This window comes from Martinezella calliandrae, from assembly GCF_030272695.1.
Classification (GTDB): Bacteria; Pseudomonadota; Alphaproteobacteria; order Rhizobiales; family Rhizobiaceae; genus Rhizobium; species Rhizobium calliandrae.
On sequence record NZ_JARFYN010000053.1, the window covers coordinates 1 to 45,760 of the forward strand.

A 45,760-nucleotide genomic window follows, 5' to 3' on the forward strand; every position below is an offset into this window, starting at 1 on the left:
GAACGGGTTCATCGACATCTTGACGTTCGCAAGCTCGACGCCCGACCCATCCGGCTTCACGCGTATCTTGACGTTGTAATCAACAACCCGCTTCACGGGAACGAGAATCTTCATGGAAACCTTCCTTCAACACTGCGCCCACAGACCATGGCCTGTTCAGCGCCGCTCCGTTTGTCGAATGGCGACATGGATACGCGTTTTTTCCCCAATTACAACGCTTCCATATTGCAGAGCGACAAATTGGTTTAGGGACATAAATAACGCTTACGTCAACGTAAATATCATCGGCTGCTGTTAGACCTGGTTTGCCTCGGCTATCGATTCTTCCCCGGAACCCACAGCACATCGGCGCGGCCCTGATCATTCGCGTGGCGTGCGGCGACAAACAGGAAATCCGAGAGGCGGTTGATGTATTTCATCGCTGCCGGGCTCACCTGCTCGCCCTCGCTGCGCGACAGGGCCACTATCAGCCGCTCGGCGCGTCGTGCGATCGTTCGGGCGAGATGGAGATGCGCTGATATATGACTGCCGGCGGGCAGAACGAAGGATCTCAATGGATCGAGATCGGCATTGAGCCTGTCGATATCCTGTTCGATGCGCTCCACCTGGCTGTCGATGACACGCAATGGCTCGTAAGAGAGTGGCTCGTCCGTTTCAGGCGTCGACAGATCGGCGCCGAGATCGAAAAGGTCGTTCTGTATGCGCATCAGCATGGCATCGAGTTCGGGCATGCCGGTGGCGTGCAGCCTTGCGACGCCGATGACGGAGTTGGTTTCATCGATCGTGCCGTAGGCTTCCACGCGCAGATCGTTCTTCAACCGACGCGGGCCGGAGACGAGGCCGGTCGTGCCGTCATCGCCGGTCTTGGTGTAGATTTTGTTGAGCTTGACCATCTTGATCTGCATTCAGCTCGGGCGGCCGCCGCCGGTCAGCCACAGCGTCAGCATGATCAGGATGACAGCGATCGCCTGTAGCAGCACGCGAAGCTGCATCAGCCGGTTCGAGAGGCTTGGATTGTCACCCTTCATCATGTTGAACAGGCCGCGGACGAGGACAATGACGACCAGGCCCATGACGATGATGGCGGCAATATAGGTAAAGGTTGACATTGCTTCGGGCCTTCGTATTTCAATCGAGCCGGCGCATCAGACGATAGAAAAGGTTAGCCGGCAACAGCCTTTTCAGAAGAACGCCCTGTTTTGCTGGCAGGGTCACAACATAATGCGGGCGCGGATTTTTCGCATTCAACGCCAATTTTAACACGGCATAGACTACTTCGGGCCCCATTTTATGCCTGTTGACCGGGCCTGTGCCATTCAGCCGCGCCAATTGTCGCCGATATTCGGCCGCATGAGCCGAATGTTCGAGATCGACATGATGGCCGATCTTGGCGAGCGCGTTGGAGGTGAAACGCGTATCGATCGGGCCTGGTTCGATCAGGCTGACATGGATGCCACTGTCCTGCAGTTCCATCCGCAGGGTAATCGTCAGGCCCTCCAGCGCGAATTTCGAAGCCGTGTAAGCGCCGCGGAAGCGGTAGGGGATCAGGCCAAGAATGGAGGACACATTGACAATGCGGCCCTGGCCCTGCCTGCGCATCAGCGGGATCACCTGTCGCGTCAGCTCGTGCCAGCCGAAGAAATTCGTCTCGAACTGTTCGCGCAGCACATCGGTGGAGAGGTCTTCGACCGCGCCTGCCTGGCCATAGGCGCCGTTGTTGAACAGGGCATCGACTCGGTCGCCGGTCCCTTCTCGCACGGTTGCGACGAGCGCTGAGATCGTTTCCGGTTGGGCATAGTCCATCAGGAGCGTTTCGATCCCCTCGGCTTCGAGGGAAGCACGGTCGGCCTCCCTGCGCACGGTTGCGAAAACGCGCCAACCATCGGCCTTTAGCGCATGAGCGCAGAACGCGCCGATGCCGGAAGAGCAACCAGTCACGATGATTGTGCGTTTATCTGCCATGGAATGATTCCTGTACAATCTGGGAGTCGTTTCCCATATTCATAGGCCCGACACAATCGACAACCGGCGGATGAGAACCGGACTCAAGCGGAGATGGAATGCCTTTATTCGTTCGTACGCTCTATAGGGTCGTCTACGACGCAGTTTTCCATTTCGTCGAGGACGATGGTTTCGCGATGGCAAGCCATGTGGCGCTGTCGACGCTGCTGGCTGTTTTCCCGTTTCTGATCTTCGGCACGGCGCTTGCAAGCTTCCTCGGCGCCAGCCAGTTCTCCTCGACGGCGGTGCACTTGATTTTCGATACCTGGCCGGAAGCGATCGCCAAGCCGCTGGCGGACCAGGTGGTGCAGGTTCTGACCATTCCGCGCGGCGGGTTGTTGACTGTCTCGGTGCTGGCCGCCGCTTATTTCGCATCCAACGGCGTCGAGGCACTGCGCATCTCCCTCAACCGCGCCTATCGTGTGCTTGAAAATCGGCCTTGGTATTTCAACCGCCTCGCGAGTCTCGGCTATGTGCTGATAGCGGTTTTGATCTTTGCGCTTCTCAGCATCATGCTGGTCGCTGTGCCGTTGGTGCTGGATTATACGAGAAAGTGGCTGCCGCAGCTTGCCGATATTCTGGATGTCGTCTTCAGTTGGCGCATCTACGGTACCATCTTCCTGCTGCTTGCCGGACTGCTGATCCTGCATCTATGGCTGGCCGCTGGTCGCCGGCGGCTGTTCGATGTCATCCCCGGTGTGCTTCTGACATTGCTCTTCTGGTCGCTTGGCGCGATCATTTTCGCCTATTATCTGGCGACCTTCGCCAATTATACAGCCACCTATGCCGGCCTTGCGTCGGTCATGATCGTGCTCGTCTTCCTCTACATGCTCGCGGTGATCTTCATCCTGGGCGCAGAGATCAACGCGGCGCTGATGAAGTTCAAGGTGCGGCGCATGTTTTTCGGCAAGGCAGCAGGCGGTCCGGGAGCAGATAAACAAGCAGCAGACAAACGATCAGATGCCGATGCGGCGGCGAAGCTCCAAAGGTGACCAGCCCTGCCGGCGCCATTCGGCAATGCCGGTATCGCCCTGGCTCTTCGACAACTTCTTGCCGTCTTCGCCGAGAATCAGCCGGTGATGGTGATAGAGCGGCTGCGGCAGGCCGAGTAGGGTCTGCAGCAGGCGGTGGATCGAGGTGGCGTGAAAGAGATCGAGACCGCGAACGACATGGGTGATGCCCTGTGCCGCATCGTCGACGACCACGGACAGGTGGTAGCTCGACGGCGCATCGGAGCGCGACAGCACCACGTCACCCCAGGCCGCGGAATCGGCAACGATGTCTCCCTTCTCGCCATCGCCGCTTTCATGCCAATAGAGCGGTCCTCCGACTTCGGCGATGGCTTTGTCCGTGTCGAGCCGCCATGCATGCTTCAGCCCGGCATCCAGCAATCGCCTCCTCTCCGTGTTACTGCGCAGCCGGTCGTCGGGCGGATAGAGCGGCGTGCCGTCCGGATCGCGCGGCCAGGGAGTTCCGCCGGCTTCGCCGGCTGCGACCCGCGTCCTAACCTCGCCGCGCGTCAAAAAGGCGGGATAGACGAGGCCGCGCTCGATGAGCGACTGCAGGGCTGTTTGGTAGGCCGGAAGATGTTCGGACTGCCGACGTACCGGTTCTTCCCAACTGAGACCCAGCCAGGCAAGATCTGCAAAGATGCCCGATTCGAATTCGGGTGTGCAGCGAGCCTGATCTATGTCTTCGATACGCAGGAGGAAACGGCCGCCGGCGCGTTCCGCCATGTCGTGGTTGAGAATCGCCGACAGCGCATGGCCGAGATGCAAAGGTCCATTCGGACTCGGCGCGAAACGGAATATCGGCTTTTGACGGGGAATCGCGATCATGCTTTCTTCTGCCACGAATTTTAGTCCCGGACCATGAGAAGCCATGCACATCATCCGCGGTGAAAACGATATTCAGGAAGGGCTGGCGGCGCTGGTCGAGCTCGATCCCCGCCTGCGGCAGATTGTCTGCGAGGCCGGCCCCGTGCCGCTGCGCCTGCGCGAAGCGGGCTTCGAAGGACTTGCCCATATCATCGTGTCGCAGGTCGTGTCTCGGGCGAGCGCCGATGCGATCTGGGGGCGGATGACCGCTCGACTGGGCCAGGTGACCGCCGAGGCCTATGCCGGGCTTGAACCGGATGCCTGGCGTACTTTCGGCCTGTCGCGAATCAAGCATGACACTCTGGCGCGCGTTGCCAACGCTGTCGTCGTCGGCGGCCTTGATCTGCAGTCGCTGAGCGCCGAAAGCCCGGAAAAGGCGCTTTCCGAACTTACCGCCATCAAAGGAATCGGCCCCTGGACGGCGGAGGTCTATTTGATGTTCTGCGGCGGTCACGCAGATGTGTTCCCGGTCGGCGACGTCGCCTTGCAGGCCGCCGTCGGCATGGCATTTGGGCTCGATGTCAGGCCCTTGCCCAAGGTTTTGGCCAGGGAAGCGGCGGTTTGGATGCCCTGGCGCTCGGTCGCAGCCCGGCTCTTCTGGGCCTATTACGCCGTCAAAACCCGGCGTGACGCGCTGCCTATCGATTGATCAGCAGGTCTCATAGATTCGCCGCTATGCACTGAATTTATTGGACTTCACAATCCTGTAACAACCGGCCTAATATACAGGTACAGATGCCGAATCGATCAGGAGGGTTCCTTGACGATTGCAGTCTCACCGCAGTCCTTGCCAGCGCTCGTGCTGAACGCTGACTATCGGCCGCTGAGTTATTACCCCTTGTCGCTCTGGTCCTGGCAGGACGCGATCAAGGCGGTTTTTCTTGACCGTGTGAATATCATCGCTGAATACGATCAGTCCGTGTCGTCGCCCAGCTTCTCGATGCGGCTGCCGAGCGTCGTCTGCCTAAAGACCTACGTCCAGCCCTCCCGCAATCCGGCCTTTACCCGCTTCAACGTTTTCCTGCGCGACCGGTTCGAATGTCAGTATTGCGGCGCTCATGACGATCTGACCTTCGACCACGTCATCCCGCGCGCCCATGGCGGCGAGACGACCTGGGAAAACGTGGTCGCGGCCTGTTCGCCCTGCAATCTGCGCAAGGGCAGCAAGCTGCCGAAGCAGGCCGGCATGTTCCCGGCGCAGAAGCCCTACCAGCCGACCGTACAGGACCTGCACAATAACGGCCGCCTGTTCCCGCCGAACTATCTGCACGATAGCTGGCTCGACTATCTCTATTGGGATACGGAACTGCAGCCGTAAAGGCGTTTTTACCTTCTCGCCTCGGGGAGAAGGTCGAGCGAAGCTCGGGTGAGGGGGCAATACACCGTAAGGATTGCATTTCGCTCCGCCTCGCTGACTTTCCGGTAACGCCCCTTATCCGCCCCTTTGGGGCACCTTCTCCCCGCAGAGGCGAAGGTAAATTCTAACCAGCCTTCTTCACGCCCATAAACGCAATTGCCGCCAGAATGACGCTGGCGATCACATTCCATCCGGCCATGGACAGACCAAAGACGCGGAGCGCGGCTTCCGTGCAGGACGGGCCTTTGATCGTGCTGAGTTCGTTCAGCAGGTCGCCGGCGTTCTGCGTCATGCTGCTGGCGGTGGTGGAGCAGGTCGTCGGGCCGGCCCAGAAATGCCATTCGACGCCGGCGTGATAGACGCCGATGCCGCCGCCGACCACCATCATGAGGCCGGCGATGGCCAGCAGCGTGCGGGTGATCCAGGAAGGCAGGCCGAGGGCCGCTGACAGAGCGGCAGCGATCGCGACGGGGATGCCGTAATAATAGGGCTGGCGCTGCTCTAGGCAGAGCGCGCAGGGAATATAGCCGCCGATATATTGGAAGCCGAGCGCCGAGCCGATGACGATAATCATGCCGATCGCAAGCAGTACGGAATAGGTCAGGCCGGCGCGAGAAGTCGAAGTCTCAGACATGCAAGGGCTCCGTGCTCAGTGCGCCAGAACATAATGGAAGAGGACATAGAGAAGAATGAGGACGGCGGCTGCCGCCATCGTGATTTGGCCGAGACGCTTCTCGATGAAATGGCGGATCGATTCGCCGTAACGGCGCAGCAGAAAGGCCAGGAAGAAGAAACGGGCGCCGCGGGCGACGATGGCCGAGATGATGAACAGACCAAGATCGATATGGGCGACGCCGGAGAGGATCGTCACCACTTTGATCGGCGGCAGATGTGCCAGGCCCGACGTGACCAGCAGCAGAACGATCCATCCGTAGGTGACGCCGGCGCTCATCTGGTTGAAGGCATCGAGCTTGCCGTAGAAGATCAGGATCGGCTTGGCGATGGCCTCGAAGGCATAATAGCCGAGCGCCCAGCCCGCAATACCGCCGAGCACGGAAGCAACCGTCGCCGTTAGCGCATAGCGCCAGGCGCGCTCGGGCTTGGCGAGCGACATCGGCAGGAACAAGACATCGGCGGGCACGAGAAAGACCGAGCTTTCAACGAAGGCGATAATGGCCAACCAAACTTCCGCCGATTTGCGGCGAGCCAGCGACATGGTCCAGTCGTAAAGTCTACGAAGCATGCTGCCCCCTTTTGCTGCGTCGCACACCTTTAGGGGGGAGGATTATGGCTGTAAATGGTCGGGGGTGACGGAAATGGCACAAAATCAAAATTTTTCGTGATGGATGTCGCGTTTGATGCCGGGCTTCGCTCGATCGTCATCGCCCAATCCGAAATCTAAGACCCTTAAAGTGCGGTGCATTGAATGCTCAATAGTCAGCGTATCCAAGGGGGCATCGATGCGTCACCTACTCTTTGCGGCGTTCTTTTGTTTTCTCCTCTCACGGTCGGTCACGCGGCCCAAATAACCAGCCAACCGGGTGTGAGCGGGATTGACCTAATCACCGTGACCGGAGTGATCAACGTTGGTGATGACGCGCTGTTCCGCAGGCTGGCGCCAGTGGCTGATAAGGCCATCGTCGTGCTGAACAGCGAGGCAGGAGCGCTCAGCGCGGGGATCGAGATAGGCCAAGCTATCCGGCTGCGGGGCTTTGCTACGGCTCCCGAAACGCGATACGTCCCCATGCCATGCGACCTGACCAACTCCGATAGTGCGCCTGAGTAGATCGAGGCGTAAGCTGCGTGTGTGGGGGGAATGTAATCGCCAAAGAGGTGTAGGGATCCTCCAGAAGTTTTAGCCCGGAGCCCTTTCAAATAAATCTCGATATCAACCAGCGAACCGCATAACTCCTGTAAACCCTTAGGGGTTTCTGTTGGACGGCGTCCGGATAGGCGCGGCACCTGCACCTGCATTTGAAGCTGCAGGCTTTAGTCTTTGTCACGTATTTCACGGCAATTGTCTTCACGGCCGGATCACCAGCCAGTACCCGGAAGACGAACTAGCGCAGTGTTTTCAGTGATTTACGGCTTTCGGCCAGTAAAATGGTGCCCCATGCCGGAGTCGAACCAGCACTTCTTTCGAAACTCGATTTTGAGTCGAGCGCGTCTACCAATTCCGCCAATGGGGCAACGGATCCTGACGAGGCGGGTGTCTAACATGTGATCGGGCGCGCGCGCAAGTCGGTGGATGAGTTATTGCGAGTGTTTCCGCAGGGTTGCGGTTTGGCCCGTGGCGACAGATTGACGCCATGGGCCTTTTGGTTGGCCTCAGTGGGCCATCGCAGGTGCCTTGTCCGTCGAGCCGGAGCGGCTGATCGTCAGCGCCAGCACCGCGGCGAGCACGCAGAAGGCGCCGGCGATGAAGAAAGCGGGCAGGTAGGTGCTGAGCTCGGTGCGGGACAGGCCGGCGCCATAAGCCGCTGTAGCGGCGCCGAGCTGGTGGGCGGCGAAGACCCAGCCGAAGACGAGGCCGGCTTTTTCGCGGCCGAAGCGGTCGGCGGCGATCTTGACGGTTGGCGGCACGGTGGCGATCCAGTCGAGGCCGTAGAAGACGGCGAAGATCGATAGGCCGTAGAAAGTGAAATTGCTGAAGGGCAGGTAGATTAGCGACAGGCCGCGCAGGCCGTAATACCAGAAGAGCAGCCAGCGATTGTCGAAGCGGTCGGAAAGCCAGCCGGAACCGATCGTGCCGAAGAAATCGAAGATGCCCATGACGGCGAGCACGCTGGCGGCCGCCACCGGCACGATGCCGAAATCGCCACATAGTGTCACGAAATGCGTCTGGATCAGCCCGTTGGTCGAAAGTCCGCAGATGAAGAAGGTGGCGGCGAGGACCCAGAAGGTGGAACTCCCTGATGCTTCTTTCAGGATGAGGAGGGGCGAGGCCAAGGCTGCATTCAGATTCTTGGTGGCGGGCGGCGTTGGCGAGACGTGGAGTTCACCGACGAGGGGCAGATTGACGTCGGCCGGACGGTCGCGCATCAGCAGCAGCACGACCAGGGCTGCGATGACGATCATGCCGCAGACGAAGAGCACGGTGGTGCGCCAGCCGTAGCGTTCCGTCAGCTCCGCCATCAGCGGCAGGAAAACGAGCTGGCCGGTGGCCGAGCTTGCGGAGAGCATGCCGACGACGAGGCCGCGATGCTTAGTGAACCAGCGCGTCGACACTGTGGCGGCCAGCACCATGGCGGTGAGGCCGGTGCCGAAGCCTATGATGATGCCCCAGCAGAGCAGCAACTGCCAGACTTGCGTCATGTACAGCGAGCCGACGAACCCGACACTAATGGTAATCAGCGCGAAGACGATGACCTTGCGGACCCCGAAATGATTCATGAAAGCAGCGGCGAAGGGACCCATCAGGCCGAACAACAGCAGGCGAACGGCAAGTGCGGAGGAGATGGATGAGGTGCTCCAGCCGAACTCGTCTTCCAGCGGCTTGATGAGCACACCGGGCGCGCCCATGGCGCCGGCGGTGACCAGCATGGTGAGGAAGGTGGCACCGACGACGACCCATCCGTAGTGGATATTGCGTCGGGCAAGCGTCGAAGCAAGGACTGTGGAAACCATGAGGTGCGTTCCGATGGGGGTTCGAGTTTCAGCGCTGGGGCCGGTTTGGGGCGGGACTGCTATCAGAATACCTGTATCGCAACGCTTCACTCCCGGCTTGAACGATTGTGCAAAGTAGCTGTATGGGAATTTAGATGATCACCATCATATTTGTTGCTTATTGATGATGAACATCATATAAATTGTCAATACAGTTTTCTTGAAGCTCTGATGGAGTTTTTTGATGAGAGTGAGCCGGGAAAAATTCGCCGAGAATCGCGAGAAGATCCTTGCCGTAGCAGGGGAGCTCTTTCGCGAGAAGGGTTTCGACGGCATCGGCGTCGCCGATATTATGAAGGCGGCCGGGCTGACGCATGGCGGCTTCTACGGCCACTTCGAATCGAAGGACGAATTGGCTTGCGAAGCGAGCAAGGCTTTGGTGGCACACGCGCAGGAGCGCTGGCAGGGGGTGGTCGAGGGGGCGCCGGAGGCACCGCGCGACGCGCTGCTCGCGCATTATCTCTCGCACCGCAATATCGTCGAGCATGGTACGGGCTGTGTCTTCGCGGCGCTGACACAGGAAGTCAGCCGCTATGGCCCCGAAATGCAGTCCACCTTCACTAACGGCCTGATGGGAATGGCAGCAATCCTCGAAGAGATCACGCCCGGAGAAACGCGCGAGGAGCGGCGGCGCAAGGCGCTTGCCGATCTCTCAACCATGGTCGGCGCGGTCATTCTCGCCCGCGCCCTGGATACTCCAGCGCTTTCCGAGGAGCTTCTGGCGGCAACCCGGCAGGTGCTCGCTTCGCGCTAGAAGCCGGTTCGATCAGCCACGGAAGGCAAGGAGGCCGGCCGATTCGACGATTTCGGTGAACTTGCCGTCGGGAGCGACCTCCAGCAGCTCTGCGCGCAACGCCGCCTCGAAATCGGGCAGCTTGTCGCCGAGCGCCTGCGGCGAAGTGGAGGACATCGAGAAGACCCGGCCGACGATATCCTCGATATCCCTCTGATATTCGTTGATGATGCCGATGCGCTCGAGATTGCGGAAGGGCGAGGCGAGCAGCATGGCTTCATGGGGCGCCCAGGCCTTGCTCTTGCGCAGCAGGCGCTCCTTGTGGCGCTCCGGCGAAAAGGTCTCCGCCAGCTTTTCGACGATGCTGCGCCAATCCGGGCTCGCCAGCACTTGCCTGTCATGGAATAGCACGACCGCGCCGCCGAGCTCGATCAGCGTCTCGAGGGCAGCAAGCGTGGCCGGGCGATCCATCCAGTGGAAGGACCGGCCCATGATGCAGAGGTGCAGCTTACCGATATCCGGCCCGAGATCATAGGACGAACCCCGCCGGACGGTGATCTCGACTCGTGCTTCCTTGGCGCCGGCTTCGGCGGCGGCCAGCATTTCCGGTTCCGGGTCCATGGCGGTGACGGCGGCGCCTTCAAGCCGCGCGAATGCGATGCCGAGCTGGCCGGGGCCGCAACCAAGGTCAAGCACATGATCGCCCGCCCTCAGGCCGCTTCGCTCGGCTACCCGGTTGATCAGCGTATCCGGATAGGGAATGCGGTAGCGCAGGTAATAGGCCGCGGTGGACTGGAAACGCCGCGCTTCGAAGGGAACCGTGATCATGGCTGTTATCCTCGGGGGTAAGGAGCCTCAATCTGTTAAGACTCAACTGTGACCTGTTCGTGAAATATCTCTTGCGCCATTTCCAATGGATTCAAAGGCTTCGACATTCTCTGCGACGCCACGCCACAGCCAAAGCTAGGGTTGGCGCATAGAGGTTTGCGCAATCTAATACTTGGCTGCCGCCTAAACTGTCTCCCAGCGGTCAGAGTCGGCGCTCACAAATTGCATCTTACGATTTTACCGTGAACTTTCGCGTAACGTACTTACACGTTTGCGGTCTTTGTGCCTCGATAGATTGCCCGCAGCGCTCCAACTCCGCGCGAAATTGCCTTAGCTCAACGTTCGACGGGAGACACCCCAAATGGCTCACGACGACGACCGCAATAAAGCATCAACCATCGACCTCAACAGCATCACGCGGCGCTATCTGCTCGTCGGATCGACAGCTCTTGCCGCCGGTTTCCGCTGCGAAGGACTTCATCGATCGCCAGCATAAAACCGATACGCCGTTTTTCGTCTGGTTCAACTCGACCCGGATCAACGTTTTCACCCACCTCAAGAAAGAATCGCTGGGTAAGACCGGCAAGGGCATCCATGCGGACGGCATGGTCGACCATGACGGCATGGCGGCGAACTGCTGAAGCAGCTCGACGATCTCGGCATTACCGACAATACCATCGTGCTCTAAACGACCGACAACGGCGCCGAGATCGCTTTGTGGCCGATGGTGCCATGACGCCTTTCCACTCAGAGAAAGGCACGACTTGGGAGGGCGGTTTCCGCATTCCGGTGACGGTGCGCTGGCCAGGCGTCGTGAAGCCTGGGACGCAGATCAACGACATCGTCACGCTCATGGACTGGATGCCCACTCTGACAGCGGCGGCGGGCGCTCCTGATATCAAGTAAAAGATGAAGACTGGCTTCTCCGCCGGGGCGAAAAACTTCAAGGTTCATCTCGACGGCTATGACACCTAACATCCCTTCCGAAAGGCGAAGCGGAAAAGACGCCCAGGGATACGGTCTACTATTTCGACCGGGGCGGAAATCTCAATACCATCAGGTGGAACGACTGGAAGCTGAGTTCACGGCAACATTGCCACCGGCGTGCGCGAGACGCCGGCCTGGGCTCTCATCGCCATTCTGCGGATGGACCCCTACGAACGAGGTCCCGACGAGGGAGGCGGAGCGATCGAGTTTTTGGCGCGAAACATCTGGTTGCTCGTGCCGACACAAAGCAAGATCAAGGAGTTCTTTACTGATTTCGATCAGTTTCCCGCTCAATCCGGCAGTTCGCTCAACGCGGGAGAGATCAACTACGCGATGTTGCGCCAGCAGGCGGCCATGAAGCGGCTCAGCGAACTGGAAAGCTTAATGCCGCATAAAGCTGACTGTCATCGCCAGTGTCAGGCGTGCAACGGCATGCGCGCCTGACGTCTGCGAGATACTTACTTGAACCCGGCAACCCCATGCGGAATGTAGGGCGATTCCAGTGCTTCGATCTCTTCCGGCGTCAGCTTGACAGAGAGGGCGGCAACGGCGTCGGTGATGTGGCCGGACTTGGAGGCGCCGACGATCGGGGCAGTGACGGCGCTTTTCTGCAAGATCCAGGCGGTGGCGACCTGGGCGCGGGCCACGCCGCGGGACTTGGCGATGGCGCCGACGGCTTCGACGACCTTGCGGTCGGCATCAATCGCCTGGGTGTACAGCGTCTTGCCGAATTCGTCGGTTTCCGAACGGGCCGTGGCCTCGTTCCAGTCGCGGGTGAGGCGGCCGCGGGCAAGGGGGCTCCAGGGAATGACGGCGATCTTCTGGTCTTCGCAGAAGGGCAGCATTTCGCGCTCTTCCTCGCGATAGAGCAGGTTCAGGTGGTTCTGCATGCTGACGAATTCGGTCCAGCCGTTGAGGCGCGAGACGTAGATCGCCTTGGCGAATTGCCATGCATACATCGAGGAGGCGCCGATATAGCGGGCCTTGCCGGCTTTGACGATATCATGCAGCGCTTCCAGCGTTTCCTCGATCGGCGTGGTGTAGTCCCAGCGATGGATCTGATAGAGATCGACGTAGTCGGTGCCGAGACGGCGCAGGCTGTTATCGATCTCATCGAAGATCGCCTTGCGCGACAGGCCGGCGCCGTTCGGGCCGGGACGCATGCGGTTGAAAACCTTCGTGGCGAGCACGATGTCGTCGCGGCGGGCGAAATCCCTGATGGCGCGGCCGACGATTTCCTCGGACGAGCCGTTGGAATAGGTGTTTGCCGTATCGAGGAAGTTGATCCCGGCCTCGATCGCCTGCTTGAGCAGCGGGCGGCTGTCTTCCTCCTTCAGCGACCAGGCATGCGTCCCCTGGTTGGGATCGCCATAGGTCATGCAGCCCAAGCAGATGCGGGACACTTCAAGGCCGGTTTTGCCAAGCTTGGTGTATTCCATCGATAGTCTCCATCCTGTTTTAGGGGTCCGAAACGGCAACGCTCCGCCACCGGATCGGAGGCAGAGTGGACACATCATCAAATGTAGAGTAGCGGAGCGCAGCTTCACGGATTAGCTCAATAATTCGCAATAGGCTTTGAAGTGGCGCTAAACAAAGATGGCGATTTCCGCGTGCGGGCAGGCAACTACTGCTATTGTTTCCTTGAATCTGTGGCGCCAGCGGTGTTAGCTGCGCCGCAGCATTCTTCCTGGAATTTGGTATGAAACTGCCCCCGCGTGACACTTATGAGACCCTCTACCGCGATTTTCGCTGGGAGACTCCGGCGAAATTCAATATCGGGCGCGCTGTTTGCGACGACTGGGCCGAACGGGAGCCGGACAGGGTCTGCCTCGAGCATTTCAACCCGGGCGGCAATCATCTGCGCATGAACTATGGAGAGCTTCGCGATCGCTCCGCAGCCTTCGCCAACGCCTTGATGGCGCTTGGTGTGCGACCCGGCGATCGGGTAGCGCTGCTTCTGCCGCAGAGTTTCGAAACCGTCATCGCGCATGTCGCCATCTATAAGCTGGGGGCGATCGCCTTGCCGCTGGCGCTGCTGTTCGGTGCTGAAGCGCTGGAATACCGGCTGACAAATTCGGGAACATCCGCGATCGTCACCAATCAATTCGGCCTGACGCGGCTGCGCCCGATCCGCAATCGCCTGCCGGAACTGGCGCATGTGATCAGCATCGACGGCAGCGAGCAGGGAGTGGCAGGATTTGCCGAGCTTGTCGCAGCCCATCCGTCGCTCTTCGAAGCGCTCGATACTGGGCCGGACGATCCGGCGCTCATGATTTTCACCTCAGGCACGACCGGGCCGCCGAAGGGGGCGCTGCATGGCCATCGCGTGCTTCCGGGCCATATTCCGGGCATGCAATTCGCCCATGAAGGCTTTCCGCAGGTGGGCGACAAGCTCTGGACCCCGTCGGATTGGGCCTGGGCGGGCGGGCTCTTGAACGCGCTGCTACCGAGCCTGATGCTTGGCGTGCCGGTCGTCTCTTCGCCGGCGCAGAAATTCGACGCGCATATGGCCTTCCGCATCATGGACGAGATGGGGGTACGCAATGCCTTCATTCCGCCGACGGCACTCCGACTGTTGAAGTCGGTCGACAATCCTCGATCGCTCTATGATCTCAAACTGCGCACTATAGGCTCGGCCGGCGAGGCGCTCGGGCGCGAGACCTATGAATGGGCGCGTTCAGCCCTTGGGATCACCGTCAACGAGTTCTTCGGCCAGACCGAGTGCAATTTCGTTCTGTCCTCCAGCGCCGCCTTCGGCGTCAGCCGCCGTGGGGCGACGGGCAAGCCGGTGCCGGGCCATCGAGTTGCAATCGTCGATGCGGATGGCAGGCAGATGCCGGTGGGCGAGAGCGGGCAGATCGCCATCCAGCGGCCCGATCCGGTGATGTTCCTCGGTTATTGGCGCAATGATGAAGCAACGGAGGCGAAATTCGCCGGCGACTGGCTGCTGACCGGCGATCTCGGCCGACAGGATGCGGACGGTTATATTGCCTTCATCGGGCGAGACGACGATATAATTACCTCTTCAGGCTATCGCATCGGCCCAAGCGAGATCGAGGATTGCCTAGGCGGCCATCCGGCCGTGCAGCTCGCTGCCGCCATCGGCAAGCCGGATGCGGTGCGTACCGAAATCGTCAAGGCCTATGTGGTCCTCGTTCCTGGCCGTGAACCGAGCGATGTGCTGTCCGCCGAGATCCGCGACTGGGTGAAGACGCGGCTTTCCATGCACGAATATCCGCGCGAGATTGAGTTCGTCGACGAGCTGCCGCTGACGACCTCAGGCAAGGTGATCCGCCGCCTGCTGCGCGAGCGTGCGATTGACGAAGTCAGCGCTTCGTAAGCGACAGTATTTTCTGGCGCAGCAGCTTCGCCATGTTGCGCGTGCTGCGGTACAGGTGCAGTTGCGCTGCCACCTGTCGGACGTCACGGTCGCCGTTTTGCATCAGGCCGATGACCAGCGTGCCCATGTCTTCGCGCTCCTGCCAGAAGCGGCTCATGATCGGATGATCCGGCATGGCGCAGGAGTCGGAGCGGACGATATTGGCGTCGTCGAGATGCCACTCGGTCAGCTCGCCCATCAGCAGCTTGCCCGGCGAATAGCGGGCGTAATCCTCATTATAGGCAGTCTTCCAGGTATAGGCCTCGCCGCCCATCATTAACACGATCATCGAGGCGATCGCCCTGCCGTTCAGATCGATGGTGTGAATGCGCACGGCATCGACAGCAGCAAGGTTGGAGACGGCTTCGCGGGCGAAGGCCGCATGGTGCCGGTCGGTTACCAAGGCGCTACGCTTCTTGCCCTTCCAGCCGCTCGCCTCCAAAGCCAGGAATTCTTCCATGCGCAGGTGAATGTCGCGCGGCTGGCGGGCGACGGTGTAGACGACGTGGCCATGACTTTCCAAGAGACGCCATTGACGGCGCATTTCGCGCAGATGCGCGTTCGAGATCGTCCGCTTGAGATAGGCGAGCGCATCCTCGCTGCTGTCGAGCATCGGCCGCTGATAGGGATTGGCAACGGTGAGAGGCAGGTCGCGGCCGATGGCGACAGCCTTTGCCATCTTGGCGAAACGCCCGTTCAACCTAACATCCGGCAGCACCAGCGTCGTCGGCAGTTGCAGTTCACGCCGGGTCAGCGCCTCGAAGAGATTATCGAGTGTTTCACCCGCCTCCTCGGCGTCCACCAGCGGCGTGCCGAGCGGGCCGAAGGAATTCGACCAGACGCGGATGATCGAGGGACCAAGCGCAAAGCCCGGCTTGTCGACTGTAAACGGCATCAGCAGGCGCATGCGGCTACGGGTGCCATTGTCGTCGCGCATCAGCGCGAGGCGGATCTGCCGATCCTCCAGCCGTGGCATGGCGGGCGCCAGAAAACGGCCGGAGAAGAAGACATTCGGCTCAATAGCGCGATTGGAAAGGAAATCCAATTCGTCCTGCAGTTCGTAGCCGAATTTGCCGGGATAGAGGCTGAGCTCACGGCCCGGGCGACCGACTTCGACGCTGGCCTCAGCCTTGGGTGGTTCGAAATGCAGCGCTGCGAGCGTATGCGTCAGGGCGTTCACTTGGCTGTCGGTGCTTTCGGTGAAGGGAGCGCGCGCCATGGTCACAGTGCCGCGTTCGTTGCTGGTGTCATCGGTCGGCGTATAAGGGCGAAGAGCATGATGCCGAATGCACGGCGGACTATGATGTGCAGCAGCACAGCCTCGATTACCATGGCGCTGGCGACGGCAAAGGCCGCGCCCTCGATACCAAAATTAGGAATGAGCACGATGTTGAGGCCGATATTGGCGACCAGTGCGGCGGCATAGAGGTAGACGCAGAGCATCTGCCGGTCCGCCATCATCAACAACACCTCCGCCGGACCGACGAGCGCCTTGGCCAGAACACCGGCCAGCAGGATGGCGATGACGGCCTCGCCTTTGGCAAAGGAGGTGCCGAACAGCGAAAGCAAAAATTGCCCTGCCGCAAGCACGGTCAGACCGACCGCGAGGGCCGGGAAGAAGGTCCAACGCGCGGCCTCCGTGGCAAAGGCCGCGAGTTTGGTCCGATCGTTCGCGGCGATGATGGCGGCAAAGCGCGGGCCGATTGCCGCCTTGACGGCGAAATAGACGAAATGTACGAGCGCCATGATCTTGGCCGCGGCGAAATAGACGGCGACCTCTGTAGGATCGAGGAAAATGCCGACCACGACGACATCGGAATTGGTCAGGAGATAACCGACCCCCTCGGTGAGAAAGACCGGGAAGGCGACGGCGAACCAGGCGTTGAACTCGATCGTTTTCGGGCCGTTGGGATAGTGACGGCGCAGGCGGGTGGTAACGGCGAGATATTGGCAGAGCACTGTGACGAAGGCGGCAGCAATTGCGGCTGCCATAGCTGTCACCGCGCTATCGGCGGCACCGAAAAGGATGGCGGCCAGCATAAACAGCAGGATCAGCGTCGGGCGAATGAGGAAAGTCGGGCTCAGCGCCATGACCGGCCAATGATTGGCGCGTGCCGTGCCGTCCAATACGTCGCCGAGCGCGATCATCGGTACGGCAATCAGGCCCAACGAAATCGGCAGGACGTAATAGTTTTGGACCATGCCGCTGAAGGCATAGAGCGCCGCCATACCGAGCAAGGCTAACCCGCCGGCGACTGCCAGGACGAAGCGGCGGGCAATGGTCGTCACACCGCGGATGGCACCATGATCGCCGCTTGCATCATATTGCGGCAGGAAACGGATAATCGCGGTCGGGAAGCCGAGACAGGCAAGATTGCCGAACAGGATCATCAACACCCAGACGAAGACGAAGACGCCATATTCGAACCTGCCCATCATGCGAGCGAGAACGATCTGCGAGACGAAAGCCAGAGCAGCGCCGGCAATGCGGATGGCGAAAGCGATCAGCGCCATGCGCTGCGAGACGGCTTTCTCATCATTGTCGGTCAAAAGAGGGCGAAGTCTGCGCAGGTATGGCGACAGCATAGTCCGCAACCCGGAAGGCAGCATTTTCTCTGCTGTCTGAAAAACTGCCATGATCGATACGCAATACTTAAAACATGATCGTAACCTTACGTTAGTCTTGGCAGAGGCGGGTTAAGAATCAGTTCCCGCGGATGCTGGAAAACGTCATAGATATGAGCTCGTGCGTCGATGGCCTCCGCACGGGAAGCGGGTGGCGTGCTGCGGTTCGGCGTGCAGAACTGTCTGGTCAATTCGGGAGGGCTGTTAATGCTGAGCTTCATGAGTATTTGCCATCTCAGAACGGTTGGAAGGCCAGGGTCCTATTCGGACTACTCGATATCCCATACGAAAGCCATTTGGTGTCGATTTTCGAGGGGGAGAGCCGTACGGACGGCTTTCTCGATCTCAATCCGGCGGGCAGCATTCCCGTTCTCGAATTGGAGGACGGGCGGACGATTGCCGAATCAAACGCTATTCTGACCTATCTTGCGGAGGGCAAAGGCCGCGCCGGAGCGCAGCCTCAAGGATACGCCGTTTCTTGCTGGCAAAGCGTTTACGATCGCAGATATCGCGGTCTACGCTTACGCCCACCGGGCAGAGGATTGCGGCTTCGTTCTGGCCGACTACCCTGCGCTCGTGGCCTGGTTCGATCGTGTGCGGGAGGCCATCGGCCCCGGCTATCCCATCCATCCATACAGTGACAATCCACATTCCGCCGTCCAATAGTTGCACAAACAAAAATGCCGCCCGAAGGCGGCATTTTTGTTTGATCTGGCGAAGGCGAAGCCTCAAACGACTTCGCTGCTCTCGAATGCCCCATGGCAGTGCTTGTATTTTTTGCCGGAACCGCAGGGGCAGGCTTCGTTGCGGCCGATGCGGCCCCAGGTTGCCGGGTTCTGTGGATCGCGGTTTTCCGGGGCGACGACGTTTTCGTTGACCAGGCTGAGCGGCGCGAATTCGTCTTCACCGGTGGTGGCGTCGATATGGCGCGCCTGCATCGGCAGCGCCTGCGGCTCGGCCGGCTGCTGTACCAGCTCCACCCGCGACAGCTGAGCGGTGACAGCCTGGCGCAGATTGTTCAACAGCGACTGGAAGAGCTCGAAGGCCTCGGCCTTGTATTCCTGCAGCGGGTCACGCTGGGCATAGCCGCGGAAACCGATGACGGAGCGCAGATGGTCGAGGTTGACGATGTGCTCACGCCAGAGATTGTCCAGCGTCTGCAGCACGATGGAGCGCTCGACATAGGTCATGATTTCAGGGCCGAAGCGTTCGGCCTTTTCCGCGGCCGCCTTGTCGGCGGCTTCCGTAAGGCGGGCGCGGATATCGTCCTCGGCGATACCTTCTTCCTTGACCCAGTCATGCACCGGCATGTCCAAATCGAAGACGTTGGCGATCGCGGCTTTCAGGCCGTCGGCGTCCCACTGCTCAGCATATGCGCGCTCGGGGATGTGCTTGGAAACCAGATCTTCGATGACCTCGTGGCGCATGTCGCCGACAGTTTCGGAAAGATCCGTTGCATCCATCAGCTCGACGCGCTGCTCGAAGATGACCTTGCGCTGATCGTTCAGCACGTCGTCGTACTTCAGAACGTTCTTGCGGATATCGAAGTTACGGGCTTCGACCTTCTTCTGGGCGCGTTCCAACGCCTTGTTGATCCAGGGATGGACGATGGCTTCGCCTTCCTTGAGCCCGAGCTTCTGTAGCATGCCGTCCATACGGTCGGAGCCGAAGATGCGCATCAGGTCGTCCTGGAGCGACAGGTAGAATTTCGAACGCCCGGGGTCGCCCTGTCGGCCCGAACGGCCGCGCAACTGATTATCGATGCGGCGGCTTTCGTGGCGCTCGGTGGCGATGACGTAGAGACCGCCGGCGGCAAGCGCCTGCTGCTTGAGCTTCTGGATCTCCTCGGCAATGCTCGCGATCGCCGCGTCGCGCTCGGCGCCGGGCTCCATCTCATTCAGGTCGCGTTCGACGCGCATTTCGAGGTTGCCGCCGAGCTGGATGTCGGTCCCGCGGCCGGCCATGTTGGTGGCGATCGTCACGGCGCCGGGAACACCGGCCTGGGCGACGATATAGGCTTCCTGTTCATGGTAGCGGGCGTTCAGAACCTGGAAGTTGCTGAAACCCTGCTTGCGCATCCGGTCGGCGAGAAACTCCGACTTTTCTATCGAGGTCGTGCCGACGAGCACCGGCTGGCCGCGCTTGTGGGCATCCAAAATCTCGGTGATGATCGCCTTATACTTCTCGTCGTGGGTACGGTAGACCTCGTCGTCCTCGTCGATACGCTGGATCGGCAGGTTAGTCGGCACTTCGACCACATCGAGGCCGTAGATGTTGCCGAATTCTTCCGCTTCCGTCGATGCCGTACCGGTCATGCCGGCGAGCTTTTCGTACATGCGGAAATAATTCTGGAAGGTGATCTGCGCCAGCGTCTGGTTTTCCGGCTGGATCTGCACGTGTTCCTTGGCTTCCAGCGCCTGGTGCTGGCCATCCGAATAGCGGCGGCCCGGCATCATGCGGCCCGTGAACTCGTCGATGATGACGACTTCGCCGTTGCGGACGATATAGTCCTTGTCACGCTGGAAAAGCTTGTGGGCCTTCAAGGCATTGTTGATGTGGTGGACAATCGCGACGTTTTCGATGTCATAGAGCGATTCACCCTTCAGCAGGCCAGCGTCGCGTAGCATTTTTTCCAGCTTCTCGGTGCCGTCTTCGGAGAAGTTGGCCGAACGCTGTTTTTCGTCGATCTCGTAATCGTCCTTCGAAAGGCGCGGAATGAAAGCGTCGATCGTGGTATAAAGATCGGACCGGTCGTCTAGCGGCCCGGAAATGATCAGCGGCGTACGCGCTTCGTCGATGAGAATCGAGTCCACTTCGTCGACGATTGCGAAATTGTGACCGCGCTGCACCATCTGGCCGTGGTCGTATTTCATATTGTCGCGCAGGTAGTCGAAGCCGAGTTCATTGTTGGTGCCGTACGTGATGTCGCAGGCGTAAGCTTCGCGGCGTTCTTCATCCGACAGGCCGTGGACGATGACGCCGGTGGTCATTCCAAGGAAGCCGTAGATGCGGCTCATATGGCCGCTGTCGCGCTGCGCCAGGTAGTCGTTGACGGTAACGACGTGAACGCCCTTGCCGGCAAGGGCGTTCAGATAGACGGGTAGGGTCGCAACTAGCGTCTTACCTTCGCCGGTCTTCATCTCGGAGATGGCATTCGAATGCAGGATCATGCCGCCAATGAGCTGTACGTCAAAAGGTCGCATGCCGAGTGTACGCCGCGAGGCCTCGCGCACCACGGCGAAAGCGGGTACAAGGAGATCGTCGAGCGTCTTGCCGTCGGCGAGCTGCTGGCGGAATTCGACCGTCTTGGCGGCCAATGCTTCGTCAGACAAAGCGCGCATCTGTTCTTCGAGCGCGTTGATCGCAACGACATTCGGCTGGAATGACTTGACGCGGCGGTCGTTGGACGAGCCAAACAACTTTCGGGCAATTCCACCTAGGCTGACCATATTACTGGTCCTTTCTGAGATTTCATCCTGTCGTCTCTGCTTTATCCGTCTCCGAAAAAATCGGGAGTTTAGCACAAAACGCCCGGAAACTGTTCTAGACGCGAGGTTGCGTGACAGATAAGAGGGGGGTCGATTGATGTCAACGGGATTTGGCCGATACACAAAGGCCACATTCTCTTGCTGAAGGCTTTTCCTGCCGGATTCACAGCTGTTGAGCCGGTCGAGACCACCGAAAGGTTATTCTATGTTGAGCTACAACAAACTTGCTGCGATTGCGGTCGCAACATTCGTCACCTTGCAGGCACCGGTTTTTGCCGCTGACGCCAAAGACCCCGTTGTCGCCAAGGTCGGCGATGTCGAAATCCACCAGTCCGAGCTTGATCTCGCGATCGCCAACCTCGACCCGCAGCTTGGCCAGCTTCCGGACGAGCAGAAGAAGGTCGCAGCACTTTCGGCTTCGATCGACGTCAAGCTTCTCGCCAAGAGCGCGGCTGCGGAAAAGCTCGATCAGACACCCGACTTCCAATCGCACATGGCGTACCTGCGCGACCGTGAGTTGCACAACGCCTATTTCAAGGCACATGTTGCAGATACGATCGCCGACGGTGAAGTCAAGGCCCGCTACGACAAGGAAGTTGCAGCCCTGCCGAAGCAAGAAGAAGTCCATGCCCGCCACATCCTTGTGAAGACCGAGGATGAAGCCAAGGACATCATCAAGCAACTTGACGCCGGCAAGGATTTTGCCGAACTCGCCAAGGAAAAGTCGACCGACCCGAACAAGGCGGATGGCGGTGACCTCGGCTATTTCGCCCGCGGCCGCATGGTCAAGGAATTCGAAGACGCAGCCTTCGCGCTGCCGGTCGGTACCTACACCAAGACCCCTGTGAAGTCGGATTTCGGCTGGCACGTCATCAAGGTCGAAGACAAGCGCGACGCTCCGCCGCCGCCGTTTGACCAGGTGAAGGATCAGGTTCGTCAGCTCGTCATGCGCGACAAGTATCTTGATCTCCTGAACAAGGCCAAGCAGGAGTCGAAGGTCGTCATCAACGACCCGGCACTGAGTAAGGCCTATGCGGATGCGCAGAAGCAGCAGGATCAGGCGCCGGCCGACGACATGGCCGCGCCTGAAGCCCAGCCGCAGCAGTAAGCCATAGCAGTTAAAACCATCAGGGCCCGGTTTTTCCGGGCCCTTCACTATCAGGTGGCCTCATGTCCGGTTCCGTTTCTCCGCTCGCTCCCAAATCCTTCGTGTCCATGCCGGCTTTGCGCGGCGTGCGCATGACCACGGCATCCGCCGGTATCAAATACAAGAACCGGACCGACGTCCTGCTTATGGTCTTCGACAAGCCGGCCGCCGTCGCGGGTGTCTTCACCCGCTCGAAGTGTCCATCGGCTCCCGTCGATTTCTGCCGGTCCAACCTGCCGCATGGCAGCGCCCGTGCCGTCGTCGTCAATTCCGGCAATGCCAATGCCTTCACCGGCCTCAAGGGTCGTCAGGCGACCGAGCTCACCGCCAAGTCGGCGGCCGCCGCGGTCGGCTGCGGCGAGAATGAAGTTTATCTCGCCTCGACCGGTGTCATCGGCGAGCCCCTGGATGCGACCAAGTTCGCCGGCGTGCTCAATACCATGGCGCAGGACGCGACCAGCGATTTCTGGTTCGAAGCCGCCAAGGCAATCATGACCACGGACACCTATCCGAAGGTCGCGACCCGCAGCGCCGAGATCGGCGGGGTCAAGGTCACGATCAACGGCATCGCCAAGGGCGCCGGCATGATCGCGCCTGACATGGCGACCATGCTCTCTTTCGTCGTTACTGATGCGGACATTTCTTCTGCTACCCTACAAACGCTACTCTCCGAAGGTGTCGGCCCGAGTTTCAATTCGATGACGGTCGATAGCGACACGTCGACGTCTGACACGCTGATGCTCTTTGCTACCGGTGCTGCGGCTGCCGATGGCCAGGTTCGCGTCGAACAGGCCGACGATCCCAAGCTCGCTACTTTCCGCACGGCACTGAACGAGCTCCTGAAGGATCTCGCCATCCAGGTGGTCCGCGACGGCGAAGGCGCCACCAAGATGCTTGAGATCACCGTCACCGGCGCCGAGAATGACGCCGCCGCCAAGCGCATCGCGCTTTCGATCGCCAATTCGCCGCTGGTCAAAACAGCTGCTGCCGGCGAGGACGCCAATTGGGGCCGCATTGTCATGGCTGTCGGCAAGGCGGGCGAACTGGCCGATCGCGACAAGCTTGCGATCTGGTTCGGCGATGTCCGCGTCGCCGTCAATGGCGAACGCGACGCCTCCTACTCCGAGGAAGCAGCCACCAATGTGATGAAGCAGCAGGATATTCCTGTGAAGGTCGACCTCGGTCTCGGCAAAGGCCGGGCGACGGTCTGGACCTGCGACCTCACCAAGGAATATGTTGCCATCAATGGCGACTACCGGAGCTGATATCCCGCCGATGCATGCGCAGTCCACGATGAATAAGCTGCCTTTGGTCCGCAGGCTGGAAGCGGTCGGCTTTCGGGCATGGCCTGCCTCGTCCGTGCAGTATGACGGCAGTTGGCAGGTACGGTTGACGGCGGGCCATCCGTCGAAGCGGTTGAACTGTGTCGTGCCGCTCGATCCCTCCGACCACCGCGACCTGGAAATCAGGCTGGAGAAGGCCCAGCGCAAGTTCGAAGCCTACGGTCGGCCGATGGTGGTGCGCGAAACGCCGTTGGCCTCGCCGATGCTGGTCGATATTTTGCAGCGCCAGGGCTGGGGACGGTTCGACGAAAACATTGTCATGACCGCCGATCTCGTCGATCTCGAATTGCCGGATGCGTTGGATCACTTGCCGAGCCATGATGTCGGCCGCTATGTCGATGCCAGCCTGTTGGTGGACGGGGCCGATCCGATCTTGAAACCGGCGCTTGCCGAAGTGGTGAGCGGCATCAAGCCGCCATCGGGTCTTTTTGTCATCGAAAACGACGAGGCCGGGCCGGTGGCCACGACGCTCTGCGTGCAGGACAACGATCTGGCCGGCATTATGTCGGTCTCGGTCGCGGCACAGCATCGCCGAAAAGGATTGGCGATCGAGATATTGACGTCGGCATTGCGTTGGGCGCGTATGCGAAGCGCAAGAACCGCTTGGCTTCAGGTCGGCGCGTTCAATGAACCGGCGCTGGCGCTCTACGCCCGCTTCGGTTTCCACGAGGCCTATCGTTATTGCTATTGGCGTTTACCGGGTGAGGCATGAGCGTAGGCGACCGTAAGATCATTCTCGTCGCCGCCTGTGCGCTCATCGATACCGATGGCCGCATCCTTCTGGCACAGCGCCCGGAAGGCAAATCGCTTGCCGGCCTCTGGGAGTTTCCTGGCGGCAAGGTCGAGCCCGGCGAGACGCCTGAAGAGACTTTGGTGCGCGAGCTTCAGGAAGAGCTTGGAATCCAGACAAAAATTCCCTGCCTCGCGCCGCTGACCTTTGCCAGCCATACCTACGAGACCTTCCATTTGTTGATGCCACTTTATGTATGCCGACGCTACGAGGGCATTGCACATGGCCGCGAGGGCCAGGCGATCAAGTGGGTGCGGCCGCAGGGGCTGCGTGACTACCCGATGCCGCCAGCTGACGAGCCGCTGATCCCGTTCCTGCAGGATCTGCTTTAAGCATTCTGATCCATGTCACCAAGCGTTTTGGCGAGGGCAAACCTAATGCGAAGTGCTATCTCAAATTAAGGCAGCAAAAGCGCTGCGCAGGCGCCCGAAGGGGCAAGTATCTGGCAAGCGGCGCAATATCTCACGTGTCACGGCATCGTTACCGCAACCTCCGCTTTTGGCGGCTCTATCAGCCGAACATGGTTAATCGCAATTAATCGACTGATATCAATCTGTTAGCGTTGGTCAAGCTCTGTTCTATGAATCGACGCATCTCTAATTTACATGTGGATATTAAGGGATCGTTTATGACCTTCTGGCATTGAATAATCTCAATCAAGCGATTGGTGTGTGCGTTTAAGAAGGCTTGACACTATGGACGACGATTTCTGGAAAGCTGTTCAGGAAAAAGAGCAGTCCTATTCCTCGTCGCGCAAGACGGGCGCGCTGAATATCGCCTTGCTGTTCGGAACAGCGGCGGTTGCGCTTTCGCTTATCCTGACGCCAATGCTTTCCGACAAATCCAAGTCCAGCGTGCTTGCGAGCGCGCCTGATCTCGACAACATCACCACCGGCACTATCCCGCAGATCGAAAACGGCAAGCGTTACACCATTCGCCGCAGCGTGCTGCAGCAGGAGCCGGGCTCGATTTGTATCGTCCAAGGTTACGGCGCCGACAGCGGCTGCTGACCGTTATACTGGTAAGGCTTATTGGGTGCATTAAGGCGCCGGATATGCTCATTTTCAGATGGTAGGAGCTTGAAGCGTATGCGTTCCGCACGGCGATTTTTTCGCGACAAGACCGGCGCCACGGTCATCGAATATGGCCTGATCGCCGCGCTAGTGTCCGTAGCGATCATCAGCGGTGTCGGTGCCTTCGGTGGCAGCCTGTCGGCGATGTTCAATCACGTCTCCAATACGGTCAATGAATCGCCGGTATTCAATTAGCGTGGCCCGCCCAGGTGAGCGAACCGGTGCCAGCCGTTCACTGTTTCAGCTTGTGCTCCTCGACTTTCAGCGCATCGGCGAGCCGCGCCTTGGCCGAGCCTGGCCGTAACGGTTGCTGCTGGCTTTCGTGCTGCGTCCAGCCGGACGCGTAGATGATCGAGAAGGTCGCCCTTATTCTGCCGTCGGGATCGGAATAGCGTTCAGCGTAGAGCTCTGCAGCGCGCAGGAAGAAGGCGCGAGTCAGCGGCTTGCGGCTGCGGTCGGCCAGCGGATTGGTCATGCCCATGGCGCGCAGGTCGCGCATCAGCGCAAAAAGATTGTCGTAGCGCACAATATAGGACTCGGCGTCGATTACCGGCAGGGTAAACCCCGCACGCTGCAGCAGACCGCCGACGTCGCGAACATCGGCAAAGGGAATGACACGCGGGCTGGCGCCGCCGGTGAGCTCGATCTCGGTCGCGAGCAGCACGTCGCGCAACTCTTGTAGGGTGCCGGAGCCCGGGATTGCGGCCAGAAACAGGCCATCGGCTTTCAGCGCCCGGCGCACCTGGATGAAGACGCCGGGCGTGTCGTTGGTGACATGCAGGCCAAGCGGCGACAGGATGAGATTGACAGACTCCGGTTTAAGCGGCAGCTCCTCTAACGGAGCTTTGGTCAGATCCTCGCCGGCCGCGGCAAAACCGCTCTCGCTTTCGATGCGCCGGATTTGGCCGATTTTGCCGGTCGCGAAGGCTTCACGCGCGGCAATCCCGGTCGCGCCATGCAGTTCGACCGCCTCATCGAAATGACGTTCGATCACGGTAAGCCGTTCGGCCAATTCGCGGCCGGCGATCTCCAGAAGGAAAGCCGCTTTCTGATCTCCTTGAGCGAGCGCGCGGCGCCTGCGAGCGGCGAGCAGAGATTGGTCGAAAACGATTTCCATGGCGGCTTCCTGCGATCATGAATGTCTTTGGCCCGGCGTTGCGCGTGCCTACTTTTCCCTTCGCAAAGGCGCCAGGAAAAAGCTAGTGTCAACCATATGGGGATGATGGGACGCGAAATCACGGTGTCGATGCTGCGGGCCGGCTCGATAAAGCCGTGGTCGGCGCTGGCCGATCTCATCTATCAGCCGGCTTGCGCCGGCCGCGGCGTTTCGACGGGCGCACATCGCAGCCTTTGCCTCGCCTGCCTGTCCGGCATCATTGAGCGGCGCCATTGCGAGGCGCTGGGCAGTCCGTTTTCCCATGATCTCGGCCGAGGCGATCGCCGATGCGCCGCGTTCGACCGGCTGCGCTCGGCCGCAATTCACGACGGCGTCGTCCGTGATCTCGTGCTCGGATCGGAATATCGCGACCGCACCGATCTGGCGCCGATGATGCCAGGCTGGATGCTGCGCGCCAGCGACGGCACGATCGCTGGTTGCGATGCCATCATTCCGGTGCCGCTGCATCGGGCGCGGCTGTTGTTAGGCAAATATCACCGGTCGGCGGAGCTTGCTCGTCATCTGGCTCGCCGTGATGCTGTTGCGCACGAAGCGGACGAGCCACCCGGTCGGTCTCGGCGCGAGGGCGCCAGGACAACGTGCGTCGTGCATTTGTCATCGCAGAAGGTGGTCGCGCCGGCAATGTCTTTGGCCGTCGAGTCGTGCCGATCGTTGACGCCAACGCGATCGTCGCGACGGTTGCCGCAGCGACGCGGCTCTTGAAAAAAGCCGGCGCGACGGATGTGACGGTTTTAACCTTTGCAAGGGCTGTCGGTGATCTTATATGACAGTAAAACTGTCTTTTTTGGAGTGGATCATGGCATCCGTTGTCATCTATACGCGTGAATTCTGCGGCTATTGCGCCCGGGCGAAATCCCTGCTCGACTCCAAGGGCGTCGAGTATGTCGAGCACAATGCCACCTATTCGCCCGCGCTGCGCCAGGAGATGATTTCCAAGGCTAAGGGTCGTTCGACCTTCCCGCAGATTTTCATCAACGGCGAACATGTCGGCGGATGTGACGATATTCATGCGCTCGACCGGGCCGGCAAGCTCGATACGCTGCTTGCTGCCTGAGCCGAATTAAACGGGAGAGAACAATGACCTTCAAGGCCGCCGCCATTCAGATGTGCTCCGGTGTCGATCCGGTGAAGAATGCCGCCGATATGGTGCGGCTGGTCCGCGAGGCGGCGGCAAAGGGCGCCGTCTATGTGCAGACGCCGGAAATGACCGGCGCAGTGCAGAAGGATCGGGCGGGTCTGCGCGCCGTGCTGCGCGACGAGCCTAATGACATCATCGTCAAGACAGCCGCGCAGCTCGCTCAGGAACTCGGCATCCACATGCATGTCGGCTCGACGGCGATCGCGCTCGACGACGGCAAGATCGCCAATCGCGGCTTCCTCTTTGGTCCCGACGGCAAGCTCATCAACCGCTACGACAAGATCCATATGTTCGACGTCGATCTCGACAATGGCGAGAGCTGGCGCGAAAGCGCCGTCTACCGGCCTGGGTCAGAAGCGCGGATTGCCTCGCTGCCCTTCGCGGAGTTCGGATTCTCCATTTGCTACGACGTCCGCTTTCCGCAGCTCTTCCGCGCCCAGGCCGTCGCCGGCGCCGAGGTGATGACGGTGCCCGCCGCCTTCACCAGGCAGACGGGCGAGGCACATTGGGAAATCCTGCTTAGGGCGCGCGCCATCGAAAACGGCATCTTCGTCGTTGCCGCCGCTCAGGCCGGCTTGCATGAGGATGGCCGCGAGACCTTCGGCCATTCGATGATCATCGATCCCTGGGGCAAAGTTTTGGCATCGGCCGGTGGCACCGGCGAAGCGGTTGTCATCGCCGAGATCGATGTTGCCGCTGTCAAAACCGCTCACGACAAGATCCCCAACCTTAAGAATGCGCGCGAGTTTTCATTGGAGAAGATCGCGACGCCGGCGGCTGGAGGCGTCGCTGCTTGATCCGTTATTCGCTGAGATGTGACAATGCCCATGAGTTCGAGGGCTGGTTTTCGGAAAGCGCCGATTTCGACCGTCAGGTCGCAAGCGGTTTCCTGACTTGCCCCGTCTGCAATTCGAGTGCGATTTCCAAACTTCTGATGGCACCGTCGGTTTCTACCGCGCGCAAGAAGGAGGAACTGCAGACGCTTGCCATGGACACCGCGCGCAAGGAGGCATTGAGCAAGCTCAAGGAAGCCGTCGACGCCATCAAGGCCAATGCCGAGGACGTGGGAACGAAATTTCCGGAAGAGGCCCGCAAGATCCACTATGGCGAGGCGGATGCAAGGGGCATCATCGGCAAGGCCACGCCGGACGAGGCGCAGGCGTTGGTCGAAGAAGGCATCGAGATCGCTGCTATCCCAGTATTGCCGGACGACGTCAACTGATGCCGCAGCGCGGCAAATATCTCGCAATCTATAATTTCGGGCTGCATGTAGGGCCCTATGACAGCCCTGCGGTCGAGGGATTTCGCCTGCGGGAAGCGGCAAATTTCGAGGCTGCCGCTCGCGGCCATGGCTTCATCGGCCGCTCCGGCTACGACGGTGAGGCGGGACCGGCATGCTGGGGCAAGCAAGTATTCCCGCGCTTCATCCAAGGGAGTGGCTTTGCGACGGCGCCATCTTCGCTATCGCTCTGGGCCGATATCGAATCCCTGATGGCTTTCACCTACGGTGGTGTCCATTCAGATGCACTGAAGCATGCGCGGCGGTGGAACGTCAAACCACGCTGGCCGGCGTTGGTTCTGTGGTGGGTGGATGCCGATGTCATTCCGGAATGGATGGGGTCGAGCGGCTGGAGAGGCTTGACGACGAGGGACCGAGCGCGGCCGCCTTTTCATTCAAGCAGCCCTATGCTGCTAACGGTCATCCCGCGACGATCGATCGCGGCAGGGTGAAGGAGATCGCGGCAAAAAATGCCAAGTGCCAGGGCGATTTGCTGGCGCATGTCCTGGCGCTAAAAGCTCAGCGCCAAAGCCCGGCCACCGACGACAAGACGATTTCACCCCGCCCGCTTCGCCAGAAGCATATAGTTCACATCCATATCCTTCGACAGATTCCATCGGTCCTGTAGCGGCGAATAGAAGACGCCTGTGCGGGCGATAATGTCTAGGCCATTTGCGGCGAGCGGCTTTTCTATCTCTTCCGGGCGGACAAGCTTTTCATATTGATGCGTCCCGCGCGGCAGCCAGCGCAGAACATTTTCGGCGGCGAAGATGGCAAGTGCGGCCGCCTTCATAGTCCGATTGATGGTGGCGATGAACATCAGGCCGCCGGGACGGACCATCTTGGCGCAGGTCGAGAGGAAAAACTCGACATCGGCCACATGCTCTACCACTTCCATATTGAGCACGATATCGAAAGTCTCGCTGGCCTCCGCCAGTTGCTCGGCGGTGACGGCGCGGTAGTCGACAGGAACGCCGGAGGCTTTCGCATGCGTCGAGGCGATGCCGATGTTCTTTTCGGAAGGATCGGCGCCAATGACCGAGGCGCCCATGCGCGCCACTGGCTCCGACAGCAATCCGCCGCCGCAACCGATATCGAGCACGCGCAGGCCTTCTAGTGGCCGTGCGCTCTTCGGGTCGCGGCCGAAATTCTCGCAGGCCCGGTCGCGGATATAGGCGAGCCGCACCGGATTGAACTTATGCAGCGGCTTGAATTTGCCGGTCGGGCTCCACCATTCCGCAGCCATTGCGGAAAAGCGATCCACTTCGCTCTGGTCGATCGTGCTTTTCGCCGCTTCGGTCATGGTCTCGCTCCTTGGTCTACGCCGTATCGCCCGCCTGGCAATTGTGTAGGTGACGGCCTGTAGACGTGAAGTCGGACGATCGGAAGCCGATGTCAAGAGTCCCGCTGCCTCGGTGGCCTGCGGCGGTTATTCTCAGTGCGCCGGGCCGGCATTCGGCGCCGGTTCCAATTTTCATTGTGCGCGATGTTTTCGGCCGCGCTTCACATTATTCAGGACATCTCCCAACGAGGCGAGGAGGAGCGCCACCGCACCACAAAGGAAGATGATGCTGTAGTTTTCACCGGTCTGGATGAAGAGATAGGAATAGCCGTAGCCGCCGAGCGCCTGGAAGAGAGCGAAAGCCGACGTTGCTCGGCTCCAGGCGGCGCGCTGGTCAATGTGGCTATGGGGCAGGATCTCCTGGATGCGGCCGAGCGCCAGCGGTACGATGCCTGGCGTAGAGATGCCGAGCAGCACCGTGGCGAGGCCGATCAGCCAAGGATTGCCGGACGCGGCTAGAATGGCGTCCGCGACCGCCTGCACTAGCAGTGTGCCGCGATAGGCAGACGCGAAACCGATGCGATCGGCGGCATAGCCGGTCAGAACCGGACCAGTGATGGCGGCAACGCCATAGACCACCCAGAAGGCTGCACCGACGTCGGCGCCGCGGCCGAGACCACGGGCGACGTAGTCGACCAGCAGCACCATGGCGGGCACGAGGCCGAGGGCATTGGCAGCATACTGGCCATAGAGGATGCGCAGCGACCATTCGCTCTTGGCTGCCGGATGTTGGTGGGTCGCAGCGTGCGTCGCCGGCTGGGGTGGATTGGTCGCCGGCCAACCAGACCAACTGACAGCAGCCAGGACGAGCGACAGGGCGCCGAGGCCGATCCAGGTTTCACGAAGACCCAGGCGCAGCAGCGCCGGCACCAGGGTTCCGGAGGCCGCGATGCCGAGACCAAGGCCGAGGAAAATCATGCCGCTGACAAAGCCGCGACGGGCGACCGGGATATGAGGCAGGATGCTGGTGGCCACCAACACCATGATGGCGCCGCCAGCAAGACCGGAAAGGAAGCGCCAGACAAAGAACCATGTGACGGAGACCGGGAAGGCGCAGGCGAAGAAGGCAGCGGTGGCGGCGACCATCAGCAGGCGCAGCGCCTGACGGTTGCCGAGACCTGCGGCCAGCGGCCGCCCAAGCAGCGCGCCGGCGAGATATCCGGCAAAATTTGCGGCACCCAATGTCACCGCGTCGCCGGCCGAAAACCAATGCGCGCTAATGAGCGGTGGGATCAGCGGCGTATAGGCGAAGCGGGCGAGGCCGATGGCGACGAAGCTGCCGCAGAGACCGGCGATAGTGGCATGCCAGGCGGCGGCACTGAGGGGCGCGGGCTCGGCAACGGAATGAGACGAGTTCGTATGGCGTAACGGAGCGGACATGGCACGATACTTCTCTGTTCGGAGCGGGCGTGCCGCCGCCGGTTCGATGTTTCGGGAAGAGAGGAACTTTCTGACGGAGACTTATCCGTCCGGGTTGCTGTCGGGCAGCGGCCAAGGCAAGGTCAGCATGGCCATTACCGGCCGCACGATGCCATTCATCAATTCGCGCTCGGGGCGGACGCGGACAAGAACGCGCAAGCCGAATTGTACCGAGAGCAGCAATCTGGCGATGTCCTCCGGCGGCTGGTTTGCAGGAATTTCACCGCTTGCCTGCGCGGCGGCGACGGATCGAAGGAAAAAGGCTTCGATCTCGGCCGTCTCGTCGGCGACGATACCAAGCATTTCCGGATCTTCGGAACGCGCCTCCAAGGCCGTGTTGACCAGCAGGCAGCCGCGATGTTCGGCATCTGCGAGAGAACGTTCGACGACCTCGTGAAAATAGCCGACAATGGTAAGGCCCGGCGAATAGGTTGCTTCCATTCGCGCGATGCGGGAATGCAGGTTCCGATCGAGATAATGCTTCAGCGCCTTCAGATAGAGGCCGCGCTTGTCACCAAACGCGTTGTAGAGGCTCGCATGCGTCAGCCCCATGCGGTCGGTTAGGTCTCGGGTTGAGGTTGCTTCGTAGCCTCTCGACCAGAAAATCTCTCCCGCTGCTTCCAAAACGCTCTCCTCATCGAATTGCCGGGGTCTTGCCATGGAAGTTCTTGCTCAGCCTGCTCAACGTTGAATATGCGCCGATTATAGAGCGTTTGCTCTAAAATATGATATAGAGCATGTGCTCTAAAATGGCAAGCCCATTGACGCCCCTAGGAAAGAAGGCTGGGGCGAGCCATCCGACATTGTGGCGGTCCAGGCCAATTAAATCATCATGGCTGTCAAATATGCTTTTAACTCCAAGGTTATTGTGGCCATCCAGTTAGGAGGAGACACTCCATGCGGTCAATGTTTCGTTCGGCTGTCGTTGTCATGTCTTGCCTCGCGGCGGGCACCGCGATTGCTGGCGACGGCAAGGGATTTCGCCTGACGATCGATGGCGTCGAAGTGGGTATCAATCCTGGTGATATGCTGGATGTGACCACAAAGGACGGACGCAAGCTTTCGGTGGAACTTCAGCGCAGCGACACGGTCACATTCGCTGGAGATAAATTTTCCTTCGACCATGACGGCCGGTTCACGGTCGCAAAAAGCGATCTGAACAGCGGCGTCACGCAATTTGCTTCGATCACGCCAATAGGCACTGGTGTCATCGTGCAGCAATATAAGGGTCTCAACCCGTCCAGCATCACAGATTTCGTCCTGCAGCAGATGGTTCAGGAAAGCATCGACGGCGGCGCCAAGATGACGAAGGAAACCACGCAGCGGATGCTCGCTGGCGGCAATGTGTTGAAGGGTGTCAAGGCGGAGACGGCGACGGCCAACGATGTCATGGATTATGAAATCGCGGCGATCGGCCGTCCTGATGGCGGCGTTCTTGTCGCCACTTTCATCAACAAAGAAAACGTTGCCAAGGAAGGCGCCATCCTCGACAAGCTGTGGTCGAGCCTGAAGGTGGATTACTAGGACAGTCCTGGCCATCCCCCTGCCGTCGCCGTCGGCTCGGGCGCTTCCGCGCCTGACGCGTAGCCGGTCTTGTGCTATTGCGCCTGCCAGCCAAACTCGCTAAGAGACGCCCCCATTGACATTAGGCTTTTCCGGGTATTGCGCCGGAAGGGCGATTTTGCATGCCGGGCTCAAAGCGTTTCGGCCGCCCGGCGCTGGTACTGGTAGAGGCACATGGCACGCATCGTGATGAAATTCGGCGGAACCTCCGTCGCGGATCTGGACCGTATCAAGAATGTCGCCCGCCATGTAAAACGCGAGGTCGACGCCGGCCATGAGGTCGCAGTCGTCGTTTCCGCCATGTCCGGCAAGACCAACGAACTGGTTGGCTGGGTGCAGAACACGCCCAAGGTCGCCGGCGCCGATCACTCGATTTATGATGCCCGTGAATACGACGCCGTCGTCGCTTCCGGCGAGCAGGTGACCTCGGGGTTATTGGCGATCGCACTGCAGGCAATGGGTATCAACGCCCGCTCGTGGCAGGGGTGGCAGATCCCGATCAGAACCGACAACGCCCACGGCGCGGCGCGCATTCTCGAGATCGACGGCAGCGAGATGATCCGCCGCATGCAAGAGGGCCAGGTGGCCGTTATCGCCGGCTTCCAGGGCCTTGGCCCCGACAACCGGGTCTCGACGCTCGGTCGTGGTGGCTCCGATACGTCTGCGGTGGCGATCGCCGCGGCCGTGAAGGCTGATCGCTGCGATATCTATACCGATGTCGACGGCGTCTACACGACCGATCCGCGCATCGAGCCGAAGGCGCGGCGTCTGAAGAAGATCGCTTTCGAAGAAATGCTGGAAATGGCCTCGCTCGGCGCCAAGGTGCTGCAGGTGCGTTCGGTCGAGCTGGCCATGGTCTTTAAGGTTCGCACTTTCGTGCGCTCCTCTTTCGAAGATCCCGATGCTCCGGGCATGGGCGATCTGTTGAACCCGCCCGGAACGCTGATTTGTGACGAGGAAGAAATCGTGGAACAGGAAGTAGTCACCGGCATTGCTTATGCCAAGGATGAAGCCCAGATCTCGCTGCGCCGTCTTGCCGACCGGCCGGGCGTCTCCGCCGCGATTTTCGGGCCTCTCGCCGAAAGCCACATCAACGTCGACATGATCGTCCAGAACATTTCCGAAGACGGCTCCAAGACCGACATGACCTTCACGGTTCCTTCGGGCGATGTCGAAAAGGCGCTGCGCGTTCTCGGCGAAAACAAGGAAAAGATCGGCTACGACGTCATCCAAAACGAATCAGGCCTCGTCAAAGTCTCGGTCATCGGCATCGGCATGCGTTCGCACGCTGGCGTTGCTGCGACCGCTTTCCGGGCACTTGCCGAAAAAGGCATCAACATCAAGGCCATTACGACGTCAGAAATCAAGATTTCCATCCTGATTGACGGTCCTTATGCAGAACTGGCAGTCAGGACTTTGCATTCCTGCTACGGTCTGGATAAGAGTTGATTCAGGACTGCTGACGACGAACCGCGACGGAGGTGCGTTTCGGCCAGCCCTGAAGTGGGCGACACTGGCACAATATCTTGATTTCGGGAGCTAGAGACGCAATGAGAGACCTATCCGGCGGTCCACGCGTTCTGCTCAAGCGGCTGCGCGAACTCATGGCGGAGCCGCTGGAGCCGCAAGAGCGTCTTGACCGGATCGTTCGCCAGATCGCAAGCAACATGGTCGCAGAAGTCTGTTCGGTCTACGTGTTACGCGCTGATGGCGTTCTCGAACTCTACGCCACCGAAGGTCTGAAAAAAGAAGCCGTCCACTTGTCCCAACTGAAGATGGGCCAGGGCCTGGTCGGCACGATCGCCGCTTCCGCTCAACCGCTCAATCTCTCCGATGCGCAGTCGCATCCCGCCTTCCGCTACCTACCGGAAACCGGTGAAGAGGTCTATCACTCCTTCCTCGGCGTGCCGATCCTGCGCACGGGTCGGTCGCTCGGCGTTCTCGTCGTACAGAATAAGGCGAGCCGCAACTATCGTGAAGAAGAGCTCGAGGCGCTCGAAACGACGGCGATGGTGCTGGCCGAGATGATCGCAACCGGCGAGCTGAAGAAGATTACCAAGCCGGGCCTCGAACTCGATCTGACCCGTTCGGTCACCATCGACGGCGACAGCTATAACGAAGGCATCGGCCTTGGCTATGTCGTGCTGCATGAGCCGCGCATCGTCGTCACCAATCTCCTGAACGAAGATACCGAGAAGGAAATCCGCCGGCTGGCAGATGCACTCGGCTCTCTGCGCATCTCCATCGACGACATGCTGTCGCGCCGCGACGTCTCCATGGAAGGCGAGCATCGCGAGGTCCTAGAAACCTACCGCATGTTCGCGCACGATCAGGGCTGGGTGCGCAAGCTGGAAGAAGCTGTCCGCAACGGCCTGACCGCGGAAGCCGCGGTCGAAAAGGTGCAGAGCGACACCAAGGCGCGGATGATGCGCCTGACAGATCCATATCTGCGCGAGCGCATGCATGATTTCGAGGATCTGGCGAACCGGCTGCTCAGGCAGTTGATCGGCTATTCGGGTCGAACGACCGCCGAAGGTTTCCCGAGCGATGCGATCATTTTTGCGCGTGCCATGGGCGCCGCCGAATTGCTCGATTACCCCCGCGCCAATATTCGCGGCCTAGTGCTGGAAGAGGGGGCTGTCACTAGCCACGTCGTAATCGTCGCGCGCGCTATGGGTATTCCGGTGGTCGGTCAGGCCGCCGGGGTTGTGGCGCTCGCCGAAAACGGCGATCCCGTGATCATCGACGGCGATGGTGGCCATGTGCACCTGCGGCCGATGGCCGATCACCAGCGTTCCTATGAAGAAAAGGTGCGTTTCCGCGCCCGCCGGCAAGAGCAGTTCCGGGCTCTGCGTTCGGTCGAACCGGTCACCAAGGACGGGCAGCGAATTTCGCTGCTGATGAATGCCGGTCTGTTGGTCGATCTCCCGCAGCTTGCCGAATCCGGCGCGGAAGGCATAGGCCTGTTCCGCACCGAACTGCAATTCATGATCGCGTCGACCATGCCGAAGGCAGAGGAGCAGGAAGCCTTCTACCGCAATGTCATGAAGCAGGCGGGCGGCCGCGTCGTCACCTTCAGAACGCTTGATATCGGCGGCGACAAGGTCGTACCTTATTTCCGCGCTCATGAGGAAGAGAACCCGGCGCTCGGTTGGCGCGCCATTCGCCTGTCGCTCGATCGACCGGGCCTGCTGCGTACCCAGTTGCGCGCCATGCTGAAGGCAGCGGCGGAAGGCGAATTGAAGATGATGGTGCCGATGGTCACGGAGGTCTCCGAGATCGAAGCCGTGCGCGAACTCGTCCAGAAGGAAGTGCAGCATCTGTCGCGCTTCGGCCATAGCCTGCCGCGCAAGCTGCAGTTCGGCGCGATGCTGGAAGTGCCGGCGCTGCTGTGGCAGTTGGACGAGTTGATGGCGGCGGTCGATTTCGTCTCGGTCGGCTCCAACGATCTCTTCCAGTTTTCGATGGCGGTGGATCGCGGTAATGCCCGTGTCGCGGATCGTTTCGATCCACTCGGACGCCCGTTCCTGCGCATCCTTAGGCATATTGTGCGCGCCGGCGAGCGCAACAAGACGCCGGTGACGCTCTGCGGCGAACTTGCCGGCAAGACGATCTCGGCCATGGCACTGCTCGGTATCGGCTTCCGTTCGGTGTCGATGTCGCCAGCCGCAATCGGTCCGGTCAAGGCGATGCTGCTGGGTCTCGATCTCACGGCATTGTCCGAGGTCATGGAAGAAGCGCTGAATGACACGCATCCGAAAACCTCGATGCGCGATATCCTTGTCCGCTTCGCCGAGAGCCACAATATTCCATTATAGACCAGAACGAATAAGAAGAATTGGAGTGTGGGGTGGCGAATCTTCCCATTGAAAAAATGCGCGAACTGGAGCGCCGTTTCGGCGAGATCGAAGCGCGTATGTCGGCCGGTCCGTCGGCGGACGTCTATGTGAAGCTTGCTTCCGAATATTCCGAATTGCAGCCAGTCGTAACCAAGATCCGCGACTATGAAAAGGCCATCGCCGAGGCTGCGGACCTTGAGACCATGCTCACCGATAAGTCGGTCGACCGCGAGATGCGTGATCTTGCAGAGATGGAACTGCCGGAGGTCAAGGAGCGGATCGAGACGCTGGAAAAAGACATCCAGATCCTGCTGTTGCCGAAGGACGCTGCCGACGAAAAAAGCGCGATCCTAGAAATTCGCGCCGGCACCGGCGGTTCCGAAGCTGCGCTTTTCGCGGGCGACCTTTTCCGCATGTATGAACGCTTCGCGGCGAACAATGGTTGGAAGGTCGAAATCCTGTCGGCCAGCGAAGGCGAAGCAGGCGGCTACAAGGAAATCATTGCGACGATCAGCGGCAAGGGCGTGTTCTCGCGGCTCAAATTCGAATCCGGCGTGCATCGCGTGCAGCGGGTGCCGGAAACTGAGGCGGGTGGGCGCATCCACACCTCGGCGGCGACCGTCGCCGTGTTGCCGGAAGCCGAGGAGATCGATATCGAAATCCGCCCCGAGGATATCCGCATCGACACCATGCGCTCTTCCGGCGCCGGCGGCCAGCACGTCAACACCACGGACTCAGCAGTGCGCATCACCCATCTTCCCTCGGGCATCGTGGTGACCAGTTCGGAAAAGTCGCAGCATCAAAACCGCGCCAAGGCGATGCAGGTGTTGCGGTCGCGCCTCTTCGACATGGAGCGCCAGCGCGCCGACAGTGAACGGTCCGCCGACCGCAGGAGCCAGGTCGGCTCGGGCGACCGTTCCGAGCGCATCCGCACCTATAATTTCCCGCAGGGCCGGATCACCGACCACCGCATCAACCTCACTCTTTATAAGCTCGACCGGATGATGGAAGGCGAGATCGACGAAGTGGTCGATGCGCTTTTGGCCGACTATCAGGCGAGCCAACTCGCACAGCTTGGCGAACGGGCATGACCAGAGGGCAAGGGCCAACCGTCGCCGAACTATTCCAGGAGGTGCGTGCCCGCTTTGTCGAGGCTGATCTCGACGATCCCGCCGCCGAAGCGCGCATTCTCGTCGGCGGTCTTCTCAATCTTTCTTCGACGGAGCTCGTCACACGCGGCTCCGAAATGGTCGCCCTGGACCGCGTGGAAGCGGCCCGCGCGGCGGTGGTGCGGCGGCTCAATCACGAGCCGGTACATCGTATCCTCGGCGAACGGGAATTCTACGGCCTGCCGTTGAAGCTATCGCCGGCGACGCTGGAGCCGCGGCCCGATACGGAAATTTTGGTCGATACCGTACTTCCGCACGCGCGACGTCTTGCATTAGAGTTTGGGAATATCCATATACTTGACATCGGAACGGGAACTGGGGCGATTTGTCTCGCATTACTCCATCAATGCCCGCAGGCGACGGGTATCGGTTCGGATATTTCAAGCGAAGCTTTGGAAACGGCGCGGGCAAATGCAGCGCGCAATGGCTTGGCGGCGCGGTTCGATACCGTGCAGGGAAGTTGGTTTGAAGCCATCCACGAACGATTTCACGTGATTGTCTCAAATCCGCCCTATATTGAGTCCAATGTCATTTCCACTCTCGCTCCAGAAGTAAAGAATTTCGATCCTCCGGCAGCTCTCGACGGCGGCCTTGATGGGCTGGATGCATACAGGGCGATCGCAAAGGATGCGGCGCGATTTCTACACCGAGATGGTATTTTGGGGGTGGAGATCGGTTACAATCAGCGCAAGACGGTGACTTCGGTTTTTGAAGGAGCAGGATTTTTCCTAATCGAGGCTATTCGGGACTACGGCCACAATGACCGGGCTCTCGTGTTTAAACATCATCATTAACGCGACAATTTGCAGCAGGGTCATGGGACCCGTTGTTATCGCAAAGAAAAGGCTTGGATTTCCTGAGGAAGCGATATAGGTTGCGCTCACGCGTTGGGCGGCTGGGAATGGGCGAGAGGATTCGCCTCTCTTGGACAGCCTCGGGGATCCGCTCTTGTAAGAGTGTCAAAGGTTGAAGATAACCCAATGCGTGATCAGTTAATCTGACGTAGTCGAGCGGCAGACGGGCGCTTAAGGCGCAGTTTGCTTGCGGCACGCAGGCCTTGGCTCGGAGCTATCCGGCCATGGCGGCAGGTGCCGCGCATAATTTCATCCCAACGAAGAGAATTCAGGTGAAGGATCTATGAGGCCAGGACAGCAGAACAAGCGCGGTCGGGGGCGTGGTAACAACAACGGCGGCGGCGGCGGCGGAAATAACAATAACAATTTCAACCGCAAGGGCTCTAACCCGCTGACCAGGACTTACGACAGCTCCGGTCCCGATGTGAAAATCCGCGGAACCGCACAGCATATCGCCGAGAAATATTCGGCTCTTGCCCGTGATGCACAAAGCTCCGGCGACCGCGTGATGGCGGAAAACTATCTTCAGCACGCTGAACACTACAATCGGATCATCGCCAGCGCTCAGGCGCAGATGCAGGAGCGTTATCAGCGCGACGAGCATCATAGCTATAACGATCGCGACAACGCCGATCGTGACATGGACGATATCGATGCGAACGAGATGGACGATCAGCCGCCGATGGCTCCTCCTCCGGCGCGTGCGCATGCTGCTCCGGCCGTCGTCGCCCCTGCGCCCGAGCCAGAGGTTATCGATGGTACGGGCCCGCAGCCGGTGATCGAAGGCATCCCGGCCGAAGTGGCGATCGAGGAAGAAACGCCTGCGGCCGCTCCCGGCCAGCATGAGCGTCAGCCCCGCCGCCGCAACGCCGGCAACCGCCCCCGCCGCCAGCCGCGCCGCAGCGCCAATGGCGAAGCGCAGGACGAAGCTCCGGCGGGAGACGCCCCGGCGCTTGTCGAAGCCGCTTCGGAGTAACCTCTGTCAAAGATGACTGAGACAAATTACAGAATGCCCGGAGCCTGCGTTCCGGGCATTTTGCGTTCATAGCCTGGCGGCACCATTGTTCGAAAAGGGCGGCGCATAGCGTCACCTCGGCCAGGCCCGGGAGGAGCGAGCCTGCTTCACCGCCTGGCGATGGATCTTCTGCCATACGCCGCCGCTGACCACGCTGTGCCTTGACATGACGGCACGACTGGTATTTGCGGGAACGCGAACGCCGGAAGCTGCCCTACCCTCTGTTGACCGGCTCTGTCACTGAACGGATCGAGAGCGTCTCACGCGGTTTGATGTCTGGTGAGAGGCGCGCGGACGGGCACTGTTTTTCCCGCTTATCACCCTTTAAACTCTTCAAATCCGGTCCCATATTCTGACCAGTTGCTGCGCCGCAAATCTCACTAGGCGGTGGGCCGGCCTGCCTTTTCAGGGGGCTCAATCTCAGTCATCGGTCTGCGCCGGTCAGGGCAGGGCGATTCATGGAGGTCCGATAATGAATATTGAAAAATACTCCGAGCGGGTGCGAGGCTTTTTGCAATCCGCGCAAACCAACGCGCTGGCGCAGGGGCACCAGCAATTCACTCCCGAACATGTGCTGAAGGTGCTTCTCGACGACGATCAGGGCATGGCCGCGTCGTTGATCGAGCGCGCTGGTGGCGATGCCAAGGCCGCGCGTCTTGCCAATGACGCCGCACTTGCCAAACTGCCGAAAGTGTCGGGCGGCGATGGCCAGGTCTATCTCGCACAGCCGCTCGCCAAGGTGTTTACGACGGCCGAAGATGCTGCCAAGAAGGCCGGCGATAGTTTCGTCACCGTGGAGCGCCTATTGCAGGCCCTGGCGATAGAGTCTTCGGCATCGACGTCCGCCACGCTGAAGAAAGCCGGCGTGACGCCCGTCGGGCTCAATCAAGTCATCAACGACATCCGCAAGGGCCGTACCGCTGATTCCGCCAATGCGGAACAGGGCTTCGACTCCTTGAAGAAATATGCCCGCGACCTCACCGCCGAGGCCCGCGAAGGCAAGCTCGATCCGGTGATCGGCCGCGACGACGAAATCCGACGCACTATTCAGGTTCTGTCCCGCCGCACGAAGAACAATCCTGTGCTGATCGGCGAGCCCGGCGTCGGCAAGACGGCGATCGTCGAAGGTCTGGCGTTGCGTATCGTCAATGGCGACGTTCCGGAATCGCTGAAGGACAAGAAGCTCATGGCGCTCGACATGGGCGCCTTGATTGCCGGCGCGAAATTCCGTGGCGAGTTCGAGGAGCGGCTGAAGGCCGTGCTCAACGAAGTGCAGTCGGAAAATGGCGAGATCATCCTCTTCATCGACGAAATGCACACCTTGGTCGGCGCCGGCAAGGCCGATGGCGCCATGGATGCCTCGAACCTCTTGAAGCCCGCGCTTGCCCGCGGCGAGCTGCACTGCGTCGGCGCGACCACGCTCGACGAGTACCGCAAGCATGTCGAGAAGGATCCGGCGCTTGCCCGTCGTTTCCAGCCTGTCATGGTCGACGAGCCGACGGTCGAGGACACGATCTCGATCCTGCGTGGCCTGAAGGAAAAATACGAGCAACACCATAAAGTCCGCATCGCCGATGCCGCACTGGTCGCTGCCGCGACCTTGTCGAACCGCTACATCACAGACCGCTTCCTGCCGGATAAGGCCATCGATCTGATGGATGAAGCCGCTGCCCGGCTGCGCATGCAGGTGGACTCCAAGCCGGAAGAACTCGACGAACTCGATCGACGCATCATCCAGCTCAAGATCGAGCGCGAGGCGCTGAAGAAGGAAACCGACCAGTCCTCGGCCGACCGGCTGAAGCGGTTGGAGACCGATCTTACCGCACTGGAAGAGGAAGCCGATGCGCTGACCGCACGCTGGCAGGCCGAAAAGCAGAAGCTGGGCCTTGCTGCCGATCTGAAGAAAAAGCTCGACGAGGCACGCAACGAACTGGCGATCGCTCAGCGCAAAGGCGAATTCCAGCGCGCGGGCGAACTTGCTTACGGCGTGATCCCGAACTTGGAGAAGGAACTTCAGGCTGCCGAAGAGCAGGACGGCGGTCGTGATTCCATGGTGCAGGAAGTCGTCACCGCCGACAACATCGCCCATGTCGTTTCCCGTTGGACCGGGATACCCGTGGACAAGATGCTGGAAGGCGAACGCGACAAGCTGCTCAGGATGGAAGACGAACTGGCGAAGTGGGTGGTCGGACAGGGCGATGCCGTTCAGGCGGTGTCGCGTGCCGTTCGCCGCTCGCGGGCGGGCCTGCAGGATCCGAATCGCCCGATCGGCTCGTTCATTTTCCTCGGCCCGACCGGCGTCGGCAAGACGGAGCTCACCAAGGCGCTGGCCCGCTTCCTTTTCGATGACGAGACGGCCATGGTGCGCATGGACATGTCGGAATACATGGAGAAGCACTCCGTTGCCCGGCTGATCGGCGCCCCTCCCGGCTATGTCGGCTATGAGGAAGGCGGCGCGCTCACCGAATCCGTCCGCCGCCGACCTTATCAGGTCGTCTTGTTCGATGAGATCGAGAAGGCGCATCCGGACGTCTTCAACGTTCTGCTCCAGGTTCTGGACGACGGGCGCTTGACGGACGGCCAGGGCCGCACGGTCGATTTCCGCAATACCATGATCATCATGACCTCGAACCTCGGTGCCGAATACCTGACGCAGTTGAAGGAAGGAGACGACAGCGATCTGGTGCGCGAGCAGGTAATGGACGTCGTACGGGCGCACTTCCGGCCGGAATTCCTGAACCGCGTCGACGAGATCATCCTGTTCCATCGCCTGAAGCGCGAGGAGATGGGGGCGATCGTCACTATCCAGCTGGAACGGCTGTTGAAGCTGTTGTCGGAGCGCAAGATCACTCTCGATCTCGACGACGATGCCCGCAACTGGCTTGCCAACAAGGGTTACGATCCGGTCTATGGCGCAAGGCCGCTGAAGCGTGTGATCCAGAAATATGTTCAGGATCCGCTCGCCGAACAGATCCTCTCCGGTCAAGTGCCGGATGGATCTGTGGTCAAAGTTAACAGCGGCTCCGACCGGCTGCTGTTCCGCGCGCGCCAGCCCGTCAACGAAGCGGCATAAGCGATCGCTCCAAAGCATGAACTCATGAGATGGCGGCCCTCGGGTCGCCATTTTCGAGACCCGTGCCGCAGTCGCCTTGCAAGGCGGTTCTCTTCTGTGATGTTGCTGACGATGCCGATGCGGAGTTGATTGTCTTGCTTGGGCGCAGCGTCACCTAAAATTCCCGGTTGCCGTGGCAATGGCCGGCAAGTGGGACATCGATCAATCCTTGCTTGCGACCTGCTTCGATTTCTCGTCGCTCAGAAGGGTGTCGATGCGCTTGCGCTCGTCCTCGAATTTGGCGAGTGCCTCGCCGTCCAGCGACTTGCCGCCGGGCAGGCGGATGCGCAGGGGATCAACCTTGGTGCCATTGACGATCAGCTCGTAATGCAGGTGCGGCCCAGTTGCGAGACCGGTCGAGCCGATGAAGCCGATGACCTGGCCCTGCACGACCTTTGCACCCGGTATTATGCCTTTGACGATGGCGCTCTGATGGTTGTAGGAGGAGACATAGCCGTTGGCGTGGCGGATCAAAGTCTGGTTGCCGAAGCCGCCGGAATCCCAGCCGGCCTTTTCGACAATGCCATTGCCGGCGGCGATGATTGGGGTGCCGCGGGGTGCGGACCAATCGACTCCGGTATGCATACGCGCAAATCCGAGGATCGGGTGGCGGCGCATGCCGAAGCCGGATTTGAAGATACCGGTCGGGACCGGATTGCGCAGCAAGAATTGGCGGATGCTCTTGCCGTTTTCGTCGAAGTAATCGATCGAATGATCGTCCGGATCTTCGAAGCGATAGAAGCGGGTGACTGTGTCGCCGAATTTGGCGTTGACATAGAGCAGTTCGGAATCGGCAGTTGCCTGGCCGTTTTCGTCAGCGACGGAGAAGAAGGCTTCAATTGAATCCGTTGGCTTCAACTGCGCCTGGAAATCAACGTTGCTGGCGAGCAGCTTGATGATCTGAGCCACCATCTCTTTGGTCATGCCATAGGAAAGGGCGGCACGATAAACGCCGTCATAGACGCTCGGCAGGTCTCGGCCCGCGGCGACTGCCGGCGCGTCATTGTCGAATGCCGTTGTGATGGCGTCGAGCATCGGCGGCTCGCTGCCGGCGACGAAATCGCCGTGATCATTCTCGGCAACCGTCAGGACATGCTTGGTGCCGCGATAGATGCTGGCGCGAATAATCTTCGCCTGCTCGCCCTTCTGCAGTATTCCGATGCGCAGCACGCCGCCGGCGGAAAGCTCAGACGAGCCGTATAGAGGCACGATCTTCGCCGTAATGCTGTCGGCATCCGCTTTGAGATAGCCGGCATTGGCGAGTGCCGTCCCGATCGGCGTATCCTCGCGCACTGGAATGATGTCGTCGGCGAATTCCTCGGTCTGCGACGTGACCGCGTCGGGAGAGGACACCGACATGTTCTCTTCGACGATGCGGGCTGCAAGCCCTGCTGTCAGGTCGACATCGGTATCGTCGGTCGCGAAGCGGCGCGGATCGACGTAATAGAGGGCGGAAAGCTGGGTATTGTCATCAACCAGCACGGAGCCGTTGGAACGCACATTCGCCTCGACTTCATCGAGCGACATAGAGCCGGCGAGAGGGAAGGGCATATCCTTGGCGGGAAAGGGCACCGTCTTCAGGCTGACCTCGGATTCCACGTCGGAACCATAGATCGCGCCGGTGCGGTTGGCGGCCGGCGTAATGTTGTCGTCGGCGGAAAAAATCGCAAGCGGATCGAAGGCGGGATAGCTCTCGGTCGCAACGCGGTTGGTGGCGAGCGCGATCTTTACATGCGCGAAGGGCTGGCGGCGCACCACTTCCTTGTCGCCGTCACGCACCACGGTCGAGACTTCCAGGATATTCCGGTCGGAGGGCTTGGATGCGATCGCCGTGGGCACAAGGCGGCCGCCGCGGGTAACCTGATTTTCCGTGCTGTCATGGTTGCCACTGTCGGATGTCGCATAGGCTTCGGCCGGAATGGCGAGCTGCGGGCGTCCGTCGAGGGCGGCAAACAGTGCGACACCCATCAAGATGCTGGAGGTGATGCCGGTGAGGAACGTGCCCGAAAGCCAACGTAATGAAACTTCGCGTCGGTCCGGCGCTCGCCTGCCGTCGGCCAGGATTGGCGGCTCGTTGCCGAGCGATCGGAGCATCATTTTGTCCGTCATCATGCCAATCGAGATCCGGTTCCTTCATGCGAGCCGTGTAGCTGGGGCCGAAGATGTGCATATTTATGACGGGGGAGTCAAATCCTGCGCATTTCGCTTGTGGAGTGTCTGAACTCTAAAAATGCTCTTTTTTCGGCGGAGGTCGGCGATATCTGGTGTCGGCGGACGAGGGGTCAAGAGCCCATCCCTGTCATATTTTGCGACCTTCTGCGTGTGGGATGGAGCCGACGGCACGCGGTGATGGCGATGGCGGCGGATTTTGGCGCCTGATCCGCCCGATTTTGGAGGGCTTCACAAATATATCATAAGAATCAATCACTTGTATGTTTTTTATTTTTTTTCAAAATCGGCTGTTGACTATGCTCTGGGGGTGGGTCTATAAGCCCGATCACTGACGAGGGCGGCGGCGCTGCTGGCGACGAAGTCTCTCGCTCTTAAGTTTCCTGGATT

Annotated in this window: 39 protein-coding genes, 1 tRNA gene and 5 pseudogenes; 26 read left to right on the forward strand and 19 right to left on the reverse strand. The window is 60.1% G+C overall.

Annotation, left to right across the window (positions count from 1 at the left end):
* The 4 genes and pseudogenes from PY650_RS28530 to PY650_RS28545 all read right to left on the reverse strand — a co-directional run.
* Positions 1 to 114: pseudogene (locus tag PY650_RS28530) on the reverse strand (electron transfer flavoprotein subunit beta/FixA family protein); the annotation flags it as partial.
* Positions 115 to 314: 200 nt separating this feature from the next.
* Complete coding sequence (locus PY650_RS28535) at positions 315 to 893, reverse strand: cob(I)yrinic acid a,c-diamide adenosyltransferase (RefSeq protein WP_285883064.1); 579 nt, start codon at positions 891 to 893, stop codon at positions 315 to 317.
* A gap of 12 nt (positions 894 to 905) precedes the next feature.
* Complete coding sequence (locus PY650_RS28540; RefSeq protein ID WP_285873396.1) at positions 906 to 1,109, reverse strand: twin transmembrane helix small protein; 204 nt, start codon at positions 1,107 to 1,109, stop codon at positions 906 to 908.
* Between the two features lie 19 nt (positions 1,110 to 1,128).
* Positions 1,129 to 1,962: an SDR family oxidoreductase gene (locus tag PY650_RS28545; protein ID WP_285883066.1), complete on the reverse strand. Its 834-nt coding sequence runs from the start codon at positions 1,960 to 1,962 to the stop codon at positions 1,129 to 1,131.
* Between the two features lie 98 nt (positions 1,963 to 2,060).
* Between PY650_RS28545 and PY650_RS28550 the strand changes: the two genes are divergently transcribed.
* Entirely contained in the window at positions 2,061 to 2,993 is a 933-nt protein-coding gene (locus PY650_RS28550; protein WP_285883068.1) for a YihY/virulence factor BrkB family protein, read from the forward strand.
* Here PY650_RS28550 and gluQRS read toward each other — a convergent pair.
* Complete coding sequence (gene gluQRS, locus PY650_RS28555; protein ID WP_285883070.1) at positions 2,958 to 3,839, reverse strand: tRNA glutamyl-Q(34) synthetase GluQRS; 882 nt, start codon at positions 3,837 to 3,839, stop codon at positions 2,958 to 2,960. The two genes, PY650_RS28550 and gluQRS, sit on opposite strands and share 36 nt — an antisense overlap.
* 43 nt (positions 3,840 to 3,882) lie before the next feature.
* Between gluQRS and PY650_RS28560 the strand changes: the two genes are divergently transcribed.
* The gene (locus PY650_RS28560) at positions 3,883 to 4,527 is read left to right on the forward strand and encodes a DNA-3-methyladenine glycosylase family protein (RefSeq protein ID WP_285883072.1); all 645 of its coding nucleotides are present in this window, start codon (positions 3,883 to 3,885) and stop codon (positions 4,525 to 4,527) included.
* Between the two features lie 111 nt (positions 4,528 to 4,638).
* Positions 4,639 to 5,196: an HNH endonuclease gene (locus PY650_RS28565; RefSeq protein ID WP_104824507.1), complete on the forward strand. Its 558-nt coding sequence runs from the start codon at positions 4,639 to 4,641 to the stop codon at positions 5,194 to 5,196.
* 163 nt (positions 5,197 to 5,359) lie between these two features.
* Here PY650_RS28565 and PY650_RS28570 read toward each other — a convergent pair whose 3' ends face one another.
* Both PY650_RS28570 and PY650_RS28575 read right to left on the reverse strand, forming a co-directional pair.
* Positions 5,360 to 5,869: a disulfide bond formation protein B gene (locus PY650_RS28570; RefSeq protein WP_285883074.1), complete on the reverse strand. Its 510-nt coding sequence runs from the start codon at positions 5,867 to 5,869 to the stop codon at positions 5,360 to 5,362.
* Positions 5,870 to 5,884: 15 nt separating this feature from the next.
* The gene (locus tag PY650_RS28575) at positions 5,885 to 6,478 is read right to left on the reverse strand and encodes a YqaA family protein (RefSeq protein WP_285883075.1); all 594 of its coding nucleotides are present in this window, start codon (positions 6,476 to 6,478) and stop codon (positions 5,885 to 5,887) included.
* 183 nt (positions 6,479 to 6,661) lie between these two features.
* Here PY650_RS28575 and PY650_RS28580 point away from each other — a divergent pair, with 183 nt between their 5' ends.
* A complete protein-coding gene (locus tag PY650_RS28580) occupies positions 6,662 to 7,021 on the forward strand; it encodes a hypothetical protein (protein ID WP_285883077.1) in 360 nt (119 codons plus the stop codon).
* Between the two features lie 318 nt (positions 7,022 to 7,339).
* On the opposite strand, the gene PY650_RS28585 is transcribed toward PY650_RS28580, so the two are convergent.
* Both PY650_RS28585 and PY650_RS28590 read right to left on the reverse strand, forming a co-directional pair.
* A tRNA-Leu gene (locus tag PY650_RS28585) sits at positions 7,340 to 7,424 on the reverse strand.
* A gap of 139 nt (positions 7,425 to 7,563) precedes the next feature.
* On the reverse strand, positions 7,564 to 8,862 hold the full coding sequence (locus PY650_RS28590; protein ID WP_285883079.1) for an MFS transporter: 1,299 nt from the start codon (positions 8,860 to 8,862) through the stop codon (positions 7,564 to 7,566).
* Between the two features lie 223 nt (positions 8,863 to 9,085).
* Between PY650_RS28590 and PY650_RS28595 the strand changes: the two genes are divergently transcribed.
* Entirely contained in the window at positions 9,086 to 9,655 is a 570-nt protein-coding gene (locus tag PY650_RS28595) for a TetR/AcrR family transcriptional regulator (RefSeq protein WP_285883080.1), read from the forward strand.
* Positions 9,656 to 9,667: 12 nt separating this feature from the next.
* Here the strand turns inward: PY650_RS28595 and PY650_RS28600 are convergent, their stop codons facing one another.
* Positions 9,668 to 10,462 carry a class I SAM-dependent methyltransferase gene (locus tag PY650_RS28600; RefSeq protein ID WP_285883082.1) on the reverse strand — a complete coding sequence of 265 codons (795 nt, stop codon included), beginning with the start codon at positions 10,460 to 10,462 and terminating at the stop codon, positions 9,668 to 9,670.
* Between the two features lie 458 nt (positions 10,463 to 10,920).
* Here PY650_RS28600 and PY650_RS28605 point away from each other — a divergent pair.
* Positions 10,921 to 11,893 (forward strand): annotated as a pseudogene (locus PY650_RS28605) (sulfatase-like hydrolase/transferase); the annotation flags it as partial.
* 14 nt (positions 11,894 to 11,907) lie between these two features.
* Here the strand turns inward: PY650_RS28605 and PY650_RS28610 are convergent.
* The gene (locus PY650_RS28610; RefSeq protein WP_285883084.1) at positions 11,908 to 12,888 is read right to left on the reverse strand and encodes an aldo/keto reductase; all 981 of its coding nucleotides are present in this window, start codon (positions 12,886 to 12,888) and stop codon (positions 11,908 to 11,910) included.
* A gap of 260 nt (positions 12,889 to 13,148) precedes the next feature.
* Here PY650_RS28610 and PY650_RS28615 point away from each other — a divergent pair, with 260 nt between their 5' ends.
* Positions 13,149 to 14,789: an AMP-binding protein gene (locus PY650_RS28615; RefSeq protein ID WP_285883086.1), complete on the forward strand. Its 1,641-nt coding sequence runs from the start codon at positions 13,149 to 13,151 to the stop codon at positions 14,787 to 14,789.
* Here the strand turns inward: PY650_RS28615 and PY650_RS28620 are convergent.
* The gene (locus PY650_RS28620) at positions 14,776 to 16,047 is read right to left on the reverse strand and encodes a GNAT family N-acetyltransferase (protein ID WP_285883088.1); all 1,272 of its coding nucleotides are present in this window, start codon (positions 16,045 to 16,047) and stop codon (positions 14,776 to 14,778) included. The two genes, PY650_RS28615 and PY650_RS28620, sit on opposite strands and share 14 nt — an antisense overlap.
* 2 nt (positions 16,048 to 16,049) lie before the next feature.
* Complete coding sequence (locus tag PY650_RS28625; RefSeq protein WP_285883089.1) at positions 16,050 to 17,465, reverse strand: oligosaccharide flippase family protein; 1,416 nt, start codon at positions 17,463 to 17,465, stop codon at positions 16,050 to 16,052.
* Positions 17,466 to 17,632: 167 nt separating this feature from the next.
* Between PY650_RS28625 and PY650_RS28630 the strand changes: the two are divergent.
* Positions 17,633 to 18,119: pseudogene (locus tag PY650_RS28630) on the forward strand (glutathione S-transferase family protein).
* A 62-nt stretch (positions 18,120 to 18,181) separates the two neighbouring features.
* Here the strand turns inward: PY650_RS28630 and secA are convergent.
* Positions 18,182 to 20,902: a preprotein translocase subunit SecA gene (secA, locus tag PY650_RS28635; protein ID WP_285883091.1), complete on the reverse strand. Its 2,721-nt coding sequence runs from the start codon at positions 20,900 to 20,902 to the stop codon at positions 18,182 to 18,184.
* Between the two features lie 244 nt (positions 20,903 to 21,146).
* Here secA and PY650_RS28640 point away from each other — a divergent pair, with 244 nt between their 5' ends.
* From PY650_RS28640 to PY650_RS28665, 6 genes are all read left to right on the forward strand, one after another.
* A complete protein-coding gene (locus tag PY650_RS28640) occupies positions 21,147 to 22,049 on the forward strand; it encodes a peptidylprolyl isomerase (RefSeq protein ID WP_285883093.1) in 903 nt (300 codons plus the stop codon).
* Between the two features lie 62 nt (positions 22,050 to 22,111).
* Positions 22,112 to 23,353: a bifunctional glutamate N-acetyltransferase/amino-acid acetyltransferase ArgJ gene (argJ, locus tag PY650_RS28645; RefSeq protein WP_285883095.1), complete on the forward strand. Its 1,242-nt coding sequence runs from the start codon at positions 22,112 to 22,114 to the stop codon at positions 23,351 to 23,353.
* The gene (locus PY650_RS28650) at positions 23,334 to 24,143 is read left to right on the forward strand and encodes a GNAT family N-acetyltransferase (protein WP_285883097.1); all 810 of its coding nucleotides are present in this window, start codon (positions 23,334 to 23,336) and stop codon (positions 24,141 to 24,143) included. Before argJ ends, PY650_RS28650 begins: the two co-directional genes overlap by 20 nt.
* Positions 24,140 to 24,553: an 8-oxo-dGTP diphosphatase MutT gene (mutT, locus tag PY650_RS28655; RefSeq protein ID WP_285883099.1), complete on the forward strand. Its 414-nt coding sequence runs from the start codon at positions 24,140 to 24,142 to the stop codon at positions 24,551 to 24,553. The genes PY650_RS28650 and mutT overlap by 4 nt, the downstream gene beginning before the upstream one ends.
* Before the next feature lie 363 nt (positions 24,554 to 24,916).
* On the forward strand, positions 24,917 to 25,231 hold the full coding sequence (locus tag PY650_RS28660; protein ID WP_285883101.1) for a hypothetical protein: 315 nt from the start codon (positions 24,917 to 24,919) through the stop codon (positions 25,229 to 25,231).
* Between the two features lie 78 nt (positions 25,232 to 25,309).
* Positions 25,310 to 25,489, forward strand: a complete 180-nt coding sequence (locus PY650_RS28665; protein WP_285883103.1) for a Flp family type IVb pilin — start codon at positions 25,310 to 25,312, stop codon at positions 25,487 to 25,489.
* A gap of 37 nt (positions 25,490 to 25,526) precedes the next feature.
* Here the strand turns inward: PY650_RS28665 and PY650_RS28670 are convergent, their stop codons facing one another.
* Positions 25,527 to 26,411, reverse strand: coding sequence for a methyltransferase domain-containing protein (locus PY650_RS28670; protein WP_285883105.1), 885 nt, complete (start codon positions 26,409 to 26,411; stop codon positions 25,527 to 25,529).
* 96 nt (positions 26,412 to 26,507) lie between these two features.
* On the opposite strand from PY650_RS28670, the pseudogene PY650_RS28675 reads away from it, so the two are divergent.
* The 5 genes and pseudogenes from PY650_RS28675 to PY650_RS28695 all read left to right on the forward strand — a co-directional run.
* Positions 26,508 to 27,238, forward strand: a pseudogene (locus PY650_RS28675) (ComF family protein).
* A gap of 29 nt (positions 27,239 to 27,267) precedes the next feature.
* On the forward strand, positions 27,268 to 27,525 hold the full coding sequence (gene grxC / locus PY650_RS28680; protein ID WP_285883107.1) for a glutaredoxin 3: 258 nt from the start codon (positions 27,268 to 27,270) through the stop codon (positions 27,523 to 27,525).
* Positions 27,526 to 27,548: 23 nt separating this feature from the next.
* A complete protein-coding gene (locus PY650_RS28685) occupies positions 27,549 to 28,406 on the forward strand; it encodes a carbon-nitrogen hydrolase family protein (RefSeq protein ID WP_285883108.1) in 858 nt (285 codons plus the stop codon).
* Positions 28,403 to 28,831 carry a DUF1178 family protein gene (locus tag PY650_RS28690; RefSeq protein ID WP_285883110.1) on the forward strand — a complete coding sequence of 143 codons (429 nt, stop codon included), beginning with the start codon at positions 28,403 to 28,405 and terminating at the stop codon, positions 28,829 to 28,831. The genes PY650_RS28685 and PY650_RS28690 overlap by 4 nt, the downstream gene beginning before the upstream one ends.
* Positions 28,831 to 29,405: pseudogene (locus PY650_RS28695) on the forward strand (DUF3291 domain-containing protein); the annotation flags it as partial. The gene PY650_RS28690 and the pseudogene PY650_RS28695, both read left to right, overlap by 1 nt.
* 39 nt (positions 29,406 to 29,444) lie before the next feature.
* On the opposite strand, the gene ubiG reads toward PY650_RS28695, so the two are convergent.
* From ubiG to PY650_RS28710, 3 genes are all read right to left on the reverse strand, one after another.
* On the reverse strand, positions 29,445 to 30,191 hold the full coding sequence (ubiG, locus tag PY650_RS28700) for a bifunctional 2-polyprenyl-6-hydroxyphenol methylase/3-demethylubiquinol 3-O-methyltransferase UbiG (RefSeq protein WP_285883112.1): 747 nt from the start codon (positions 30,189 to 30,191) through the stop codon (positions 29,445 to 29,447).
* A gap of 171 nt (positions 30,192 to 30,362) precedes the next feature.
* The gene (locus PY650_RS28705) at positions 30,363 to 31,610 is read right to left on the reverse strand and encodes a YbfB/YjiJ family MFS transporter (protein ID WP_285883114.1); all 1,248 of its coding nucleotides are present in this window, start codon (positions 31,608 to 31,610) and stop codon (positions 30,363 to 30,365) included.
* Between the two features lie 81 nt (positions 31,611 to 31,691).
* Positions 31,692 to 32,309 (reverse strand): TetR/AcrR family transcriptional regulator, encoded by a 618-nt coding sequence (locus PY650_RS28710; RefSeq protein WP_285883116.1) that lies wholly within the window; start codon positions 32,307 to 32,309, stop codon positions 31,692 to 31,694.
* Positions 32,310 to 32,546: 237 nt separating this feature from the next.
* On the opposite strand from PY650_RS28710, the gene PY650_RS28715 reads away from it, so the two are divergent.
* From PY650_RS28715 to clpB, 7 genes are all read left to right on the forward strand, one after another.
* The gene (locus PY650_RS28715) at positions 32,547 to 33,173 is read left to right on the forward strand and encodes a hypothetical protein (protein WP_285883117.1); all 627 of its coding nucleotides are present in this window, start codon (positions 32,547 to 32,549) and stop codon (positions 33,171 to 33,173) included.
* A gap of 213 nt (positions 33,174 to 33,386) precedes the next feature.
* Entirely contained in the window at positions 33,387 to 34,661 is a 1,275-nt protein-coding gene (locus tag PY650_RS28720; RefSeq protein ID WP_120705646.1) for an aspartate kinase, read from the forward strand.
* A gap of 101 nt (positions 34,662 to 34,762) precedes the next feature.
* Complete coding sequence (gene ptsP / locus PY650_RS28725; RefSeq protein WP_285883119.1) at positions 34,763 to 37,030, forward strand: phosphoenolpyruvate--protein phosphotransferase; 2,268 nt, start codon at positions 34,763 to 34,765, stop codon at positions 37,028 to 37,030.
* Between the two features lie 32 nt (positions 37,031 to 37,062).
* Positions 37,063 to 38,142, forward strand: a complete 1,080-nt coding sequence (gene prfA, locus PY650_RS28730) for a peptide chain release factor 1 (RefSeq protein ID WP_285883120.1) — start codon at positions 37,063 to 37,065, stop codon at positions 38,140 to 38,142.
* Positions 38,139 to 39,014 carry a peptide chain release factor N(5)-glutamine methyltransferase gene (gene prmC, locus PY650_RS28735; RefSeq protein ID WP_285883123.1) on the forward strand — a complete coding sequence of 292 codons (876 nt, stop codon included), beginning with the start codon at positions 38,139 to 38,141 and terminating at the stop codon, positions 39,012 to 39,014. The genes prfA and prmC overlap by 4 nt, the downstream gene beginning before the upstream one ends.
* 343 nt (positions 39,015 to 39,357) lie before the next feature.
* Positions 39,358 to 40,050, forward strand: a complete 693-nt coding sequence (locus tag PY650_RS28740; protein WP_285883125.1) for a DUF4167 domain-containing protein — start codon at positions 39,358 to 39,360, stop codon at positions 40,048 to 40,050.
* 511 nt (positions 40,051 to 40,561) lie between these two features.
* A complete protein-coding gene (gene clpB / locus PY650_RS28745; protein ID WP_285883127.1) occupies positions 40,562 to 43,162 on the forward strand; it encodes an ATP-dependent chaperone ClpB in 2,601 nt (866 codons plus the stop codon).
* Between the two features lie 201 nt (positions 43,163 to 43,363).
* On the opposite strand, the gene PY650_RS28750 is transcribed toward clpB, so the two are convergent.
* Positions 43,364 to 45,313 (reverse strand): M23 family metallopeptidase, encoded by a 1,950-nt coding sequence (locus PY650_RS28750; protein WP_285883129.1) that lies wholly within the window; start codon positions 45,311 to 45,313, stop codon positions 43,364 to 43,366.
* Between the last annotated feature and the right edge of the window lie 447 nt (positions 45,314 to 45,760).

What these genes read in the sequence shown, in the direction of transcription:
- prmC (WP_285883123.1), top strand. Translation starts at nt 38,139, where the DNA reads ATGACCAGAGGGCAAGGGCCAACCGTCGCCGAACTATTCCAGGAGGTG.
- PY650_RS28550 (WP_285883068.1), top strand. Translation starts at nt 2,061, where the DNA reads ATGCCTTTATTCGTTCGTACGCTCTATAGGGTCGTCTACGACGCAGTT.
- PY650_RS28665 (WP_285883103.1), top strand. Translation starts at nt 25,310, where the DNA reads ATGCGTTCCGCACGGCGATTTTTTCGCGACAAGACCGGCGCCACGGTC.
- PY650_RS28545 (WP_285883066.1), bottom strand. Translation starts at nt 1,962, where the DNA reads ATGGCAGATAAACGCACAATCATCGTGACTGGTTGCTCTTCCGGCATC.
- PY650_RS28715 (WP_285883117.1), top strand. Translation starts at nt 32,547, where the DNA reads ATGCGGTCAATGTTTCGTTCGGCTGTCGTTGTCATGTCTTGCCTCGCG.
- PY650_RS28570 (WP_285883074.1), bottom strand. Translation starts at nt 5,869, where the DNA reads ATGTCTGAGACTTCGACTTCTCGCGCCGGCCTGACCTATTCCGTACTG.
- PY650_RS28600 (WP_285883082.1), bottom strand. Translation starts at nt 10,462, where the DNA reads ATGATCACGGTTCCCTTCGAAGCGCGGCGTTTCCAGTCCACCGCGGCC.
- PY650_RS28595 (WP_285883080.1), top strand. Translation starts at nt 9,086, where the DNA reads ATGAGAGTGAGCCGGGAAAAATTCGCCGAGAATCGCGAGAAGATCCTT.
- PY650_RS28580 (WP_285883077.1), top strand. Translation starts at nt 6,662, where the DNA reads ATGCTCAATAGTCAGCGTATCCAAGGGGGCATCGATGCGTCACCTACT.
- PY650_RS28740 (WP_285883125.1), top strand. Translation starts at nt 39,358, where the DNA reads ATGAGGCCAGGACAGCAGAACAAGCGCGGTCGGGGGCGTGGTAACAAC.
- PY650_RS28650 (WP_285883097.1), top strand. Translation starts at nt 23,334, where the DNA reads ATGGCGACTACCGGAGCTGATATCCCGCCGATGCATGCGCAGTCCACG.
- clpB (WP_285883127.1), top strand. Translation starts at nt 40,562, where the DNA reads ATGAATATTGAAAAATACTCCGAGCGGGTGCGAGGCTTTTTGCAATCC.
- secA (WP_285883091.1), bottom strand. Translation starts at nt 20,902, where the DNA reads ATGGTCAGCCTAGGTGGAATTGCCCGAAAGTTGTTTGGCTCGTCCAAC.
- PY650_RS28705 (WP_285883114.1), bottom strand. Translation starts at nt 31,610, where the DNA reads ATGTCCGCTCCGTTACGCCATACGAACTCGTCTCATTCCGTTGCCGAG.
- ptsP (WP_285883119.1), top strand. Translation starts at nt 34,763, where the DNA reads ATGAGAGACCTATCCGGCGGTCCACGCGTTCTGCTCAAGCGGCTGCGC.
- PY650_RS28620 (WP_285883088.1), bottom strand. Translation starts at nt 16,047, where the DNA reads ATGGCGCGCGCTCCCTTCACCGAAAGCACCGACAGCCAAGTGAACGCC.
- PY650_RS28540 (WP_285873396.1), bottom strand. Translation starts at nt 1,109, where the DNA reads ATGTCAACCTTTACCTATATTGCCGCCATCATCGTCATGGGCCTGGTC.
- PY650_RS28710 (WP_285883116.1), bottom strand. Translation starts at nt 32,309, where the DNA reads ATGGCAAGACCCCGGCAATTCGATGAGGAGAGCGTTTTGGAAGCAGCG.
- ubiG (WP_285883112.1), bottom strand. Translation starts at nt 30,191, where the DNA reads ATGACCGAAGCGGCGAAAAGCACGATCGACCAGAGCGAAGTGGATCGC.
- mutT (WP_285883099.1), top strand. Translation starts at nt 24,140, where the DNA reads ATGAGCGTAGGCGACCGTAAGATCATTCTCGTCGCCGCCTGTGCGCTC.
- PY650_RS28750 (WP_285883129.1), bottom strand. Translation starts at nt 45,313, where the DNA reads ATGATGACGGACAAAATGATGCTCCGATCGCTCGGCAACGAGCCGCCA.
- PY650_RS28535 (WP_285883064.1), bottom strand. Translation starts at nt 893, where the DNA reads ATGGTCAAGCTCAACAAAATCTACACCAAGACCGGCGATGACGGCACG.
- PY650_RS28590 (WP_285883079.1), bottom strand. Translation starts at nt 8,862, where the DNA reads ATGGTTTCCACAGTCCTTGCTTCGACGCTTGCCCGACGCAATATCCAC.
- PY650_RS28720 (WP_120705646.1), top strand. Translation starts at nt 33,387, where the DNA reads ATGGCACGCATCGTGATGAAATTCGGCGGAACCTCCGTCGCGGATCTG.
- PY650_RS28575 (WP_285883075.1), bottom strand. Translation starts at nt 6,478, where the DNA reads ATGCTTCGTAGACTTTACGACTGGACCATGTCGCTGGCTCGCCGCAAA.
- gluQRS (WP_285883070.1), bottom strand. Translation starts at nt 3,839, where the DNA reads ATGATCGCGATTCCCCGTCAAAAGCCGATATTCCGTTTCGCGCCGAGT.
- grxC (WP_285883107.1), top strand. Translation starts at nt 27,268, where the DNA reads ATGGCATCCGTTGTCATCTATACGCGTGAATTCTGCGGCTATTGCGCC.
- PY650_RS28625 (WP_285883089.1), bottom strand. Translation starts at nt 17,465, where the DNA reads ATGGCAGTTTTTCAGACAGCAGAGAAAATGCTGCCTTCCGGGTTGCGG.
- PY650_RS28560 (WP_285883072.1), top strand. Translation starts at nt 3,883, where the DNA reads ATGCACATCATCCGCGGTGAAAACGATATTCAGGAAGGGCTGGCGGCG.
- PY650_RS28610 (WP_285883084.1), bottom strand. Translation starts at nt 12,888, where the DNA reads ATGGAATACACCAAGCTTGGCAAAACCGGCCTTGAAGTGTCCCGCATC.
- PY650_RS28640 (WP_285883093.1), top strand. Translation starts at nt 21,147, where the DNA reads ATGTTGAGCTACAACAAACTTGCTGCGATTGCGGTCGCAACATTCGTC.
- PY650_RS28670 (WP_285883105.1), bottom strand. Translation starts at nt 26,411, where the DNA reads ATGGAAATCGTTTTCGACCAATCTCTGCTCGCCGCTCGCAGGCGCCGC.
- PY650_RS28615 (WP_285883086.1), top strand. Translation starts at nt 13,149, where the DNA reads ATGAAACTGCCCCCGCGTGACACTTATGAGACCCTCTACCGCGATTTT.
- argJ (WP_285883095.1), top strand. Translation starts at nt 22,112, where the DNA reads ATGTCCGGTTCCGTTTCTCCGCTCGCTCCCAAATCCTTCGTGTCCATG.
- PY650_RS28685 (WP_285883108.1), top strand. Translation starts at nt 27,549, where the DNA reads ATGACCTTCAAGGCCGCCGCCATTCAGATGTGCTCCGGTGTCGATCCG.
- PY650_RS28660 (WP_285883101.1), top strand. Translation starts at nt 24,917, where the DNA reads ATGGACGACGATTTCTGGAAAGCTGTTCAGGAAAAAGAGCAGTCCTAT.